This window comes from Streptomyces sp. NPDC048337, from assembly GCF_043201175.1.
Taxonomy (GTDB): domain Bacteria; phylum Actinomycetota; class Actinomycetes; order Streptomycetales; family Streptomycetaceae; genus Streptomyces.
The window spans coordinates 23,093-78,019 of record NZ_JBICYR010000006.1 but is presented as its reverse complement, the minus strand read 5'-3'; the positions used below and the strand labels follow the sequence as shown (position 1 = coordinate 78,019).

Sequence of the window (54,927 nt, the reverse complement as noted above, 5' to 3'; positions counted from 1 at the left end):
CCTCGCCCGTCATGGTGATCGCCGACGAGCCCTCCAGGCTCGCGATCCCGAAGTCGCTCAGCACCACCCGGCCGTCGTTGGCGATGAGCACGTTCCCGGGTTTGACGTCGCGGTGCAGCACCCCCGAGTCGTGCGCGGAGCGCAGCGCCGTCAGCACCTGCTCGCCGATGTGCGCGGCCCGCTGCGGGGTCAGCGGCCCCTCGGCCTCCAGTACGTCGGCCAGCGAGAGCCCGCGCACCAGCTCCATCACGATCCACGGCCGTCCGCCCTCGGAGGCCACGTCGTAGACCGTGACGACCCCGCGGTGCGAGACCCGGGCCGCCGCCCAGGCCTCCCGCTCCAGCCGCCGGTACATCCGCTGGAGTTCCGCGGGCTCCATTCCGGCCGGGGCCCGTACCTCCTTGACGGCGACCTCGCGGGCCAGCACCTCGTCCCGGGCCCGCCACACGACGCCCATCCCGCCGCGGCCGAGGGGTTCCAGGAGCCGGTACCGGCCCGAGATGACACGATCGGAGCCCGATACCCCGCCCGCACCCGCCACGTTTTCCGTCACGCGAGCCCCCCATGTGTGTGCGCATGCGCCCATGTGTCACCAGGTGATCACTTCAAGTTAGCGCAGAGCGGGATAAGTGGCCCCTGCCGTGACGCGACTCGTACGGAGAGTCCCAACTCCGCCGCTTTTGTGCGGAGAGTGACGATTGACTCCGCTGAGTAATCGTCAACTCCCCGTCGCCACAGGGGTAATTCACACCACCGGGATACCCGGGCGCGGCGCGGGGGCGATAGGGTTAACCTGCCCGGGCCGGGTGCCCTCGTACGGGTGGGGAGAGAACATGGAACAGATAGCAATGCGCAGCAGGCCGCCCCGCGTGCCTGCCATCAACTGCGGCAGCGGTGCGACCAGCTCGCGCCTCGACCGTCACCTCGCCGTGCTGGGCGGTCCCGCCGTCCCGCACCGGGAGACCGCCGAGGCGACCCTGCTGATGCGCGAGCTCACCTCCCGCGACCACACGCACCGCCTGCGGAGCCGGAGCGCGCGCGTCTCGCTCTTCGCGCCGCTGCGCCGCCTGCGTCGCACGCTCTTCGGCAGCCGCCGCTCGTAACCGTCCCCGTACCGAGGCCTTCCGGCCCCGGTACCAGCCCCGGCTCCCCGGCCCTTACGCGATCACACCGTCCCGGCGAAGCTCCGAGATCTGCGCTCCCGTCATCCCCAGGGCGCGCAGCAGGGGTTCGGTGTGCTCACCCAGCGCGGGCACCGCACCCATGTGCGGTGCCGCGCCGCCCGGCAGTCCGATCGGCGGCAACAACGCCCGCAGCGGACCGGCCGGCGATCCCACCTCCCGCCAGCGGTCCCGGGCGGCCAGCTGCGGATGCGCGGCCAGCTGGGCCACCGAGTTCAGCCGGGCGCAGGCGATGCCCGCCGCCTCCAGCCGCCCGATCGCCTCGTCCGCGCCCAGCCGGCCCAGCGCCTCCGCCACCACCGCGTCGGTCTTCTCCCGGTTGGCGGTGCGTGCCGTGTTCGTCGCGTACGCCGGGTCAGCCGCCAACTCGGGGTGATCCAGCACCTGTTCGGCCAGGCGCTGCCATTCCCGGTCGTTCTGCACCGACAGCAGCACCCGGTCCCCGTCGGCCGTCGGGTAGGCGTCGTAGGGTGCGATCACCGCGTGCGCGAGGCCGGTGCGCACCGGCTGTTCGCCGCCGTGCATCGTGTGGTGCAGCGGATGCCCCATCCACTCGGCGAGCGCGTCCAGCATGGACACCTCCACCCTGCCCCCGCGCCCGGTGACCCCGCGGCGCAGCAGGGCGGCGAGCACCCCCGAGAAGGCGTACATGGCGGCCGCGATGTCGGCGGCCGGGATCCCCGCCTTGACGGGCCGCTCCGGGGTGCCGGTCACCGAGACCAGCCCCGCCTCGCACTGCACGAGCATGTCGTAGGCGCGCTTGTGGGCGTACGGGCCCTCCGCGCCGTAGCCCGAGACGTCCACGGCGACCAGCCGCGGGTAACGCGCGCACAGCGCGGCCGAGTCCAGCCCGAGCCGGGCGGCGGCCCCCTGCGCGAGGTTCTGGACGAAGACGTCGGCGCCGTCCAGCAGGCCGTGCAGGACCTCCCGGCCCCGCGGGTCCTTCAGGTCGAGCGCGATCGACTCCTTGCCGCGGTTGGCCCACACGAAGTGCGAGGCGAGGCCCTGCGCGGTGGTGTCGTAGGCGCGCGCGAAGTCGCCGCCGTCGGGGCGCTCGACCTTGACCACCCGGGCGCCGAGGTCGGCGAGCTGGCGGGTGGCGAAGGGGGCCGAGACGGCCTGTTCGACGGCGACGACGGTGATGCCGGCGAGGGGGAGCGGTTCGGTAGCCATGGAGCCCTGCCTACCTGGTCGGACCATGATCTGTCACCCATGCGGACCGAAAGGATCCGCCGAGATCCGCCGCGATCCGCCGAGATCCTCCGGATCGGCCCCGATCAGCCCCGGCCCCGCGCGAACCTGCGCGTGGCGAGCGGCACGAAGGCGGCGAGGAGGACCAGCGACCAGAGCAGCGCCCCGGCGACCGGGTGCGCGGCGGGCCAGGCGGCGCCCGCCGCGGGCTCGGCACCCGCGTTCCCGCACAGCTCCCGGACGGCGGTCGCGACCGCGCTGATCGGGTTCCACTCCGCGACCGTACGCAGCCACCCGGGCAGTCCGGCGGTCGGCAGGTAGGCGCTGGAGAGCATCGGCAGCACGAAGGTGGCGCTGCCGAGCTGGCCCGCCGCCTCCTCGCTCGCGCTCACCAGGCCGAGGTACGTGCCCACCCACGCGGAGGCGAAGCGGAACAGCATCAGCACACCGAGCGCCCCCAGCGCTCCGGGCGGGCCGGTCTCGATCCGCCAGCCCATAGCCAGCCCCACCAGCATCAGCGGCACCAGGGACACCGCGGTGGTGAGCAGGTCGGCGGCGGTCTGCCCCAGCGGTACGGCGCTGCGGCTCATCGGCAGGGTCCGGAAGCGGTCCATCACCCCGCGATGGGCGTCCTGCGAAGCCGTGAACATGCCGGTCATCAGCCCGTTCGCGGCGGTCGCGGCGAGCAGTCCGGGGACCAGGAACTCCCGGTACTCGGCGCCCGGCATGGCGAGCGCGCTGCCGAAGACGTAGCCGAAGAACAGCAACATCGTGATCGGCATGGTCTGCGTGAGGATCAGCAGCGCCGGGGCGTGCCGGGCCTTCTGGAGCTGGCGGGTGAGGACGGCTCCGCCGTCGGACAGCAGGGTGCTCATGCCGCGTTCTCCTTCTCGGCGGGGGCCACGGCCGTGCGGGTGAGGCGCAGGAACACCTCGTCGAGGGTGGGCGGGCGCAGGCTCGCGTCGGTGACCGGGACCCCGGCCGTGTCGAGCGCGCGGATGATCCGGGGCAGGGTGAGCGCGGTGTCGAGCACGGTCACGCCGACCGTGAGGCGCTCCTCGTCGAGCACCGGCCGGCCCCCGGTGAGCCGGTCCAGTACGGCGGCGGCGCCGGCGAGGGCCTCGTGCGCGCCGACCGAGACCTCGGCGCGGGCGCCGATCCGGGCCTTCAGTTCGGCCGGGGTGCCGGTGGCGGCGGCCCGGCCGCGGTCGACGACCACGATGTCGTCGGCGAGCCGGTCGGCCTCCTCCAGGTACTGCGTGGTCAGCAGCACGGTGGTGCCTTCGTTCGCGAGGTCCCCGACCGCCGTCCAGATCTGCTCGCGGGCCGCCGGATCCAGGCCGGTGGTGGGCTCGTCGAGGAAGAGCACGCGGGGCCGGGTGATCAGCCCGGCGGCCAGGTCCAGCCGCCGCTTCATCCCGCCCGACCAGGTGGCGGCCACCCGGTCGGCGGCCTCGCCGAGCCCGAAGCGCTCCAGCAGCCCGTCGGCGCGGGCCCGGACCGCGGAGCCGCGCAGTCCGGCGAGGCGGGCGAAGAGGCGGAGGTTCTCACGGCCGGTCAGATCCCCGTCGACGGAGGCGTACTGGCCGGTGGCCCCGATGGCGCGGCGCACCACCGCGGGTTCGCGTGTGACGTCGTGGCCGGCGACGAGGGCCCGGCCGCCGGTGGGCGCGGTGAGGGTGGTGAGGATCCGGACGGCGGTGGTCTTGCCGGCGCCGTTGGGGCCGAGGAGTCCGCAGACCGTGCCCTCGGGCACGGCGAGGTCGAGGCCGCGCAGGGCGTGGACCTCCCCGTAGCTCTTCTCCAAACCCTCACTAAGTACAGCGTACGTAGTTGTCATGTGCGGCACCCTACCCCACTACGTACGGCGTACGTAACTAAGATGGGGGCGAGACGGACGAGGTGATGTGAGCGATGGCAGCCGGTGGGCGACCCGCTGAACCCGAAGTGATCTGGGCCCGCCCCCCGCGGGCCGGCCGTGGCCCCCGGCCCGCGCACAGCCGCGAGTCGATCGCCGCCGAGGCGGTGCGGATCGCGGACGCGGAGGGGATCGAGGCCGTCTCCATGCGGCGCGTGGCGGCCGGGATCGGCGCCGGGACGATGTCCCTGTACAACTACGTGCCGCGCAAGGAGGACCTGTACGAGCTGATGGTCGACGCGGTCAGCGGTGAGTACGAGTTCACCGCGCCGACCGGCGACTGGCGGGCCGACCTGCTCGCGCTGGCCCGCCAGACCCGGGCGCTCATGCACCGGCACCCGTGGCTGCCCCGGCTGCTCAGTCCGGTGTACGGCTTCGGCCCCAACGCCCTGCGGTACCTGGAGCACAGCCTGGAATGCCTGGCCCCGCTGGATGCGGCCGGGCAGGAGAAGCTGGAGCTCGTCGCGGCCGTCAACGGCACGGTGGCGACGTACGTGGCGGGGGAGCTGGCGCTCGCCGAGCGGGCCCGGTCGCTGCCCTGGAGCGAGGCCGCCGAACAGCGCGTACGGACGGCCTGGCTCGGCTCGCGGCTGGCCACGGGGGAGTACCCGCTGCTGGCCGGGGTCCTCGCGGGGGCCGTCGATCCGGTGCCCGGGGCGGGGCTGGACCTGGCCGCCGTGTTCGAGCGGACGGTGTCGCGGCTGCTGGGGGCGTGGGCCACGCAGGCTCCGTAGCCCCGTGCTTTCCGTCAGAGCAGGGCGAACTGGCCGCCCGGGCCCTCCTCCTGGTGGTCCAGCACCGAGGCCGGGCGCCTGGCCCAGCCCGGCGGCGGCAGTACCCCGGCCGTGCGCAGCTCGCCGACGGACAGGGCGGGGCCCGGCTCGAAGGCGGCCCGTTCCGGGGCCAGATCGGCCAGCAGCGCCAGGGTCGTGACCAGCGCCAGCAGCTCCGAGGTCCAGCTCTGCGGCCACTCGACCGGACCCAGCGCCTCCAACCCGTCCGCGTCCGGTTCGCGGTGCGCGCCGCGGGCGGCGAACCAGGCCTCCAGCACCCGCACCCCCTGGACCTCGTACTCCCAGGCGCCGGCCGGCACGGGGGACACGGTCCCGCCGCCGAAGCCCAGCGTCTCGCTCTCGGCCTCGTACGTCACCTCGCGCGGCCACGCCACGACCGCCGAGCGGACGTACGGGCGCCGCCCGCCGGGCAGTCGGGGCGCCTCGCCGCCGCGGGCTCCGCGCAGCCGGACGGTGAGCAGCCGGTGGCCCAGCTCCAGGCCGGCCCGCCAGCGCCCGGGGTCGGCGGTGAGCGGGACCTCGTACCCGCGCGGCCCGGGGCGGCCGGCCGCGAGGATCCAGCACAGCACGTCCTCGGGGGTGGCCCAGCCGCCGTACCGCTCGCCCAGCAGGGGCAGCAGGCCCGGGGCCAGGTTCGGCTCGGCGCCGCCGGGGCGCCGGTGCAGCGGACGGATCCGGCCGAGCCGGCCGGCCGGGAGGTGCGCGGTGACCAGCAGGCTGGGGGCCGGGGTTTCGACGACGAACAGCTGGTGCTCGTCCCGGACCCGCCACAGCTCGGGGCGGGCCATGTCGATCAGCCGCTGGTCGGGCAGCAGCCACTGCTCGTCGAAGGGGTCGCGCAGCACCCGTACGGGGTCGGGGCAGGGGCCGGGCTCGTCGGCGAAGCGGGCCGTGGCGGCCGAGCGCTGGCCCGGCAGCGCGGCCGCGCCGGCGGCGGGCGTGCGGCTGCGGCTCGGGCGGAACAGCCGCTCCCGCTCGGCCCCTTCGGTGGCGGTCAGCGCGGCCCAGCGGGCGCGCAGGGTCGCCGGATCGGGTGCGGCCACCCAGTCCCGGCCCAGGCGCAGGCCGCCCACGGCCCAGGGCATCAGATCGTCCAGCAGTGGTACGTCTTCGCTCACGCCGCCGATGGTAGCGACGGCGCCGGTGGCCGGGCTGCGTCCAGGCCGAAGCGCTACGCTCCTTATGTACGCATACATGCCGTATCGACCGAGGAGACGGTCATGAGTCAGTACGACGAATACTCGACTCCGTCGCAGGCCGAGGGCGAGCGCCTCGACGACGACCTGGACGAGAAGCAGAAGGCGCAGCGGCACCCCCAGACGATGCGGACCACGCCTTCGCAGGCGGAGGGCGAGCGCACCAAGGACGACGACGAGCGGTAGGCCCGGTCCTTCCGTCGGCCCGTCGGTGCCTTGGGGCGTCAGTGCGCGTCGACCGTCACCGTGAAGGAGAACCGGTCGCCGCGGTAGCGGATGCGCGCCACGTCCACCACCCGGCCGTCCTCGTCGTAGGTCACGCCCGTGTAGTGCAGGATCGGGCTGAGCAGGGGCACCTGGAGCAGCTCGGCCGTCTCCGGGTCGGCAAGCCGTGCCTCCACCGTGTCCGTGATGCGGCTGATGCGCACCCCGACGACGTCCCGCAGCACCTTCGTCATCGGCCACCGTTCGAGATCGGCCAGCTCCACCGCCTCGGCGAACTCCGGGAGGACCGCGTTCTCCACCCAGTTGGTCGGCTCCCCGCTCTCGCGGTCGTGGCGCAGCCGGCGGTAGGTGACCACCTCGGGCGTGTCCGGGAAGTGCTCCAGCAGCTCCCCGGACACCGCCGTCCGCCCGTGGCCGAGAATCGTCGTACGGTCGCCCGACTGCTGGGCCACGATCGCGTCGACCGAGCCCAGCAGCCGGACCGGTGCGCTGCGCCGCGCACCCGGTTCGATGAAGGTGCCGCGCCGCCGGTGCCGGCTGATCAGGCCCTCGCCCTCCAGCTCCTTGAGCGCCTGCCGCATGGTCAGCACGCTCACCCCGTAGTGCTCGGCGAGCTGCTCCTCGGTGGGCAGGCGCAGCGAGGCGTCCGGGGTGCGCCCGAGTATCGAGGCGCGCAGCGACTGTGACACCTGGTACCAGAGCGGCAGCTTCCGGTTCAGCACCAGAGAGTCGGGGGCGAAGGCGGTCACGGGTGGTTCTCCGTACGGCTGGACGGGGGCGGCGTGCTGCGCATATTAGGCGCGGAAGTGGCGCTGGAGACCCTGCCAGACGTCGTCGTATCCGCGCTGGAGGTGCTCCGCGCCGGCCGCCTGGGCGGTGGCGGTGATCGGCCAGCGGGTCTCGAACATGAAGGCCAGGCCGTCGTCGATCTTCTGCGGCTTCAGCTCGGCGGCGCTCGCCCGGTCGAAGGTCTCCCGGTCGGGGCCGTGCGCGGACATCATGTTGTGGAGCGAGCCGCCGCCGGGGACGAAGCCCTCGGCCTTGGCGTCGTAGGCGCCCTCGATCAGGCCCATGTACTCGCTCATCACGTTGCGGTGGAAGTAGGGCGGGCGGAAGGTGTCCTCGCCGACCAGCCAGCGCGGGGCGAAGACCACGAAGTCCACGCCCGCGAGGCCGGGTGTGTCGGAGGGCGAGGTCAGCACGGTGAAGATCGACGGGTCGGGGTGGTCGTAGCTGATCGAGCCCAGGACGTTGAAACGGCGCAGGTCGTAGACGTACGGGGTGTGCGTGCCGTGCCAGGCGACCACGTCGAGCGGGGAGTGGTCGTAGGTGGCCGCCCAGAGGTTGCCGCAGAACTTGTTGACCACCTCGGTCGGGCGCTCGACGTCCTCGTACGCGGCGGCCGGGGCCCGGAAGTCCCGGGCGGCGGCGAGTCCGTTGGCGCCGATCGGGCCCAGGTTCGGCAGCTCGAAGGGCTGGCCGTAGTTCTCGCAGACGTAGCCGCGGGCGCCGTCCTCCAGGAGCTCGACGCGGAAGCGCACGCCGCGGGGGACCAGGGCCACCTCGCCGGGCCGGGCGGCGAGCAGGCCGAACTCGGTGCGCAGGAGCAGGCCGCCGCGCTCGGGGACGATCAGCAGCTCGCCGTCGGAGTCGCTGAACACCCGGTCGGTCATGTCGGCGTTGGCGGCGTAGAGGTGGATGGCCATGCCGGTGCGCTGGGCGGCGTCGCCGTTGCCGCCGAGGGTCCACAGGCCGGCCAGGAAGTCGGTGCCGGGCGCCGGGTCGGGCAGCGGGTTCCAGCGCAGCCGGTTCGGGTCCGCGGCCGCCTCGGTGAAGGGCGCCGTGCGCAGGGCACCGTTGTCGATCCGGGTGAAGGCCGGGTGCGCCGCCGAGGGGCGGATCCGGTACAGCCAGGAGCGGCGGTTGTGGCTGCGCGGCTCGGTGAAGGCGCTGCCGCTGAGCTGCTCGGCGTAGAGGCCGAGCGGTGCGCGCTGGGGCGAGTTCCGGCCGTGCGGCAGCGCGCCGGGGACGGCCTCCGAGCTGTGCTCGTTGCCGAAGCCGGTGAGGTACTCCAGCCCCTCCGCCGTCTTCCTGGCCTGCTCGCTCATGTGCTGCTCCCGCTCCGTCGAAGGAATCCTATGGTTGACAGTAGGATTCCGCGGCCCGCGCGTCAACGGCGCATCGGGGCGGCGGGGGCGGGCGGAGGCCGGGGGAAGCGGATTCGCGCACGGGGGGATCCGAAAAGATGAACATTGCTCTACTCTCACGCGCATGTCGTGGACCCGCAGGTTCCCTGCCGTGCCGGCGGCTCTGCTCGCCGCCCTCCTCGCCCTCCTGTCCCTCTTCGCCGCCGCGCCCGCCGCGGTCGCCCACGAGGAGCGCCCCGTCACCCTCCCGGACGGCTCCGGCTCCGTGCCCGAGTACCGCGAGGCGGAGCCCGACCTCCTGGTCTGCAAGACCGACCGCCCCGCCTTCGAACGCCGGATATCCGGCTTCCCGGAGGAGCTGCGGCGGCGCAACCTCGCCCTGTACGAGCGCTGCGAGAAGAGCGGCTACCGCCACCTCCAGGAGGCCGTCGACGCCGTCGACCGGCCCGGGATGAACATCGCGATCCTCCCCGGCCTCTACGAGGAGGAGCCCTCACTGCCGAAGCCGACGGGGGAGTGCGCGCAGCTCAAGGCCCCCAACTCCTCGCTCGGCTACCAGATCCTCAGCTACGAGCAGCAGGTGGCCTGCCGGCACAACCAGAACCTCGTCGCCATCCTCGGCAAGACGAACCTCCAGATCGAGGGCACCGGCGCAGCCCGCACGGACGTCGTCATCGACGCCAAGTACCAGAAGCTGAACGCCATCCGCGCCGACAAGTCCAACGGCGTCTACTTCCGCAACTTCACCGCTCAGCGCACCACCTTCAACTCCCTGTACGTGCTGGCGGGCGACGGCTTCGTCATCGACGACGTACTGACCAGGTGGAACGACGAGTACGGCTTCCTGACCTTCGCCAGCGACCACGGGCTCTACAAGAACTGCGAGTCGTACGGGAACGGCGACTCCGGCATCTACCCGGGCAGCGCCTCCAACATCAACGACGGCCGCGGCTACGACGTCCCCCGCTACTCCATCGAGATCACCGGCTGCCGCAGCCACCACAACATGGTCGGCTACTCCGGCACCGCGGGCGACTCGGTGTGGGTGCACGACAACGAGTTCGACCAGAACATGGGCGGCGCCTCGATGGACAGCGCCTTCCCCGGGCACCCCGGACTCCCGCAGAACCACGCCAAGTTCGAGCGCAACCTCATCCATGACAACAACCAGGACTACTACGGCCACGTCGCCGACGGCACCTGCGCCAAGCCGCCGATCGAGCGCGGCTACGAGCGGGGCGTCGTCTGCCCGCAGATCTCCATGCCGCCGGGCACCGGCATCATCACCGCGGGCGGCAACTGGAACCTCTACGAGAACAACTGGGTGTACGGCCACCGCCGCGCGGGCTTCTTCCTCTCCGCGGTCCCCGCCTTCATCCGCGGCGAGGAGACGTGGTCCAAGCAGGCGGACACCTCCCACCACAACCGGTACGCCGGCAACGTGCTCGGCAAGGACAAGTCCGGCGCCGCCCGCCCCAACGGCATGGACGTGTGGTGGGACGGCCAGGGCCGCGGCAACTGCTGGCAGGACGGCCCCGACGGCTCCACCCCGGGCACGGTCCCGCAGTGCGGCGGTACGCGCGGCGACGTCTCGGGCGCCTCGGCCCGTATGGTCGGCGAACCGGTGAAGCTGGTCCAGCTCCTCGTCTGCGCCGACTACAACGTCCAGGCGCGCAAGCTCCCGGCCGGCTGTGACTGGTACGGCGCCCGGGGCCTGGAGCGGGTGGAGACCCAGATCGCCCTCGCGGTGGCCGGTGTCCTCCTCCTGGTCGGCGGCGTGCTGTGGTGGCGCCGCCTGCTCGGCTCCCGGCTGGGCACGGTCGCCTCGCTGCTGGGCCTGGCGGGCCTGGCCCTGGACGTGGCCGGCTCCACGACGGGCCTGCTCGCCACCGCCGTCCCGGCGCTGGCGCTCACCCTGCTGGGCCTGTGGTGGACGGGCGTGGGCCTGGCCCTGCGCCCCACCCGCCCCTGGCTGGCCCGCCTCACCCTGCTGCTGGCCGGGCTCACCCTGCTGGACGCCTTCGACAAGGCGATCCTGATGATCCCCTGGACCCCCCTGAGCCCCGCCTGGGTACGGGCCTTGGTGGCCGTGATCTGGATCCTGTGGGCGGTCGTAGCCTCGGCCCGCCCCGGCACCCCGGCCCGCCCCACCGGCCCGGGCGGCGACCCGGCAGGCGACCGCGCCCCAACCCCGCACCCGGCCGCGGCTCCGGCGGCGCCGACGGCGGCAGGGCAGCCGTGAGCGACCGGGCCGACGACCGCAGCCGGTGCGACGCCTGCGGGACGCCGCCCCGCCCGCGCCGCAGGCCCGGCAGGCCCGGTCGGCGGGCCCGCGCCGCGGCCCTGCTCGCGCTGGCCCTGCTGCTCGCGGGGGGAGCGGCGACGGGCTGTGGAGGGCGGGCCACCACCCACCACAAGCCCGGCACCAGCCACGAGCAGGCCTCCGGCAACGTGGGCACCCTGCTCACCACCGACGACGGCGCGGGCCACCGGCTCAGGGAAGTCCCCGCCGAGGGCGCGCCGGAGGTCCAGCTCACCGTCCGCCCGGACTCGGAGGACGGCTGGAACCTCCAACTGGCGGTGAAGAATTTCCGCTTCACCCCCGACAGCGCCGGCGGCGCCGCCCTCCCGGGCGCCGGCCACGCCCACCTGGAGCTCGACGGCCGCAAACTGGCCCGGCTGTACGGCCCCTGGTTCCACCTGCCCGCCGCGCAGGTGCCCGAGGGCACGCACACCCTGACCGTCCGCCTGTACGCGGACGACCACACCGCCTGGGCGGTGTCCGGCAAGCCCGTGGAAACCGCGGTCCCGCTGACCGCGGGCCCCCCGGGCCAGGCGTCCCACAGCCACCCCGCGCCGAACCCGACCGGCTCGGAGCCCTCGCAGGCTCCACCGGCCGACCGGACGGTCACCATCACCGTCCGGGACGGCAGGGTCAGCCCCGCCCCCGCCCGCACCGAGCTCAAGCGCGGCGAGCGCGTGGCCCTGCGCGTCACCAGCGACCGCGCGGACACCCTGCACGTCCACGGCTACGACAAGGAACTCGCCCTGCCGGCAGGCCAGGAGGCCACCCTGATCCTGACGGCCGACCGCACCGGCCTCTTCGAGGTCGAGACCCACGAGTCCGCCCTCGTCCTGACCCAGCTCCTCGTCCGATGACCCAGCCCGTGCCGGTGCCCCTCTCCGTGCCCCTGTCCCAGACCCTGCCGCCACCCGTGTCCCCGCAGGCTCCGGCCGGTGGCGGGGGAGGCCAGGGCGTGGTCCTCCACCTGGCCGATCCGCTCACCGCCCTCGCGCACGGGATCGGGTCCCAGCACGATCTGCCGATCTCTCCCTTCTACGCCTTCGCCGGGGCCTTCACCGCGCTCTTCGTCTCCTTCCTCGGACTCGCACTGCTCTGGTCCACCTCCCGCTTCCGCGGCGACCGCTCCGGGCTCGCCCTGCCCGCCGCCCTCCAGCGGGTGGCCGACGCGCCGGCCACCCGCACCGCCCTGCGCGGACTCGGGCTCGCCCTCGCGCTCGCCGTCCTGCTCCACCTCCTCCTCGGTCCCGACGACCCCGCGCACAACCCCGCTCCCGGCGCCGTCTACGTCCTGCTCTGGGTCGGACTCGTCCCCGCCTCCCTCCTCCTCGGCCCCGTATGGCGCCTGCTCAACCCGCTCCGCACCCTGCACCGCCTGCTCTCCCGGTCCCGGCGCCGCACCGACGCCGGCACCGGCGGCGGCCCTCACCGCCCCCTCCCCGCGCGGCTCGGCCAATGGCCCGCCGCCGCCGGGCTGTTCGGCTTCACCTGGCTCGAACTCGTCGCTCCCGATCCCGCATCCACCACCACCCTCCTCATCGCCCTCGCCACCTACACCGCCGCCCAGCTGCTGCTCGCCGCCCGCTTCGGCGAGCGCTGGTTCGACGACGGAGACGCCTTCGAGACGTACTCCGCGCTCCTCGCCCGGCTCTCCCCCCTCGGCCGCCGCAGCGACGGCCGCCTGGTGCTCCGTAACCCCTTCCACGGACTCGACGCGACGCCCGAGCGGCCCGGACTCGTCGCCACCGTCTGCGTCCTGCTCGGCTCCACCGCCTACGACGGCTTCTCCGACAACCCCTCGTGGATCAACGCCCTGCAGACCTCCCCCCTCGGCCGCACCCCCACGGCCACACTCGGACTCCTCGGTTCCATCGCCCTCGTCGCCACCCTCTACTGCCTGTGCGCCGCGGCCACCCGCCTCGTCAGCGGCCCGCACCCCGGACCGCTGACCGCCTTCGCGCACTCACTCGTACCGATATCGCTCGGCTATCTGATCGCCCACTACTTCTCCCTCCTGGTAACCGAAGTACCACGCACAGTAAGCATGGCACTCGGCACTGACAACGCCCCCGAACCCTTGGTGCCACTGGGCCCCGGGGCCCTCGCCGCCCTCCAGGTCATCGCCGTCGTCACCGGCCACGTGCTCGGCGTCGTCGCGGCCCACGACCGCTCCGTACGCCTCTTCCCGCCCGCCAGGGCGGTCGCCGGCCAGCTGCCGCTGCTCGCGCTGATGATCACTTACACGGTCGGCGGGCTCGGCCTCCTGCTGAACTGAGGCCGCCCCCGAGCCGAGAACCCCGGAGCGGCATGATGGACCCCGTGCCTCCCGCCCACTCCCTGCGTCGTACTCCGATCCAACAGCGCAGCGCCGACCGGCTCGCCCGGATCCTCGACGCCTGCGCCGAACTGCTCGACGAGACCGGATACGAGAACCTCAGCACCCGCGCCGTCGCCCTGCGCGCCGGAGTCCCGATCGGCTCGGTCTACCGCTTCTTCGGCAACAAGCGGGCCATGGCCATCGCCCTCGCCCACCGCAACCTGGACCGCTACGCCGACGGCATCGCGGACCGGCTCGCCGACCTCCCCGCCACCCACTGGCGGCCCGTCGTGGACGCCGTACTGGACGAGTACCTGGCCATGAAGCGCAGCGTCCCCGGCTTCGCGCTCGTCGACTTCGGCGTGCCCGCCCCGCCCGCCGAGGGCCCGGAGGCCGACCCCAACCACCTGGTCGCGGCCCGCCTCACCGAACTGCTCTGCGCCCACCTCGGCCTGACCCCCGACGCCAACCTCGCGCGGGCGGTCCTCGTCTCCGTCGAGGCCACCGACGCGCTGATCCAGCTGGCCTTCCGCGCCGACCCGACGGGCGACCCCGACATCGTCGCCGAGACCCGGGCGATGATGCACGCCTACCTGGCCCGCGTCCTGGACTGACCCAGGCGCCGGCCCCGGCCCGGCCCCCGGCCCCCGCCGCCGAACCCCGCCCCGCAGACCCCTCCCCTCCGTCCCTACCGGTCGGTATGCTCGGTCCGCCCGTGTGCCCGCGCCGCAGCCTGCCGCCCCTGGAGGGCCCATGCCCCGCACCGCCCTGCGCATCTGCCCCCTCTGCGAAGCCACCTGCGGACTCACCCTCACCGTCGAGGGCACCTCCGTCACCGGCGCGCGCGGAGACCGCGACGACGTCTTCAGCCGCGGCTTCATCTGCCCCAAGGGCGCGGCCTTCGGCGCCCTCGACGCCGACCCCGACCGGCTGCGCACCCCCCTCGTCCGCCGCGACGGCCAACTCCGGGAGGCCACCTGGGAGGAGGCCTACGACGCCATCGCCGCCGCCGTCCCCGCGCTCGTCGGCGCGTACGGGGCCCAGTCGGTCGGCGTTGTCCTCGGGAACCCGAACACCCACACCATGGCCGGCGCCCTCTACCCGCCGCTGCTCCTCAAGGCCCTCGGCACCCGCAACCTCTTCACCGCCAGCACGCTCGACCAGATGCCCAAGCACGTCTCCAGCGGGCTGCTCTTCGGGGACCCCTTCGCCATCCCGGTTCCCGACCTGGACCACACCGACTTCCTGCTGCTCCTGGGCGCCAACCCCCTCGAATCCAACGGCTCCCTGTGCACCGCCCCCGACTTCCCCGGCCGGCTCAAGGCGCTGCGCGCCCGTGGCGGGACCCTGGTCGTCGTCGACCCGCGCCGCACCCGCACCGCCCGGCTCGCCGACCGGCACCTGGCACCCCGCCCCGGCAGCGACGCGCTGCTGCTCGCCGCCCTCGCGCACACCCTCCTCGCGGAGAAGCTCGCCGCCCCCGGCGTACTGGAGGAACACGCCGAGGGCCTCGGGGAACTCGCCGCCGCCCTCGGGAGTTTCACTCCTGAGGCCGTGGCACCCGCCTGCGACCTCGCCGCCGATGACATCCGCACCCTCGCCCGCGAGCTCGCGGCCGCCCCCACGGCCGCCGTCTACGGGCGGATCGGCAGCTGCACCGTCGAGTACGGCACCCTCGCCAGCTGGCTCGTCGACGTGCTGAACATCCTCACCGGCAACCTCGACCGGCCCGGCGGAGCCCTCTTCCCGCTCTCCGCGACCGCCGGCGCGCCCCGGCCGGCCCGCCCCGGCAAGGGCTTCGCCCTCGGCCGCTGGTCGAGCCGGGTCAGCGGTCACCCCGAAGCCAAGGGCGAACTCCCCATCTCCGCCCTGGCGGAGGAGATCGAGACCCCGGGCGAGGGGCGGATCCGGGTGGTGATCGCCGTCGCCTCGAACCCGGTCCTGTCCGCACCCGACGGCGACCGGCTCGACCGGGCGCTGTCCGGCCTCGACTTCATGGTCTCCATCGACCCCTACCTCAACGAGACCTCGCGCCACGCCCACGTCGTACTGCCCCCGCCGCCGCCCGCGCAGAGTGCCCACTTCGACTTCGCGTTCAACGGGTTCGCCGTACGCAACCAGGCCCGCTACTCACCCGCCGCCATCCCCCTGGAGGAGGGGCGGATGGACGAGTGCGAGATCCACGCGCGGCTGATCCTCGCCGTCTCCGGCCTGCACGGTGCACCACCGGAGGCCGTCGACGAGCGCGTCATCGCCGACACCCTCGCCCGGGCCGTCACCGAACCCCACTCACCGCTCTTCGGTGCCGACCCGCAGGAGCAGGCCCGCCTGCTGTCGGGCCGCACCGGTCCCGAGCGGCGGCTCGACATGATGCTGCGCCTGGGCCCCTACGACCTGACCCTGGAGGATCTCCGGCAGAGCCCGCACGGCATCGACCTGGGCCCGCTGCGGCCCCGGCTCCCGGGCGTGCTGAGGACCCGCAGCGGCAGGATCGAGCTGCTCCCGGACCCGATCGCGGCCGAGCTGCCCAGGCTGCGCGCGACGCTCGCCGAACGCCCCGCCGGGCTGGTGCTCGTGGGCCGCCGCCATCTGCGGTCCAACAACAGCTGGTTGCACAACGTCCCGGCCCTCACGGGAGGTTCCAACCGCTGCACCCTCCAGATCCACCCGCAGGACGCGGTCCGGCTGGGCCTCACCGACGGGGGCCGGGCCAGGATCACCGCCGACGGCGGCGCGCTGGAGGTCCCCGTCGAGGTCACCGACACCGTGCGCACCGGTGTGGTGAGCCTTCCGCACGGCTGGGGCCACGACCGCACCGGCTCCCGGCTCTCGGTGGCCGCCGCCTCGCCCGGCGCCAACGTCAACCAGCTCCTCGACGGCAGCAGGCTCGACCCGCTGTCCGGTACGGCCGTCCTCAACGGCTTTCCCGTCGAGCTGACACCCCTGCCCTGAGCTGGGGTTTTGCTCGTATTGCTCACGTGCGGACGTCTTGTTGGCACAAGGAGGCGGCACCTACGTTCCCTGCATGCTGACCTTCCTCGGCTTCGCCATGATCGCGACCTTCCTGGTTCTGATCATGCTGAAGAAAATGTCGCCCATCGCGGCGCTCGTCCTCATCCCCGCGCTCTTCTGCGTGTTCGCAGGCAAGGGCGCGCACCTCGGTGACTACGTCATCGACGGCGTCGGCAAGCTGGCCCCGACCGCCGCCATGCTGATGTTCGCCATCGTCTACTTCGGCGTGATGATCGACGTCGGCCTCTTCGACCCGATCGTGCGCGGCATCCTGCGCTTCTGCAAGGCCGACCCCGTGCGGGTCGTGGTCGGCACCGCCGTCCTCGCCGCGATCGTCTCGCTCGACGGCGACGGATCGACCACCTTCATGATCACGGTCTCGGCCATGTACCCGCTCTACAAGCGGCTCGGCCTGAGCCTGGTGGTCATGACGGGCGTCGCCGCCACCGCCAACGGCGTCATGAACACCCTCCCGTGGGGAGGTCCCACGGCCCGCGCCGCCACCGCCCTCAAGCTCGACGCCGCCGACATCTTCGTCCCGATGATCCCGGCCCTCGCGGTGGGCCTGCTCTTCGTGTTCGTCCTCGCGTACGTCCTCGGCCTGAAGGAGCGCCGCCGCGTCGGACTCCTGGTCCTGCCCGGCCAGGAGACGGAGGTGGAGGCGGAGTCCCCGTCCCTCGTCACCGCCGGTTCCGGCGCGGCCGCGACCCCCACCCCCGCCCCCGCCCCCGCCCGCGGCTCCGGCTCCGCGGAGGCCGCCGGATCCGGCACCCCGTCCGGCGAAGGCGACGGCTTCCAGGGTCTGGACCCCCACCGTGCCACCCTGCGCCCGCGCCTCTACTGGTTCAACGCCGGGCTCACCGTCGCCCTCCTGACGGCCATGATCATGGAGCTGCTGCCCATCCCGGTGCTGTTCCTGCTCGGCGCCGCCCTCGCCCTCACCGTCAACTTCCCGCACATGCCCGACCAGAAGGCCCGGATCGCCGCCCACGCCGACAACGTCCTCAACGTCGCCGGCATGGTCTTCGCCGCCGCCGTCTTCACCGGGGTCCTCGCCGGCACCGGCATGGTCAAGCACATGGCCGACTGGCTCGTCGGCGCCATCCCCGAGGGCATGGGCCCGCACATGGCCCTGGTCACCGGCCTGCTCAGCCTGCCGCTCACCTACTTCATGTCCAACGACGGCTTCTACTTCGGCGTCCTGCCCGTCCTGGCCGAGGCCGGCGCCGCCCACGGGGTCTCCCCGCTGGAGATCGCCCGCGCCTCCCTGGTCGGCCAGGCCCTGCACATGTCCAGCCCGCTGGTTCCGGCCGTCTACGTCCTCGTCGGGATGGCCAAGGTCGAGTTCGGCGACCACACCCGGTTCACCGTGAAATGGGCGGCTCTCACCTCCCTCGTCGTCCTCGCGGCGGGGATGCTTTTCGCCATCATCTGACCCCGGCGGCCCCTGGCGCGCATAAAACTACCGGCGCTAGTTTGTAGGGTGTTGGCGAGGTCAGGTCTACGCGCTCGTGCGTGCTCGGGAGGAATGACATGAAGGCCCACGACGGGATGTACATCGGCGGGGAGTGGCGGCCCGCCGTCGGCCAGGACCGGATCGAGGTGGTCAACCCGGCCGACGAGCAGGTCATCGCCTCCGTTCCGGCCGGCACCGCCGAGGACGTGGACGCGGCCGTACGCGCGGCACGCGCCGCCCTGCCCGGCTGGGCGGCCACCGCTCCGGCCGAGCGGGCGGCTCTGATCGGCGCGCTGCGCGACGTGCTGGCCGCCCGCAAGAGCGAGATCGCCGAGACCATCACCGCCGAGCTCGGCTCCCCGCTGGGCTTCGCGGAGCTGGTCCACGTCGGATCGCCGATCGCGGTGGCCTCCTCGTACGCCGAGCTCGCGGGCTCGTACGCCTTCGAGGAGCGGATCGGGAACTCCACCGTCCTGCTGGAGCCGGTCGGTGTGGTCGGCGCCATCACGCCCTGGAACTATCCGCTGCACCAGGTCGTTGCAAAGGTGGCGCCCGCTCTCGCCGCCGGCTGCACCCTCGTCCTCAAGCCGGCCGAGGACACCCCGCTGACCGCACGGCTCTTCGCCGAAGCCGTGCACGAGGCGGGCATCCCGGCCGGAGTCTTCAACCTGGTGACCGGGACCGGCCCGGTCGCCGGGCAGGCCCTGGCCGCGCACGAGGGAGTCGACCTCGTCTCCTTCACCGGCTCGACCGCAGTCGGCAGGAAGATCGGCGCCACCGCCGGCGCCGCCGTCAAGCGGGTCGCCCTCGAGCTGGGCGGCAAATCGGCCAATGTCATCCTGCCCGGGGCCGACCTGGCCAAGGCCGTCGCGGCGGGCGTGGGCCACGTCATGAACAACACCGGCCAGAGCTGCAACGCGCTCACCCGGATGCTCGTCCACCGGGACCAGTACGAGGAGGCCGTCTCCCTCGCGGCCGCCGCCGTCGCCCAGTACCCCACGGGCGACCCGACCGACTCGGCCACCCGCCTCGGCCCCGTCGTCAACGCCAAGCAGCACGAGCGCGTGCGCGGTTACATCGCCAAGGGCATCGAGGAGGGCGCCCGCCTCGTCGTCGGCGGCCCCGACGCTCCGCACCAGCAGGGCTACTTCGTCGCCCCGACCGTCTTCGCCGATGTCACCCCCGACATGACCATCGCCCAGGAGGAGATCTTCGGCCCGGTGCTGTCGATCCTCCCGTACGAGGACGAGGAGGACGCCCTGCGCATCGCCAACGGCACCGTCTACGGCCTGGGCGGCGCCGTCTGGGCCGCCGACGAGGAGACGGCCGTGGCCTTCGCGCGCCGTATGGACACCGGGCAGGTGGACATCAACGGCGGCCGCTTCAACGTGCGCGCGCCCTTCGGCGGTTACAAGCAGTCGGGCGTCGGCCGCGAGCTGGGCACCCACGGGCTGGCCGAGTACCTCCAGACCAAGTCCCTGCAGTTCTGAGTCGGGAGAAGACGACCATGGTCCGCGCCGCCATCCTGCCCGCTGTCGGAGCCCCGCTGGAGATACGGGAGATCGTGCTGCCCGATCCCGGCCCGGGGCAGGTCCGGGTGCGGCTCGCCGCAGCCGGGGTCTGCCACTCCGACCTCTCCCTCACCAATGGCACCATGCGGGTGCCCGTGCCCGCCGTCCTCGGCCACGAGGGCGCGGGCACGGTCCTCGCCGTCGGGGAGGGCGTCACCCATGTCGCGCCCGGCGACGGGGTGGTGCTCAACTGGGCCCCGTCCTGCGGAGAGTGCCACCACTGCGCCATCGGAGAGGTCTGGCTCTGCGCCAACGCCCTCACCGGGGTCGGGGCCGTCTACGCGCACGACGCCCAGGGCACCGAGCTGCACCCGGGGCTGAATGTGGCCGCCTTCGCCGAGGAGACCGTCGTCGCGGCCACCTGCGTGCTGCCCGCGCCCGCCGGCATACCGCTCGCCGAGGCCGCCCTGCTCGGCTGCGCGGTACTTACCGGCTACGGCGCCGTCCACCACAGCGCCCAGGTCCGCCCCGGCGAGTCCGTCGCCGTCTTCGGCGTCGGTGGCGTGGGCCTGGCCGCCCTCCAGGCGGCCCGGATCGCCGGGGCCGGCCCGATCGTGGCCGTCGACGTCTCCCCGGCCAAGGAGGAACTGGCGCGCGCGGCCGGGGCCACGGACTTCGTACTCGCCTCGGACACCACCGCCAAGCAGATCCGCGCCCTCACCGGCGGGCAGGGCGCGGACGTCGCCGTGGAATGCGTCGGCCGGGCGGAGACCATCCGCGGCGCCTGGGAGTCCACCCGCCGGGGCGGCCGCACCACCGTGGTGGGCATCGGCGGGAAGGAGCAGCAGGTCACCTTCCACGCCCTGGAGGTCTTCCACTTCGCCCGCACCCTCACCGGCTGCGTCTACGGCAACAGCGACCCCGCCCGCGACCTCCCGGTGATAGCCGAACACGTCCGCGCGGGCCGCCTCGACCTCGGCGCCCTGGTCACCGACCGCATCACGCTCGACGGCATCCCGGCCGCCTTCGACGCGATGCTGGCGGGCAAGGGCGGGCGCTCGCTCGTCGTGTTCTAGGCCGAGCAGACTCGTTGGCCCTCCGTCCCGGGCCCGGCCCGGGACGGAGGCGCGCGTCAGCGCGCCCTTATGCGCCGGGTTTCGCAGACGTCCCGCGCGTCAAGGCCTCGTACTGGAGGGCCAGGCCGTCCAGCAGTGCCGCCAGGCCCGTTTCGAAGGCGCCCTCGTCCACCTCCCGTTGGCGCTCGGCCAGCAGGTGGGCCTGGCCCAGGTGTGGGTAGTCCGACGGGTCGTATGCCGCCTCGTCGTCCACGAACCCCCGGGCGAACGAGGCCACCGCCGAGCCCAGGATGAAGTAGCGCATCAGCGCGCCGATCCGGGTCGCCTGCGCCGGCGGCCAGCCCGCCGCCGTCATCGCGCCGAACACCGCGTCCGCCAGCCGCAGACCCGCCGGGCGGCGGCCCGGCCCGCGCGCCAGCACCGGCACGATGTTCGGATGGTCGGACAGGGCGTCCCGGTACGAGTGCGCCCAGGCGTGCAGGGCCGCGCGCCAGTCCCCTGCGGCCTCCGGTTCGAACATCGACAAGTCGACCCGCGCGCTCACCGCGTCCGCGACCGCCTCCAGGATCTCGTCCTTCGTGCGGAAGTGGTTGTACAGCGAGGGCCCGCTGACCCCCAGCGCGGCCGCCAGCCGCCGCGTCGACACCGCCTCCAGCCCCTCCGCGTCCACCAGCGCTCCCGCCGCCTCGACGATGCGGGCTCTGCTGAGGAGGGGCTTGCGCGGTCTGGCCATGCGCCACATAGTAGGGCCTGCCCGCCATAAACTACCGGTGCTAGTTAACGGCCGCGACGACCCGCCCGGAGGTGCCCGGTGAATCTGGAGCTGAGCGAGGAGCAGACCGCCGTACGCAGGCTCGCCCGCGAGTTCACCGAGCGCGAGGTCGCCCCGTACGCCGCCGAGTGGGACCGCGCCGAGAGCATGGACCGGGCCATCGTGAAGAAGCTCGGCGCGCTGGGATTCCTCGGGCTGACCGTCCCCGAGGAGTACGGCGGCTCCGGCGGCGACCACCTCGCCTACGTCCTGGTCACCGAGGAACTCGGCCGCGGCGACTCCGCCGTGCGCGGCATCGTCTCCGTCTCCCTCGGCCTCGTCGCCAAGACCATCGCCGCCTGGGGGACCGAGGAGCAGAAGCACGCCTGGCTGCCGCGCCTCTGCTCCGGGGACGCCCTCGGCTGCTTCGGCCTGACCGAGCCCGGCACCGGCTCCGACGCCGGCAGCCTCACCACCCGCGCCGTGCGCGAGGGGGACTCCTACGTCGTCAGCGGCAGCAAGATGTTCATCACCAACGGAACCTGGGCCGACGTGGTCCTGCTCTTCGCCCGCACCGACGACGAGCCCGGCCACCGCGGAATCTCCGCCTTCCTGGTCCCCACCGACACCCCCGGCCTCACCCGCCGCGAGGTCCACGGCAAGCTCGGACTGCGCGGCCAGGCCACCGCCGAACTCGCCCTCGACGGCGTCCGCGTCCCCGCCTCCGCGATGCTCGGCCCCGAGGGCAAGGGGTTCTCGGTGGCCATGTCCGCCCTGGCCAAGGGCCGTATGTCGGTCGCCGCCGGCTGTGTCGGCATCGCCCAGGCGGCCCTGGACGCGGCCGTCTCGTACGCCGCCCAGCGCGAGCAGTTCGGCAAGCCGATCGCCCACCACCAGCTGGTCCAGGAGCTGATCGCCGACATCTCGGTGGACGTGGACGCCGCCCGCCTGCTGACCTGGCGGGTCGCCGATCTCATCGACCGCGGGCAGCCCTTCGCCACCGAGTCCTCCACCGCGAAGCTCTTCGCCTCCGAGGCCGCCGTGCGCGCCGCGAGCAACGCCCTCCAGGTGCACGGCGGCTACGGCTACATCGACGAGTACCCGGCCGGCAAACTGCTGCGCGACGCCCGCGTGATGACCCTGTACGAGGGCACCAGCCAGATCCAGAAGCTGCTCATCGGCCGCGCCCGCACAGGAGTTTCGGCCTTCTGAGTACGTAGGTGAGTACGCGCACCCATGCGGCCGCCGCGGCCCGGCCCGATGCTCGACCCATGAACGAGACACCGGTCAAGCAGCAGAACACGGGGGCCTACTACGGCCAGGCCGTCGCCTCCTTCGGCATCGCCCTCGCCGCCGTGGCCGTGGGGATCTACAACCTGGAGGTCGACGGCTGGGTCCGCGCCTTCCTCGGCATCGCGGTGCTCTACCTCACCACCTCGGCCTTCACGCTGGCCAAGGTGGTCCGCGACCGCCAGGAGGCCACCGGGATCGTCAGCCGGGTCGACCAGGCCCGGATGGAGAAGATCCTGGCGGAGTACGACCCGTACGCGCCGAAGTAGCCCCGCCCCGCCCCGCCCCGCCGGGCCGGTCCGCGGCCGCGTGCGCTAAGCGCTTGCTCACCCTCGGGTAAGGTGTCACTTCCACACGGTGAAGAGGGTGAGTGAGCGATGGACAGCGCGGAGGAGACGGCCGGCGGCTACCAGCCGTGGTCCGAGGTCACCCCCGACGCCGCGCGGCGGCTGCTCGTCGCCGCCGTCGAGGCCTTCGCGGAGCGCGGCTACCACGCCACCACCACCCGCGACATCGCGGGCCGCGCCGGCATGAGCCCGGCCGCCCTCTACATCCACTACAAGACCAAGGAAGAGCTGCTCCACCGGATCAGCCGGATCGGCCACGACAAGGCCCTGGAGATCCTGGAGACGGCTGCCTCGGGCCCGGGCGCCGCGGCCGAGCGGCTCGACGCCGCCGTACGGTCCTTCGTACGGTGGCACGCGGCGCACCACACCACCGCGCGCGTGGTCCAGTACGAGCTCGATGCTCTCGCTCCGGAGCACCGCTCCGAGATCGTGGCACTGCGCCGGCAGAGCGACGCCGCCGTACGCCGCATCCTGGCCGACGGGGTCGCGGCGGGGGAGTTCGACGTCCCCGACGTGCCCGGCACCACCCTCGCCGTGCTGTCGCTCTGCATCGACGTGGCCCGCTGGTTCAACGCGGCCGGACGGCGCACGCCCGACGAGGTCGGCGCGCTCTACGCCGACCTCGTGCTGCGCATGGTGGGCGCGCGCCCTCAGAAGTAGTAGCGGGACACCGACTCCGCCACGCACACCGGCTTGTCGCCGCCCTCGCGCTCGACCGTGACCGTGGCCGTCACCTGCACGCCGCCACCGGCCTCCGTGACCTCCGTGATCACGGCGGTGGAGCGCAGCCGCGACCCGACCGGCACCGGCGCCGGGAAACGCACCTTGTTCGTCCCGTAGTTGATGCCCATCTTCATGCCCTCGACCCGCATGATCTGCGGCACCAGGCTCGGCAGCAGCGACAGGGTCAGGTAGCCGTGCGCGATCGTGGAACCGAAGGGACCGTCCGCCGCCCGCACCGGGTCCACGTGGATCCACTGGTGGTCGCCGGTGGCGTCCGCGAAGAGGTCGATCCGCTTCTGGTCCACCTCCAGCCACCCGCTGGGGCCGAGCGGCTCGCCGATTCCGGCGTGCAGCTCCTCGGCGGACGTGAAGACCCTCGGCTCGGCCATGCCCTGCTCCTGTCTCTCGCTTCTCTCACCCGAACACTCGACACTCGAATAAGCGCTTGCTCAGCATGCGGGGACCGTATGTGTATGTCAACGGACCTCCGACTACCCTCGGCCGGGTGCCGCAGATTCCCGAGAACGTCCACGAACTCACCGTCGGCCAGCTGTCCGCGCGCAGCGGCGCGGCCGTGTCCGCGCTCCACTTCTACGAGTCCAAGGGCCTGATCAGCAGCCGCCGCACCTCGGGCAACCAGCGCCGCTACACCCGCGACGCACTGCGCCGGGTGGCCTTCGTACGGGCCGCGCAGCGCGTGGGCATCCCGCTCGCCAGCATCCGCGACGCGCTCGCCCGGCTCCCCGAGGAGCGCACCCCCAACCACGAGGACTGGGCCCGCCTTTCCGAGGCCTGGCGCGCCGAGCTCGACCAGCGGATCGCCCGACTCGGCCGCCTGCGCGACCACCTGACGGAATGCATCGGCTGCGGCTGCCTCTCGCTGGAGACCTGCGCGCTGTCCAACCCGGATGACGTCTTCGGCGAAAAGCTCACCGGCTCACGCCTGTAGCCGCCGCCCCGGCCCGTTCGGCCCCGGCCCGGTCCAGCGCGGTGCGGGCCGCCGTCACCAGCTCCGCGTTGGACCGCGCCCGCCGCCCGTCCGGCAGGTGCAGCACATCGCCGGCGCCGGTCCGCGCGCCCGTACCGCACCGCGCGGCCAGCCGCAGCACCGGCCAGGCGGCGGCCTCCCGCCCGTACAGCAGCACCGCCACCGGCGGCAGCCCCCGCAGCCCCGCCACCAGCGCCGGATCCGCCGTCGCGAGCTCGGCCGCCAGCCGGACCCGCCCGGGCGCACGCACCGGCCAGGCCAGGAACCGCGCCATCGGCTCCGGCCCTGCCGGCCCGCCCAGCGGAACCACCGCGTCCACCGCGACCCCCCGCGCCAGCAGGGCCTCCGTCAACTCCTCGGCCCCCGGCTCCGCGAAGGCCACCGCCGCCCGGTCCGGCAGCACCGTCCAGGACCGCACCCGTTCCAGTCGCCCCGCCGGATCCGGCTCGGCCGCGATGCTCGCCGGCACCGACAGCGGTACGAGGACCCCCGCGCCCCGCATCGCCTCCAGCGCCGGCCCAACCACCCGGGGCGAAAGGCTCTCCCGCCCGCACGGGGTCCGCGGATGCACCAGTACCTCCCCGGCCCCGGCGGCCACCGCGGCCAGCGCCGACTCCGCCAGGTCCGCCGGGGACATGGGCACGGCCGGCCCGTCGGCGGCGCCCCGCGAACCGTTCAGCGACACCGGCAACGACACCGGCAACGACACCGGCAACGGCACCGGCAACGACACCCCCACGGGCGACCGGGCCCTCACGCCGCCCCCGCCGCCGGGACGTCCGCCAGCGACCGTCTCGGCGCGGGGAGGTCCACCAGCGCCGGTCTCGGCACCACGATCCCGCAGCCCCCGCACACCGGCCCGTCCCAGGCCCACGCCCCCTCCCAGGGCCCGACCGGAGCCGAGGCGGCCGCCCCCTCCGGCCACCGCAACTCCCGCTCCCCGCAGACCGGGCACGCCGTCCCCGGCTCCGACTCCAGCGCCCGCACCAGCCGCCGCAGCACCTCGCCCAGCGCCCCCTCCGGCCGCACCCACGGATCCGCGCACCGCACCACCGCGTCCCCGCTGCCGCCCCACGCCCACTCCGGCCGGCGCAGCCCGTGGTACTTCTCCCGGCGGCGCCGCTCCGCGAACTGCCGCTCGTACTCCAACCAGACCGCCCGCGCGTCCTCCAGCTCCTCCAGCGCGGCGACCAGCCGCAGCGGATCCGCCCCCCGGTCCTCGGGGGCGATCCCGTGCCGGTCGCACAGGTGCCACCACGTCGCCCGGTGCCCGTACGGGGCGAACCGCTCCAGGCAGCGGCGCAGGGAATGGCGCCGCAGGGCCCGGTCGTTGCGCGCGTCGCGCACCTGGTAGGCCAGACTCCGGAATCCCGCCATCACACATTCACCTCCGCCGATGTGCCCAACATGCCCGGCCAACGGCGGGCGCATGCGGGGGCGGACGAGGCGTGCGGGTGGCACATGGCCGGAAGTCAGCGCCCCATGCGCCCCGCCGCCACCACCACCCGGGCCAGCTCCTCGTGGCAGATGTCGCTGTGCGCCCCCGAGGGGGCGCCGCCGCGCCGGACCACCGAACCCGCGTCCACGCTGACGCAACCGCTCGCGGGCACCCCCTCGCGCAGGGCCGCGTCCAGGGTCAGCCGGGGCGCGCCCGGGACCGCCTGCACCCCGTCGTGCCCGATCGCTCCCCACCGCTCGTCGAAGCCGAGCACTCCGGCCGAATCCCCTGCCATCCGGGAGGCCAGCGGATAGAACACCTTGAGGGCGCTGTCGTGCGGGGAGTGGCAGGCCACCACCGGTCCGTCGACCTTCCGCTGGAGGCCGGCGAGGGCGCCGCCGCGGCCCCCGTCGTGCGGCAGCCGCTCGGAGAACGCGTAGTGGGAGAAGGCGCCCTGGAGCAGGGTCACGGAGGCCGTGTACCGGGCCCCGTCCGGTACGGCGCGCAGCGAGAAGGACACCACCCGCGCGCCGAAGCTGTGCCCGATCAGGTGGATCCGCAGCCCCGGCCGGCGGCGCGCCAGCCCGTCCAGCACCGGGCCGAGCCCGCGCTCGCCGACGAGCCCCGCCCGGTTCTTCATCTTGTAGTACGTCGCCTGTCGCAGCAGCTCCTTGGCGCCCTTCCACAGGCCGCGCAGCCCGCCGCCGATCGACAGGCCCCGCTCGTCGTCGCCGTCCCCGGGCGGGGCGCCCGCCTCCGCCAGCGCGAGGGTGAGGGTCCGGCACACCTCCAGGACGTCCTCGGTGAAGAGCGCGGGCACCGCCGGGGCGACCGCCGCCGGTACGGAGTCCACCCCGGCCAGCTCCCGTACGAGCGCCCCGAATTCGACGAAGGCGGCCGCCGACTCCGGCCGCTCCTCCAGCAGTTCGGCCACCCGGTCCAGCTCCGCCCGCCGCCGGGGCCAGAACTCCCCGAGGGCCTGCCGGGTGCCCGGGTCCAGCGCCGGTCCGAAGCCGGGTTCGGCGAGCGCGCCCGGCGCCTCGAAGTCCGGTATCGGCTCGTCCGAGAAGCGGATCGACGGCCATACGACGCCCACGTACCCCAGCCGTACCTGCGACCCCACCAGCCCCGGGAAGGGGGCGAAGAACCGGTCGTAGAGCCGGGTCGCCGTGGACCGGTCGCTGTTCCAGCCGTGCGCGAAGACCAGCAGGTCCGTGGCCTCGATCCGGCCCACGGCCTCCTGAGTGGCCCGGTCCACGTCCCCCTCCGCGTCGAAGGTCAGCTCCGCGTACGGCCCGACCCCGATCCCCGTCGCACCTGACATGACGTCCCCCTCCACGCCGCGCCTACCGGTCCCACCAGCATCCTGCGGAGGCCCCCGCCCGGCTAGGGGTCGGGCTCACCCGTACAGCAAGTACTCCCCCCGCACCGCCTCGAAGCGGGCCAGGCCCGCCGCCCAGTCGCCCGCGATCTCCTCCACCCCGGCTCCCGAGTCCACGAGCGTGCGCACCCGGTCCGAGCCCGTCAGCCGGTCGATCCAGTGGTCCTCGCGCCAGGCGAAGCCGCTCCACGTCCGCCGCGCCGTCACCAGCAGGCCGATCCCGGCCCGGACCGGATCGAAGGCCTCCCGGTCGTGCACGATCAGCCGGATCCCACCGCAGACCTTGCCCGCGTGCTTGGAGAAGGTGGGCGTGAAGTACGCCTCCCGGAACCACACACCGGGCACGCCCAGCGCGTTCGCAGCCTCCGCCCACCGGCGGTCGATGCCCTCCGCGCCCACCACCTCGAAGGGCGTGGTCGTCCCGCGCCCCTCGGACAGGTTCGTGCCCTCGAACAGGCAGGTGCCGGCGTAGGCGAGCGCCGTGTCCGGGGTCGGCATGTTCGGGCTCGGCGGAATCCAGGGCAGCCCGGTCGCGTCGAAGAAGGACTCCCGCCGCCACCCGGTCATGTCCACCGTCCGCAGCCTGACCGGCCTGTCGGCCAGGAACTCGCCGTTGAACAGCAGGGCCAGCTCCGCCGCCGTCATCCCGTGCGCCAGCGCGATCGGCTCCCGGCCCACGAAGCTCGCGTACGACCGCTGCAGCACCGGCCCCGCCGCCCGCCGGCCGCCCACCGGGTTGGGCCGGTCCAGCACCACCACCGCCTTGTCCGCGAGGGCGGCGGCGCGCATGCAGTCATAGAGGGTCCAGATGTAGGTGTAGAAGCGCGCCCCGACGTCCTGGATGTCGAAGACGACGGTGTCGATCCCGGCCGCCGTGAACACGTCCGCGAGCCGCTGCCCGCTCTTGTCGTACGTGTCCCACACCGGCAGGCCGGTCGCCGGATCACGGGAGGCCCCCTCCGAGTTCCCGGCCTGCGCCGTGCCGCGGAAGCCGTGCTCCGGCCCGAACACCGCGACCAGGTTCACCCGTTCGTCCGCGTGCAGTACGTCGACCAGGTGGCGGGCATCGGCGGTGATCCCGGTGGGGTTGGTGACCACCCCGACCCGCTGGCCGGCCAGTGCGGCGTACCCGTCGGCGGCGAGCCGCTCGAAACCGGTCCGCACCCGGTCCGCCCGCCCGGCCCGGCCCCGATCCGCCGGCGCGGCGCTCGGCGCGGAGGCGCCCACCGCCCCCACCGCTCCCATGGCCCCCGCCAGTCCCAGCACCCCGCGTCGCGACAGCGTCATCCGGCCACGCTAGGAGGCAGACCCCTTCCGCCCCGACATACCGACTGGTTAGTCTGCCCACGATCCCCCCATCCGGCCACGAAAGGTGATCCCCGTGAGCGCGTACCAGGACCAGCGAGTCGTCGTCACCGGAGCGGGCGGCGGCATCGGCGCGGCCCTCGCCCGTCGCTTCGCCGCCGAGGGGGCGACCGTCGTCGTCAACGACCTCGACCCCGCCAAGGCGGCCTCCGTGGCGGGTGCGATCGGCGCCCGCGCGGTCGCCGTGCCCGGTGACGCGTCGGAGATCGTGGCCGAGGCCCGCGAGGCCCTCGGCGGCGGCGTCGACATCTACTGCGCCAACGCCGGACTCGCCTCGGGCGGCGACGCGTTCGCCGACGAGGCCGTCTGGGAGTCGGCCTGGGACACCAACGTCATGGCCCACGTCCGTGCCGCCCGGCTGCTGCTGCCGGACTGGCTGGAGCGCGGGGACGGCCGGTTCGTGTCCACCGTCTCCGTCGCCGGACTGCTGACCATGATCGGGGCGGCCCCGTACAGTGTCACCAAGCACGGTGCGCTCGCCTTCGCCGAATGGCTGTCGCTGACCTACCGGCACCGCGGTGTCCAGGTCCACGCCATCTGCCCGCAGGGGGTGCGCACCGACATGCTGACCGCCGCGGGCTCGGCGGGCGAACTCGTCCTCGCACCGACCGCGATCGAGCCGGAGGCGGTCGTGGACGCACTGTTCGACGGCATGGAGAAGGGCCGGTTCTTGATCCTCCCGCACCCCGAGGTCGCGGACTTCTACGCGGCCCGCGCCACAGAACCGGACCGCTGGCTGACCGGCATGAACCACCTCCAGCAGAAGTGGGAGGCCCGATGACCGAGCCCTCCCCGGGGGAACCGGCAGCCCCGGCAGCCCCTGCGGTCCCTGCAGCCCAGGCAACCCCTGCAGCCCCGGCGGTCCCCGCTGTCCCTGCGGCCTTGGCAGTCCCTGTGGCCCCCGCGCCCCCGGCGGCATCCGGGTACGCCTCCAAGCCCTGGCTCGCCCTGCTCAGCCCGGCCCAGCGGGCGGCCGTCGCACCGCCGCCCACCGTGCTGCACGCCTTCCGTGACGCCGTGGCCCGCGCCCCCGAGCGCACCGCGCTGGCCTACTTCGACGGCCGTACGAGCTACGCCGAGGCCGACGCGCTCTCCGACTCCGTCGCCGGGCACCTCGCGGCGCGCGGCATCCGCCGCGGGGACCGGGTCGCCGTGATGCTCCAGAACACCCCGCACTTCGTGCTCGCCGTCCTCGCCGCCTGGAAGGCCGGGGCCGTCGTCGTCCCGCTCAACCCGATGTACAAGTCCGGCGAGGTCGGCCACATCCTGCGCGACTCGGGGGCCGCCGCGCTGCTCTGCGAGGGCGCCGCGTGGGAGGCGTACCTCCGCGAGACGATGCGGGGGACCGGCGTGGGCACCGTACTGACCGCCCGCAAGGAGGACTTCCAGACCCGCAACGACCCCCGTGTCTTCCCGGCCGCGGCTCACAGGGATTCGGGGCTCCGCCCCGGACCCCGCACGGGCGCTCTGCGCCCGTCGCCTCAAACGCCCGCGGGGCTGGACGCGCCGACGGCGGCGGATCTGCTCACCGTGGCCCGCCAGGGCCACCCCGGGCCGCCGGACGCGGAGCTCGCCGCCGCCGACACCGCCCTCATCAGCTACACCTCGGGCACCAGCGGCACCCCCAAGGGCGCCGTGAACCCGCACGGCGCGCTCACGTACAACGCGGTACGACAGGTCACCGGGCACCCCCTCCCCGAGGGCGCCACCTACTTCGCGCTCGCCCCGCTCTTCCACATCACCGGCATGGTCTGCGAGCTCGCCGCCTGCTTCGCCAACGCCGGCACCCTCGTCCTCGCCCACCGCTTCGACCCCGGGGTCGTCCTCGACGCCTTCCTCGAACACCGCCCCGCCTACACCGTCGGCCCGGCCACCGCCTTCATGGCCCTCACCGCCCACCCCGGCGTCACTCCCGACCACTTCGCCTCCTTCCAGGTGATCTCCTCCGGCGGAGCCCCGCTGCCGCCCGCGCTCGTCGAACGGCTGCGCGCCTCCTTCGGCTTCTACCTGCGCAACGGCTACGGCCTCACCGAGTGCACCGCCCCCTGTGCCACGGTCCCCGCGCACCTCGAAGCCCCCGTCGACCCCGCCTCCGGCACCCTCTCGGTCGGCCTGCCCGGCGCCGACACCGTCGTCCGCATCCTCGACGAGCAGGGCGCCGAGCTCCCCTTCGGCGAGACCGGCGAGATAGCCGTACGCGGCCCCCAGGTCGTGCCCGGCTACTGGGGCCTGCCCGCCGACACCGCCAAGGCCTTCCCCGACGGCGAACTGCGCACCGGGGACGTCGGCTTCATGGACGAGGCCGGCTGGCTCTACGTCGTCGACCGCAAGAAGGACATGATCAACGCCTCCGGCTTCAAGGTCTGGCCGCGCGAGGTCGAGGACGTGCTCTACACCCACCCCGCCGTCCGCGAGGCCGCCGTCGTCGGCGTCCCCGACCCCTACCGCGGGGAGAGCGTCAAGGCCTACGTCAGCCTTCGCCCCGGCACCTCGGCCGAACCGGCCGAGCTCTCCGCGTACTGCGCCGAGCGCATCGCCGCGTACAAATACCCGCGCCAGGTGGAGATCCTGCCTGTCCTTCCGAAGACGACCAGTGGCAAGATCCTGCGACGGGAACTGCGCGACCGCGGCTGAAAACAGTCGGACGGTCGTACAGCTGGGAAAGGGAAGGGAAGGTCGGCGCCATGGCTGCCAGGACCACGGAACCCGAAGGCACGCACGAGGCCCCGGTACCGCAGCGGCTGCTGGCCGTCGCCACCCGGCTCTTCGCCGAGCGCGGCTACGACCGCACCTCCGTACAGGAGATCGTCGAGGCCGCCGGAGTCACCAAGGGCGCGCTCTACCACTACTTCGGGTCCAAGGACGACCTGCTGCACGAGGTGTACGCGCGCATGCTGCGCCTCCAGCAGCAGCGGCTCGACGCGGTGGCCGATTCCGACGCGCCCGTCGAGGAGCGGCTGCGGGCGGCCGCCGCGGACGTGGTCGTCACCACCATCGAGAACCTCGACGACGCGGCGATCTTCTTCCGGTCGATGCACCAGCTCAGCCCCGAGAAGTTCAAGCAGGTACGGGCCGAGCGCCGGCGCTACCACGAACGCTTCCGGGCGCTGATCGAGGAGGGCCAGCGCAAGGGGGTGTTCTCCACCGCCACCCCCGCCGACCTGGTCGTGGACTACCACTTCGGCTCCGTGCACCACCTGTCCACCTGGTACCGCACGGACGGCCCGCTCACGCCGCAGCAGGTCGCGGATCATCTCGCCGACCTCCTGCTGCGCGCCCTGCGTCCGTAGCGAGGGCCGGGTAGTCGTTGTAGCCCTCCGGCCCGTGTACGTGCATCAGGAACTCCGGCCGGAGCTCGCCCAGCGGCGCGCCGGTGCGCAGCCGCTCCGCGAAGTCGGGATTGGCGAGGAACCCCCGGCCGAGCGCGACCAGATCGGCGCCCCCGGCCAGCAGGAGCTCGGCCCGCCGCCCGCCGCCGTCGGCCGCGACCTCCTCGTGGGAGAGCCGCGGGTTGGCGATCAGGGTGCCGGGCCAGGCCGCGCGGATCTCCCGGAAGAGGGGCTGCTCGGGGTCGGCGTACACCTGGTGGAGGTATACGGGTCCGAGGTCGGCCAGGGCCTTGACCAGCGCCGGGTAGATCTCCTCGGTGTCGCCCTCCTGGATGCCGTTGACGTTCACTCCGGGCGAGATCCGTACGCCGACCCGCTCCGGGCCGATGGCCCCGGCGACGGCCCGGACCACCTCGACGGCGAACCGGATCCGGCCCTCCACGGACCCGCCCCACTCGTCGGTGCGCAGGTTGGTGTTCCGGGACAGGAACTGGTGGAGCAGGTGGCCGTTGGCGGAGTGCACCTCCACCCCGGCGAAGCCCGCCTCGACGGCGTTGCGGGCGGCGCTCGCGAAGTCCGCGATGGTGGACCGGATGTCCTCGGCCGTCATCTCGCGGGGCGCGACGGCGTCCCGGAGCCCGCCGGGGGTCTGCAGCTGCTCGGGGAAGCGCACCGCGGACGGGGCGAGCGGGACGTGCCCGCTGGTGTCGGGGTGGCCCACCCGGCCGCCGTGCTGGAGCTGGAGGAACATCCGCCCGCCGGCCGCGCGCACGGCATCGGTGACGCGGCGCCACCCGGCGATCTGCGCCGCACTGTGGATGCCGGGGATGTGGGGGTACGTCTGGCCGACGGCGTTGGGGGTGGTGCCCTCGGCGATGATCAGGCCGGCCGAGGCGCGCTGGGCGTAGTGGGTGGCCATGAGCGCGCCCGGGACGCCGTCGGCCCCCGCGCGATTGCGCGTCAGCGGCGCCATGACCAGGCGGCTGGGCAGCTCCAGGGCCCCGAGGCGGGCGGATTCGAAGAGACGGGATGCGGCGGGTACCCGCGGTGTGTGCGTCATGCCGGTACCGTAGAACTTGACACTGATGTCAGATTCAAGGCCGAGGTGGGGCATGCGGATCGGTGAACTGGCGGCGCGCACCGGCGTGAGCGAGCGCTCGCTTCGCTATTACGAGCAGCAGGGCCTGCTGGTGTCCGACCGGACGCCCGGCGGCCACCGGGACTACCCCGAGCGGGCCGTCGACCGGGTCATCCGGATCCAGGAGCTCTACGCGGCCGGCCTGCACAGTACGAAGATCGCGCGGATCCTGCCGTGCATGCGGGACGAGGACGGCGGCCCGTCGGTGCGCGCCACCCCGGCGCTGGTGGCCGAGCTGACCACCGAGCGGGAGCGGATCGACCGGATGATCGGCGATCTGCTCCGCTCCCGCGAGGTGCTGGACGAGGTCATCGAGGCGGCGGCGGGCCGCGTCGCCTCGCCTTCCTAGGGGCCGGGCCTCAGCCCAGCGGCAGGACCTTGCGGCCCCAGGTCTCCTCGGTCACCACGGCGAAGGAGATGTACCAGGCGATGCCGGCGCAGAGCAGTCCGAGCCAGCCGCCGACGTGGCCCAGGGCGGTGACCTGGGACAGGTCGCCGAGAGCCAGGAAGAGGAAGGTCAGCGCCAGTACGGTGAAGAGCAGCCGGTGCGCGAGGTCCAGCTTCATGGCGGCGATGGACATGTACGCGGTGAAGACGAACCAGGCCACGAGGAACCAGCCCGTCGCGATGTGGGCCTGGTCGGCCGGGAGCGTCGGGACGACGAACTTCACGTAGCCCGCGAAGGCCATCCAGAACGCGCCGTAGGAGACGAAGGCCGTGGTCCCGAAGGTGTTCCCGCGCCGGAACTCCAGCACGCCGGCGACGAACTGCGCGAGACCGCCGTAGAAGAGGGCGAGCGGCAGCACGACCGCGCTGAGGGCCGCGTTCGGGATCAGGCCCGAGTTGAAGAGGCTGAGCACGAAGGTGGTCAGCGCGAACGCGGCCAGCCCGAGCGGTCCGGGGTTGGCCGTTGCCGAGGCCTGCGGCGCGGTGACGGGGGTGGGTGCGGTCGTGGGCACGGCCGGGGCCAGGGTGGAGCTGGGCATGACGAAGGGCACTTTCGGTGGGGGGAGATCCCGAATATATCGGACTTCCCAACTGGTCTGGACCACCAAAGGTCCGCCCGGGCAGGACCGAAGCCCCGTGCCGGGCCCCCGGGAAACCTGTTCCGCGGCCCGGCCCGGCGGCCGGACCCAGTCCGGGGCCCGCCTGCGGCGCCGGGCCCCGGACTGGGTCCGAGGGGTGTCGGGCCAGCCCGCCCGGTCCGGACCCGCCCGGTCCGGACCCGCCCGGTCCGGACCCGCCCGGTCCGGACCCGCCCGGTCCGGACCCGCCCGGTCCGGACCCGCCCGGCTCGGGCCTGCCGGGCTCGGGCCTGCCGGGATCGGACCCGCGCTGGGGTCGGACCCGCGCCGGGATCGGACCCGCGCTGGGGTCGGACCCGCGCTGGGCCGGGCGTGCCGGGCCCCGGGTGGGCCCACCGACCGCCGCAGGCTACTGGTAGCGCTTCAGTTCCCTCCGCGCCAGCGACCGCTGGTGGACCTCGTCCGGGCCGTCGGCCAGGCGGAGGGTCCGGGCCGCCGCCCACAGTTCGGCGAGGGGGAAGTCCTGGCTCACCCCGCCCGCGCCGTGCAGCTGCACCGCGTCGTCCAGGATCCGCACCACCGCCCGCGGCGTCGCGATCTTGATGGCCTGGATCTCGGTGTGGGCGCCCCGGTTCCCGACCGTGTCCATCAGCCAGGCCGTCTTCAGCACCAGCAGCCGCAGCTGCTCCACCGTCACCCGCGCGTCCGCGATCCAGTTCTGCACCACGCCCTGCGCGGCCAACGGCTTGCCGAAGGCCGTACGGTCCAGCGCGCGCCGGCACATCAGCTCGACGGCCCGCTCCGCCATGCCGATCAGCCGCATGCAGTGGTGGATGCGGCCCGGGCCGAGGCGCGCCTGGGCGATGGCGAAGCCGGTGCCCTCCTCGCCGATCAGGTTCCCCGCCGGGACCCGGGCCCCGTCGAAGAACACCTCGGCGTGGCCGCCGTGGTCGTGGTCCTCGTACCCGTACACCGTCATGGCCCGCCGCACCTCCACGCCCGGGGTGTCACGCGGGACCAGGATCATCGACTGCTGACGGCGCGGATCGGCGCCCCCCGGGTCGGTCTTGCCCATCACGATGAAGATCTTGCAGTCCGGGTTCATCGCCCCGGAGATGAACCACTTGCGGCCGGTGACCACGTACTCGTCGCCGTCGCGCTCGATCCGGGTCTCGACGTTCGTCGCGTCCGAGGAGGCCACCTCGGGCTCGGTCATGGCGAATGCGGAGCGGATCTCCCCGGCCAGCAGCGGCTCCAGCCACTGCTTCCTCTGCTCCTCGTTCCCGAACTGCGCGAGCAGCTCCATGTTCCCGGTGTCCGGAGCCGCGCAGTTGGTGGCCATCGGCGCAAGGTGCGGGCTGCGGCCGGTGACCTCCGCCAGCGGGGCGTACTGGAGGTTGGTCAGCCCGGCGCCGTACTCGCCGTCCGGCAAGAAGAGGTTCCACAGGCCCTGGCGGCGCGCCTCGGCCTTCAGTTCACCGAAGACGGCCGGGGTATCCCAGGGCGAGGCCAGCCGTGCGCGCTGCTCGGCGGCGAGGGCTTCCGCCGGGTAGACGTACTCCTCCATGAACGCGAGCAGCCGCTCGCGGAGTTCCTCGGTCCGGGCATCGAATGCGAAGTCCATGCTGATCGGCTCCTCAGCCTTCCTGGAGGGTGGTCAGTCCGTGCTCGATGAAGACCGGCACCAGCTCGCCGATCCGGTCGAAGCCCGCCCCGACGGTCTGCCCGAGCGTGTAGCGGTAGTGGATGCCTTCGAGGATCACCGCGAGCTTGAACCAGGCGAAGGCCGTGTACCAGGCGATGGCGCCGGTGTCCCGGCCGGAGCGGGCGGCGTACCGCTCGACCAGCTCGGCGGGGGCCGGATGGCCGGGCGCCCCGCTCGTCGTGCTGACCGGGGATTCGGTCAGCCCCAGGTCGGAGCTGTACATCACCAGCAGCCCGAGGTCCGTGAGCGGATCGCCCAGCGTGGACATCTCCCAGTCCAGGACCGCCCGGATCGTGTCGTCCGGCCCGCCGATCAGCACGTTGTCGAGCCGGAAGTCCCCGTGCACCACGGTCGGGGCGGGGGAGTCGGGCAGCGCCCGGCCGAGGGCGCCGTGCAGCTCGTCGATCCCGGCCAGCTCCCGCCCCCGCGAGGCCGCGAGCTGCTTGCCCCAGCGGCGCAGCTGCCGGTCGAGGAAGCCCTCGGGCCGGCCGAAGTCGCCCAGGCCCACCGACTCCGGGTCCACCGCGTGCAGTTCGACCAGGGTGTCCACCAGGCCCAGCACCGCCCGCCGGGTGCGCTCCGGCCCGATCGCGGCGAGCTGGCCCGCCGTCCGGTACGGCACCCCCTCCACGTACTCCATGACGTAGAACGGCGCCCCCAGCACCTCCACGTCCTCGCACAGCAGCAGCGCACCGGGCACCGGCACGGCCGTGCCGTGCAGCGCCTCGATCACCCGGTGCTCGCGCCGCATGTCGTGCGCGGTGGCCAGTACGTGCCCGAGCGGCGGCCTGCGCACCACCCAGCGGGCGGTGCCGTCGGTGATCTCGTACGTGAGGTTCGACCGGCCGCCCTCGATCAGCCGGCCGCGCAGCGCCCCGGCCGCGAGTCCCGGCCGCACCCGGTCGAGATGACCGCGCAGCCGCTCCAGATCGAGGCCCCGGGGGTCGGCCGATGCTGACGCTGAGGCTGGGGTCATGCTGCGCACCTCCGTGCGGGTCGACGACGGGTGTCCGTGGACCATCATGCCGACCAGTCGGTATGCCGTCCATAGCGCGGGCCGAAAGAAGTCCCCCGGCCCTGTGTGAACGGCGTGAACGGCGTGAACGGATCAGGCGTGGCAGAGGATCGGGGTCCCGCCGTTCATCACCGTCATGTCCTTCAGCACCGCGAGGATGTCCAGCGGGGCGCCCTCCGGCTCCCCGGCCAGCTCCGCGTACGCCCGGTGCAGGTTCGCCACCAGCCGCTCGCTCTCCCGCCAGGCCGCGAACTCGCCGAGATCGGCCTCCCGGGCCACCTCCAGCGGGGTCAGCCCCTTCGCCCGCCCCTCCCGGGCGAGTTCGGCCACGTAGCGCAGGTAGCGCTCGGTGGACTCGTAGGCCGAGCCGTCGGTCAGGCGCCCGTGTCCCGGTATGACGGTCTCCGCGTCGAGGGAGCGGAGCAGCTCCAGCGCCCGCAGCGAACCGGCCAGCGAGCCCATCGCCAGGAACGGCGTTCCTCCGGCGAAGACCAGGTCGCCGGTGAACACCACCCGCTGCCGGGGCAGCCACACGATCGAGTCCCCGGTGGTGTGCGCGACGCCCGGGTGGATGACCCGCACCTCCGTCCCGCCGACGTGCAGGGTCATCCGGTCGCTGTAGGTGAGGTCGGGTGCGGTGATGTCTATCGCGCCGAAGTCCGTCGCCGGCCAGATCATCTCCAGCTGGTGGCCGGCGGCCAACTGCTCGGCCCGCGCGTTGTCGTGCCCGAGGATCAGCGCCTCGTTGGCGAACACGCCGTTGCCGTAGGTGTGGTCGCCGTGGTGGTGGGTGTTGACCACGGTGCGGGGGAGCGGCACCCCGGCCGCCACGACCGCCTCGCGCAGGGCGAGCGCCCGCCGCTCGGTGGCGGCGGTGTCGACGAGCAGGGTCCGGCCCCCGTCGCTCACGAAGCCGGCGTTGTTGAGGCACCAGCCGCCGTCCGGCTGGACGTAGGCGTACACCCCGGGTGCGGGCTGGACGAGGTACGGATCGTCGACGGGCATCTGCGCTCTCCCCGGATCGCTGTGACGGGCGATCGGCATCCTGCCAGTCGGCGCGGCGCCGGGGGAGGGCGGGTGGCGCGCCTGCCGGATCCTCCGTCAGGCGCTCCGCCGGTCAGTGGTCGTCGTAGTGGCCGTCGTGTTCGGCGTGCCGGTGTCCGTCGTGCGCGTAGTCGACGTGGTCCCCGTGCGAGACCGCCTGGTGGCCGCAGTCGGGGCCGTGGGCGTGCTCGTGCGTGACGTGTTCCTGGTGCGTGGTCGTCATGGCGCCGAGGCTAGTGCGGATCGTCTGGTGCTGCCCGTTATGTCGCAGCGACGCGGAGAAGGCGGATCATCGGACCGTCGGTTCAGGACCGTGCGGGGCGGCCGCGTCCAGGGTCTGTCTCCAGGAAGGGCTATGGACACCATTCCCGGCGGTAGGCCGGGTGCTGTGCGTAGGACTGGGCGAGGACCCGAAGGGCGTATGCCAGGCCGACCGAGCGGGAGTCGGTGGGGTCCATGGCCTTGTAGTCGTGAGCCAGTTGCTCGGTCAGATCGAGCATGGGCAGATGGCTGTCGAGAAGGGCTTCGCCGCCCATGGTTTCGGCCACGTGGGCGTAGGCGTGGTTGTCGTCCATGATGCGTGCGACGAGGAACTTCAGAAGATCGTCCATGTGGTGATGCTCGCGGCTGGCGCCTTTGGGGGCCAGCCGCGTGTCCGGATGGATGGCGGCGAGGTGGAGTGCGGCCTGTTAGGCGGTGACGAGCTTGTCGCATGGCCAGGCCGCGCCATTGTTTGAGGCGGTCGATGCGCTTCGATGGATGGCCGTGTCCAGGGCCGCGCTCGTATGGCGGCGCTCAGGGCCGTGGCGCTGGCCGCGTTCAGGCCACGGGCAGACGGCCGTGCTCGGGTCTGGCGGCCGTGCCGGGTGGTCCGCTCGGGTCTGGCGGCCGTGCCGGGTGGTCCGCTCGGGTCTGGCGACCGTGCCGGATGGCATCTGGCTCGGGTCGGGCGGCCGTGCCGGAGGGTCGTGTTCGGATCAGGTGGCCACGCCGGGCGGGCGCGCCTGGGCGGGCGGGTTCAGATGATCACCGTCATCGCGAACAGCGCCAGCGCCACCGTGCACGCCACCGCCGCCACCGCCGCCCGCGGCGCGAGCCCCGGCGGCCGGCCGGTCGCCAGTTCGCGGATCCGCCGGTGGGCCACCCACAGGAACGCCAGCCAGACCAGCGCGATGACCGCCGCCCCCGCCACCTCCACCGGCCTGCCGGACCCGCGCAGCGCCTGGCGCAGTGCCAGCACCGCCACCACCGAGGAGGCCAGCGTCGTACGCCGCCACGCGAGCCGGGTCCGCTCCGGCTGGAGCCCGGCGTCCCGACCCTCCCCGTACGCGGTCACCGCCCGGTCGTCCAGCCGAGCAGCACGACCACCACCATGGCCACCGCGACCAGCCCCACCCCCGCGCTCAGCACCACCGGGAACCGCGACAGCGGCAGATCCTCACCCCGCCGCATCGCCCGCTCGCACCGCACCCAGTGGTTCACCGCCCGCATCGCGCACGCCGCACCCACCGCCAGCAGTGCGAAGGCCATCCCGACCCGCACCCCCCACCGCAGGTCCGGCAGGAACTGGTCGACCGCGAAACCGCCGCCCACCAGGGCCAGCGCGGTCCGGATCCAGGCCAGGAACGTCCGCTCGTTGGCCAGCGAGAAGCGGTAGTCGGGGGTCTCGCCCTCGTCGCGCACCCGCTGCGGCGCGAACCAGAGGCGCACGTCGCGCAGGAAGCCGCCCTTCGGGGAATCGATCACCCCCGCAATCTACGCCGGGCTACCGCCCGGGCCCGGCACCCTGGTCGGCTCCCGGCCCGCCCGCCGCCCGGAACTCCCGCAATCGCCGGTACGCCTCCAGCCCGTCGGGCACCCAGGTCCACGAACCATCGGCCACCCGCCGCTCCAGTTCCTCCTCGTTCACGAAGTCGTGCCAGGCCACCTCGGACACCTGCGGCCGCACGGGCAACACGCACCGCACCTCGTGCACGTACGACCACCAGGCCCCGCCCGGCCCCTCGTACAGGCACTTGAACAGCGGCACCGGCCGCGGCAGCCCGGACACCCCGAGCTCCTCCTCCGCCTCCCGCAGCGCGGCCTGCCCGTAGCCCTCCCCGGCGCCCAGCACCCCGCCCACGAACATGTCGTAGTACGAGGGGAACACGAGCTTCGAAGCGGTCCGCCGGTGCACGAAGACCCGGCCCTCGGCGTCCCTGGCCTGCACGAACACGCAGCGGTGGATCAGCCCCCGCGCGTACACCTCGCCCCGCGGGGCCTGCCCGACCACCCGGTCGTCCCGGTCCACCACGTCCAGCACTTCATCAGCGGCACTCACGCAGGTCATCCAACCACCGCTGTTGACTGGTTACCGCTCCGTAGCCAAGGATCTGCCCCACCACCGACCGGAGGACGGGTAGACGCATGACGTACGACGCAGACGTGATCGTGATCGGGGCGGGCCTCGCCGGCCTCGTGGCCACCGCCGAGCTCGTCGACGCGGGCCGCAAGGTCATCCTGCTCGACCAGGAGCCGGAGCAGTCGATCGGCGGTCAGGCGCACTGGTCCTTCGGCGGCCTGTTCTTCGTGGACTCGCCCGAGCAGCGCCGGATGCGGATCAAGGACAACCGGGAGCTCGCCCTCCAGGACTGGCTGGGCACCGCGGGCTTCGACCGCGAGGAGGACGCCTGGCCGCGCCGCTGGGCCGAGGCCTACGTGGACTTCGCGGCCGGCGAGAAGCGGCCCTGGCTGCACGCCCAGGGCGTCCGCTTCTTCCCCGTCGTCGGCTGGGCGGAGCGCGGCGGCTACGACGCCGACGGCCACGGCAACTCCGTCCCCCGCTTCCACATCACCTGGGGCACGGGCCCCGGCCTGGTGGAGCCCTTCGAGCGGCGGGTCCGGGCCGGCGTGGCCCGCGGCCTGGTCCAGCTGAAGTTCCGTCACCGGGTCACCGGGCTCTCCCGTACGGCCGGCGCGGTGGACACCGTGACGGGCGAGATCCTGGAGCCCTCCGACGCCGTACGGGGCACCGCGAGCGGCCGCGAGGCCACCGGGGCCTTCTCCCTGCGGGCCCAGGCCGTGATCGTGACCAGCGGCGGCATCGGCGGCAACCACGACCTCGTACGGGCGCAGTGGCCCGCCCGGCTCGGCACCCCGCCGGAGCGGATGCTCTCCGGGGTCCCCGCGCACGTGGACGGCCTGATGCTCGGCATCGCGGAGGCCGCCGGAGCCAGCCACATCAACAAGGACCGGATGTGGCACTACACCGAGGGCATCGAGAACTGGAACCCGATCTGGGCGAAGCACGGCATCCGCATCCTGCCCGGCCCGTCCTCGCTCTGGCTGGACGCCACGGGCAAGCGGCTGCCCGTACCGCTCTTCCCGGGCTTCGACACCCTCGGCACCCTCGACCACATCATGAAGACCGGCCACGACCACACCTGGTTCGTCCTCAACCGGCGCATCATCGGCAAGGAGTTCGGCCTCTCCGGCTCCGAGCAGAACCCGGACCTGACCGGGAAGTCGGTCCGCGGGGTGATCGACCGGGCCCGCCAGGCCGTGCCCGGGCCCGTCCAGGCCTTCATGGACAACGGCGCCGACTTCGTCGTCGAACGCGACCTCGCCGCCCTCGTGCGCGGCATGAACGCCATCACCAAGGAAGACCTGATCGACGAGGACGCCCTGCGCCGGGTGATCACCTCCCGGGACCGGGAGATCGCCAACCCGTTCAGCAAGGACCTCCAGGTGACGGCCATCCACGGGGCCCGCAAGTACCTCGGCGACAAGCTGATCCGCACCGCGGCGCCGCACCGGATCCTGGACCCGGCGGCCGGTCCGCTGATCGCGGTACGGCTGTCGATCCTGACCCGCAAGTCCCTGGGCGGCCTGGAGACCGACCTCTCCTCGCGCGTCCTGACGGCCGCCGGCGAACCGCTGCCCGGCGTCTACGCGGCGGGCGAGGCGGCCGGCTTCGGAGGCGGGGGAGTCCACGGCTACCGCGCCCTGGAGGGCACCTTCCTCGGCGGCTGCATCTTCTCGGGCCGCACCGCGGGCCGCGCGGCGGCCCGGGCGGTCGCCTGACCGGACCCGCCTCCCGGCGGACACGGGCGAGCCCGGCGGCCGGCGGCAGCCCGGAGCCGGCCCGTTCCACCCCCGGACCGGTCGGCGTCAGCCGGGGCGCTTGACGATCCGGACCCGTTCCGGCCCGTGCCGGAACCGCTCGTGCGAGGCGCGCCATTCGGCCACGGACGCGTACCGTTCCTGAAGACTGAGCAGGAGTGAGCCCGATCAGCCGCACGCCCCAAACGGTCTTGAGCGCACTGGTCGCCGGCGTACTCGACCCCGGGGCAGCGACACGCATCTTGTACGTGGTCCGATCCCGGGAGGCCGGCTTCCTGTGCGACCTGGCCATGTGGGTACGGCCAGAGGCGACGGGGAGGCCCTGAACCATCACTCCGGTGGAGCAGGGGCCCCGCACGCTGGCACCGCACCCGGCGTCCCAGATCGCCCGATCACGTTAACCCGACCAGCCCAAGGCGCCGCAAGGCAGGGAGCGGACCCTCACACGATCGAGCTAACCGACCTCGTGCGCGCTACTCGACGAACAGTTATCAACCCCTCGCCCTCGGCCGGCGCATGCCCCGGGTTCACCCCGCCGAGCCGCAGCACCCTCACGTCCGTCACCTCCAGGACGGCCGCGACCAGCCGGTCGCGCGGTGGCCCGGGGAAGCCCAGGAGGTACGAGGGAGATCGTCGTCTCCCGTCATGGGGCCGCCCCGCGGGTCCGCGCCGGTGGCCCCACGAACTGGCACAACCACCCCAACTCGTACCGTCGTCATAGCAGTTGAAACCCGCCATGCACTGGACTGGACCTTGACTCGGAGCTGTGCGTACCGCTTTGCTGTGCGTGATCACCGGTGCGCTCACCGGCGCGATCTCCGACCTGCCCGGCCCGATCAGCCGGTCACGCCACCCACGTGCACCCTGCACGTTTTTGGCCACGGCCAACGGCCCACCGCTCACCGCACTCGCCCCCGTCCGCCCGCGTCCTGGAGGGAAACCCGCGGATGTCCCCGCCTCCGCCGCCCCTCGGCCGCTCCCGCAAGCGTGATGCCCAGCTCTTCGACCCGGCCCTGTGCGACGCCGAACTCGTCGACGTCCGCACCCAGTTCACCCAGGGCCGCTGGACACGGGCCCGGTCCCTGCTCGTCGGCACCGGCGACGACTGGGACCGCCGCGGCCACCGCGTCGTCGTCCTCGCCGAGACCCCGGCGGCCGCCGCCTGGGCCCGCGAATGGCTGCTCGCCGAACCCGAGAGCGCCGACGCCGCTACCCTCCTCGCCTGCGCCGCCGTCTTCCGCGCCCTGCGCCGCAAGGGCACCCCGGCCGCCGCCGATGAGGCCTGCCGGCGCGCCGCCGCCCTGGCCCCGGCCGACCCCACCCCCTGGCTCGGACTGCTCCTGCTCTCCGGCGCCTTCGGTACCGAGGAGGAGTTCAGCCGCCACTTCGACCAGGTCCGGGCCCGCCACCGGGAGCACCACCACGCCCACCACCTGATGGTCGCCCGGCTCGCCGAACGCACCCCCGGCTCCGGCCAGGACCCGCTCCACGAGGTCTACGACTTCGCGGCCTGGGCCGCCGAGGAGTCCCCGGCCGACTCCCCGCTCGCCGTGCTCCCCGTCATCGCGCACGCCGAGCGCTACCGGGTGCTCGCCGCCCGGCACGGCCACCACCCCGACAGCGCCGCCGCGCACTGGTCCGGCCGCCGCGCCCGCCAGGTCCTGCGCTCCGCCTTCGACTGGTGGCTGGAATGGGAGCGCGAGGACCACCCCCGCAACCGGGTCGACCTCAACTTCCTCGCCCACGCCAAGCTCTGCGAGGGCCGCCCCGCCGAGGCCGCCGCCCTCTTCCACCGCATCGGCCGCCACGCCACCCGCGCCCCCTGGTCCTACCCGGACCTCGACCCGCACAAGGCCTTCCTCGCCGCGCGCAGCGCCGCGCTCGGCACGGCCTGACCCGCTCACCCAGCACGCCCCCGAGCCCCCGAAAGGACGCCCCCATGCCGACGGGAAGATCCACCACGCTCCAGGACCCGGCCGAGATCCGCACCTACAAGGGCCAGGACCGGGCCCTGCGCGCCGACCGCCTCGGCACCGCCGGCCTGCTGCTCTCCGTACTCGCCGCCAGCGCGCCCCTGATGGTCGTCGCCGGCGTCATGCCCACCACCTTCGGGGTCATGGGCATCGTCGGCCAGCCGCTCCTCTTCGTCATCCTCGGCCTCGTCCTGGCCCTCTTCAGCATCGGCTACGCCGAGATGAGCCGGCACGTCCACAACGCCGGCGCCTTCTACGCCTACATCGCCCGCGGCCTCGGCCCCACCGCCGGCGCGGGCGCCTCCCTCGTCGCCCTCGTCGCCTACAGCGCCATGCAGGTCGGCGTCTACGGCATCCTCGGCTTCGAGATATCCGGCCTCTTCGCCACCTACCTCGAGGCCGAACTCGCCTGGTGGATACCGGCCCTGCTCGCCGTCGCCGCCACCGGCGCCCTCGGCTGGCTCAAGATCGACCTCAATGCCAAGGTCCTCGGCGTCCTCCTCCTCATCGAGTGCGCCCTCGTCGTCGTCTTCGACCTCGCCGCCCTCGGCAAGCCCGGCGCCGAAGGCCTCTCGCTGCACGCCTTCAACCCCGAGACCCTCACCGGCCCCGGCCTCGGCACCGCCCTCTGCTTCTGCATCGCGGCCTTCGTCGGCTTCGAGCAGTCCCCGGTGTACGCCGAGGAGACCAGCAGGCCTCACATCGTCGTCTCCCGGGTGATGTTCCTCGCCGTCGGCTTCGTCGCCCTCTTCTTCGCCCTCAGCGCCTGGGCCCTCACCGTCGCCACCGGCCCCGCCGAGGTCGTCAAGACCTCCGCCGAGGCCGGCCCCGGCCTGCTCTTCCAGCTCACCCAGGACCGCCTCGGCGCCACCTTCACCGACGTCTTGCACGTGCTGTTCGTCACCGGCATGTTCGCGGCCATGCTCAGCTTCCACAACGTGGTCGCCCGCTACGCCTTCGCCATGGGCCGCGAGGGCCTGCTCCCGGCCGCCTTCGGCCGGACCAACCCCGGCACCGGCGCCCCCGGCACCGGCTCCCTCCTCCAGACCGGAATCGCCGCCGTCGTCGTCATCGCCTTCGCCGCCACCGACGACCTGCCCGCCGGCGACCCCACCGCCCCCGTCCTGCACCTGTTCACCTGGATGGGCAGCGTCGGCGCCCTCGGCGTGACCCTCCTCATGGCCGCCGCCTCCTTCGCCGTCATCGCCTTCTTCGTCCGCCGCGGCACCGCCGGAGCCCAGGTCTGGCGGCTCGTCGCGGCCGGCGCCGCCGGTCTCGCGCTCCTCGGCATCGCCGTCTACACCGTCAAGGACTTCGGCGTCCTGGTCGGCGCCGAGGAGGGCTCCGCGCTCAGCTGGGCTCTGCCCGGCATCATCGGCGCCGCCCTCGTGATCGGCCTGGTCCACGGAGCGCTGCTGCGCGGCCGCCGCCCCGAGGTGCACGCCCGCATAGGCCTGGGGAACGAGGCCTTCCGCCTCGACCAGGCGGCATCGGCCGCGACGGGCGACTGACCCGGCAGACCTCGCTTTCCAGCTCGTACGAAGCCCCCGACACCTCATTCCAAGGTCGTCGGGGGCTTCGGCGCGCAGGGGGCAGATTTTGGCGGGTAGCGGAACCCCATGGTCTATTGGGGCGACAAAACCACCGGACCGCAGCACAGGGGACACCACCCAGCTCCCCTGCGCCGCGGTCCGCACCTGCCTGTCCCACCCACGAAGGCGAAGTCGTACATGAGTGACCGCACCTTGACCGAGGCCCCGGCCCCGGCGTCTTCCCGCCACACCGACGCCGGTGACGAGGGCTACAGCAAGGACCTCAAGTCCCGCCACATCAACATGATCGCGATCGGCGGGGCCATAGGCACCGGCCTCTTCCTCGGCGCCGGCGGCCGCCTCGCCGGCGCGGGCCCCTCCCTCGCCATCGCCTACGCGGTGTGCGGCGTCTTCGCCTTCTTCGTCGTACGCGCCCTCGGTGAGCTCGTCCTCTACCGGCCCTCCTCCGGCGCCTTCGTCTCGTACGCGCGCGAGTTCATGGGGGAGAAGGGCGCCTACACGGCCGGCTGGCTCTACTTCCTCAACTGGTCGACGACCACTGTGGCCGACATCACGGCCGCCGCGACCTACGCCCACTTCTGGTCGCTGTTCACCGACGTCCCCCAGTGGGTCCTCGCCTTCATCGCCCTCGCCGTCGTCCTCACCGCGAACCTCATCTCGGTGAAGTACTTCGGCGAGATGGAGTTCTGGTTCTCCCTGGTCAAGGTCGCCGCCCTGGTCGTCTTCCTGATCGTCGGCATCTGGCTCGTCGCCACCAGCCACGAGATCGGCGGCCACACCCCGGGCCTGGCCTCCATCACCGACAACGGCGGCATCTTCCCCTCCGGCGTCCTCCCGATGCTCCTGGTGGTCCAGGGCGTGGTCTTCGCGTACGCCTCCGTCGAGCTCTGCGGCGTCGCCGCCGGCGAGACCGAGAACCCGGAGAAGATCATGCCGAAGGCCATCAACTCGATCATGTGGCGCGTGGGCCTCTTCTACGTCGGCTCGGTCGTGCTGCTCGCCCTGCTGCTCCCGTACACGGAGTACTCCGCCGACCAGAGCCCCTTCGTCACCGTCTTCGACAAGCTCGGGGTCCCCGGCGCCGCCGGCATCATGAACCTGGTCGTCCTGACCGCCGCCCTCTCCAGCCTGAACTCCGGCCTCTACTCCACCGGCCGCATCCTGCGCTCCATGGCGATGTCCGGCTCCGCGCCCAAGTTCACCGCCCGCATGAACAAGGGCAAGGTCCCCTACGGCGGGGTCCTCCTCACCGCCGCCTTCGGCCTCGCCGGCGTCGGCCTGAACAAGCTGATGCCCAAGGACGCCTTCGAGCTCGTCCTGAACTTCGCCTCGCTGGGCATCCTCGGCACCTGGGCGATGGTCATGATCTGCTCGCTGTTCTTCTGGCGCCGCGCCCAGCTCGGCCTCGTGGAGCGCCCCTCCTACCGCCTGCCCTGGGCCCCGTACACCCAGCTCGTCACCCTGGCCTTCCTCCTCGCGGTGCTGGTCCTGATGTGGTGCGACGGCGGCGTGGGCCGCACCACGGTGCTGTGCGTGCCGATCATCGGCGCCGCCCTCGTCGGCGGCTGGTTCCTGGTCCGCGGCCGGGTGCGGGAACTCGCCGCCTCCCGCGGCTGACCCCGGACACCACCGAGGGCCCCGCCGCCCGGACTCCACTCCGGGCGACGGGGCCCTCGTACGTCTCCCGGGCCGTCAGGGCCGCGCGGAACCCGCCCCGCCCGGCACGAAGGAGTCCAGCGCCGCGTCGAAGTGGCCACGGGCCTCGGCGGACCGGCCGACGGGCGCCGACACCCACACGTCGTACAGCAGCCCGTTCTGCTCCCAGCACACGTCGAAGGTGTGCCGGGCGCCCTCGGCGCGGGTGAAGCCGTCCCAGGTGAACTCCCACAGGGCGGCCGGCAGCCCGTCGTGCGTCGTCGCGACGACCTTGTTCTCCCGGTAGCCCGGATTGGTCTCCGAGCCCTGCTGGTCGGCGAGCCGCATCACCCCGAGCGGGCCTCCCGCCGGCGGCGCCGTCATCTTGATCCCGATGCGCACGGCGCCGTCCGGCGACCCGTAGAAGACGCGCTGCTCGTCGGTGGTGCGCCGGAACCCGACCGGTACGGCGAGGCTGAAGCCCTGCACGTCGGTGACCACCTGGTAGCCGGCGGGCGCGGGCCGCACCGACCCGACCGCCACGACCGACGGCGACGGCGACGGCGACGGGGACACGGACACCGACGGCGACGGGGACGCGGATACCGACACGGACACGGACACGGACGGGCCCGCGGCGCCCGCCGTCCCACCGGACCCCTTCCCCCGGACCCCGGCGTCGCCGAGCAGCGTGGTCGCCGTCACCGTGCCGGCCGCCGTCGCGACGATCAGCGCCGCGACCAGCCCCACGCGCAGCGCCGTCCGACGCCTCCCGGACGCCGCGGGCAGCGGGCCCCCGGGCCGGGTGACCCGCTCGGTCGGCGTGTACAGCGCAACCGGTACCGGCTCGGCCCCGTCCTCGCCCGCCGCGCAGGCGGCCAGCATCCGCCCCGCCTCGGCCGCGCCCAGCCGTTGCTCCGGATCCCGCTCCAGGAGACCTCGTACGACCGGAACGAGCGGCCCCAGCCGCGCGGGCGGGCGGATCTCGTCGAACACGACGGCGTGCAGGATCCCGCCGATCGAATCGCGGCGGAAGGGCGACTCCCCGGTCACGGCCGCACACAGCAGGGCCCCCAGCGACCACAGATCGGCCGCCGGCCCGGCCTCCGCGCCCTGCATACGCTCCGGCGCCGTGTACTCGGGCGAGCCCACGAAGGCCCCGGTCTCGCTGATCGTGGTCGCCCCGGCGAGCCGGGCGATCCCGAAATCGGTCAGCACCGCACGGCCCGTCCCCGCCTCCATGAGGACATTGGCCGGCTTCACGTCCCGGTGCAGCACGCCGCGCTCGTGCGCCGCCCCCAGGGCCCCGAGCAGCGCGAGCCCGATCCGGGCCGCCTCGCGCGGGGTGAGCGGCCCCGCGCCTGCGAGCCGGTCGGCCAGCGAGCCGCCGTCGACCAGCTCCATGACGATGAAGGGGATCCCCTCGTGCTCCACGACGTCGTGCACCACGACGACGTGCGGATGCCTGATCTGCGCGACGACCCGCGCCTCCCGAAGGGCCCCCATGGCCTGGGTGCCGGCGTCGACATGGAGCTCCTTGACGGCCACCTGCCGCCCGAGGAGCTCGTCGGCCGCCCGCCAGACGGTCCCCATGCCACCCCGGCCCAGCCGCTTCTGCAGCCGGTAACGGCCACCGATCACCGTGCTGTCGCCCGGCCCGTCCTGCGCCACGCCGTGTCCCCCGTCCCCCCGTTCGCCGGTCAGGGCCATGATGCCGTACGCGGCGTGCCGCACACCGCAGTCCGCAAACGCAAAGAACCCCACCGAAGTGGGGTTCTCGCTCTTGTGTCCGAGGGGGGACTTGAACCCCCACGCCCGATAAAGGGCACTAGCACCTCAAGCTAGCGCGTCTGCCATTCCGCCACCCGGACAAGGTGTTTGTCTCGCGTCCCTCGCGGGCCGTTCCGACGTGGAAAACATTACCAAACATTCCGGGGTCCTCGATCACACCCCCCGGTGACCGGGGATCGCCCTTGGGCGGAGCGGCCCGGAGCGGGAGGATGGGGGCAGTTCGGTACCGATCAGTGGGAGGAAGCAGCGTGAGCGAGTCGAGCGCGGGCAGGACCGTCTCCGGCGAGGACGAGGTAGTCGACCTCTGCCGGGACCTCATCCGGATCGACACCAGCAACTACGGAGACCACTCGGGCCCGGGCGAGCGCAAGGCGGCCGAGTGGGTGGCCGAGAAGCTCGCCGAGGTCGGGCTGGAGCCGCAGATCTTCGAATCGCACAAGGGACGGGCCTCTACCGTCGCGCGGATCGAGGGGGAGGACCCCTCGCGGCCCGCGCTGCTCATCCACGGGCACACCGACGTGGTTCCGGCCAATGCGGCCGACTGGACGTACGACCCCTTCGCGGGCGAGATCGCCGACGGCTGCGTGTGGGGCCGTGGCGCCGTCGACATGAAGGACATGGACGCGATGACGCTGGCCGTCGTGCGCGACCGCATGCGCAGCGGGCGCAAGCCCCCGCGGGACATCGTGCTGGCCTTCCTCGCCGACGAGGAGGCCGGCGGCGTCTACGGGGCGCGCCACCTCGTCGACAAGCACCCGGAGCTCTTCGAGGGCGTCACCGAGGCCATCGGCGAGGTCGGTGGCTTCTCCTTCACCGTGAACGAGAACCTGCGGCTGTACCTGGTGGAGACCGCCCAGAAGGGCATGCACTGGATGCGGCTCACGGTCGAGGGCACCGCGGGCCACGGCTCCATGACCAACAACGACAACGCGATCACGGAGCTGTGCGAGGCCGTGGGGCGCCTCGGCCGCCACCAGTGGCCGGTGCGCGTCACCAAGACCGTACGGAGCTTCCTGGACGAGCTCTCGGACGCGCTCGGGACCCCGCTGGACCCGGACAACATGGACGAGACGCTCGCCAAGCTCGGCGGCATCGCCAAGATGGTCGGCGCCACCCTGCGCAACTCGGCCGCCCCGACCATGCTCGGCGCCGGCTACAAGGTCAACGTCATCCCCGGCCAGGCCACGGCCCACGTGGACGGCCGCTTCCTGCCGGGCTACGAGGACGAGTTCTTCGCCGACCTCGACCGCATCCTCGGCCCGCGCGTGAAGCGGGAGGACGTGCACGGGGACAAGGCGCTGGAGACCGACTTCGACGGCCGTCTGGTCGATGCCATGCAGGGCGCCCTGAAGGCCGAGGACCCGATCGCGCGGGCTGTCCCGTACATGCTCTCGGGCGGTACGGACGCCAAGTCCTTCGACGACCTGGGCATCCGCTGCTTCGGCTTCGCGCCGCTCCAACTGCCCCCGGAACTGGACTTCGCCGGGATGTTCCACGGCGTGGACGAACGGGTGCCGGTCGACGGACTGAAGTTCGGCGTGCGGGTCCTCGACCGATTCATCGACAAGGCCTAACGGCCGGGAATCGCAGAGGTGTGCGCAAACCACTGAGAAGAGTGAATGCGCTCATACGCTCGTAGCCCTGGTGATCCTTCCTCGTTACAGGTGGTGCGGTCCGCGGCTGGGACCGCATTGCCTACTAGGAGGAACAATGATCAAGAAGGTTGTGGCCGCTGCGGCTGCCACTGGTGGCCTGGTTCTCGCGGGTGCGGGCCTCGCTGTCGCCGACGCGGGTGCGCAGGCTGCGGCCATCGGCTCCCCCGGTGTCCTGTCCGGCAACGTCGTCCAGGTTCCGATCCACATCCCGGTCAACGTGTGCGGCAACACGGTCAACATCATCGGCCTGCTGAACCCGGCCTTCGGCAACTACTGCGTCAACGCCTGACGCGCCTGAAGTCCTGAGCCCCGGAACGCATTCCAGCGTTCCGGGGCCGCCGGGCTTTCCGGCCCGGAACCTCAGTTTCGGCGTACCAGGCGGGGGAGCCTCGTACGGCCTGTACGTCGACCGATACGTGCACACCAGGGGACGAGTACAGATGCGACGACCGGCACAGGTCACCAGGAAGACCCTGATCACCATGGCTGCCGCGGGGGGTGTCCTCGCCTTGGGCGGGGGGTACGCACACGCGGACTCCGGCGCCTCGGGGCATGCCGCGAACTCTCCGGGACTGCTGTCCGGGAACAGTGTGCAGGCGCCCGTGGACGCACCCGTGAACGTCTGTGGGAACAGCGTGACGGTGGTGGGAGGCCTCAACCCGGCCTTCGGGAACCACTGCTTCAACGGTTCGGGCCACGGCGGCAAGCCGGAACACCCCGGGTACCCGGGGCACCCCGGCAACCCGGGCAACCCCGGGCAGCCGGGCGGCGGCGATGACGGCGACGAGCCGTGCGACGACCACCCGGAGCACCCCGGAAACCCCGGCAATCCGGGCCATCCGGGTACGGAGAACCCCGGCACTCCGGGGCACCCGGGCCATCCCGGTACGGAGAACCCCGGCAACCCGGGCCACCCCGGTACGCCGGGAGGGGAACACCCCGGCAACCCGGGGACGCCGGGCGGGCACACGCCGGGGAAGCCGGGCACGCCCGGTACGGAGAACCCCGGCCACGGCGGCCAGAACCCCGGCACGCCGGGCACCGGCACCGGGCCGGGCGCCGGCACCGTCACCCCCGTCACGCACCCCGGCCCCGCCACGGGCGGGAGCGGCAGCGCACCCGGCCAGTCGGCCGGTCTCGCCGCGACGGGTGCCGGCGACGTCCTCACCGCCGGCCTCCCGCTCGCGGGCGGCCTGCTGCTGGGCGGTGCCGTGCTCTACCGGCGTGCCCGCAAGGCCGCCTGACGGACACTCATGACGCGGGCCCTCCCCCAGCTACCGCTGGGCGGTGCCCCCAGCGCCGGGGCCCGCGTCACCAGGTCGCGCGGACCTGACGGATGATCCGGCGGCGCAACCGCACGCGGCGGCTGCCGTCCCGGTGCAGGCTCAGGCGGTCGAGCTCCCAGTTCCCGTACTCGGCATGGTCGGTCAGCAGGCGGGTCGCCTCCTTGCGGGGAACCCCGCGAGGCACGTACACGTCGACAAATTCGTATTCCGGCATCGCATCTATTGTGCGGGCAGAGCCCCGCTACGGATAGCGTCTGCTCTATGTCTGATGCCGCTCTGCCCACTGTTGCCGAGGTACGCGCCGCCGCCGAGGCGGTCAAGGCCGCGCTCGACCGCCACCTCGACGCCGTCGAGCGCAGGACCGGGGACGACGACCCGGAGGTCTACGCCGCGTTCAACGAACTCGCCGCCGCGGCCGAGGAGTACGACGAACTCCTCTACGACCGCTACGACGAGGTCACCCCCTTCGAGATCCCCACGCCCGAGGACGGTGTCCCGTACACCGGCCCGGCCGAGCCCGCCGCCTTCAGCGTGCTCATCCGCCGCGACTACGCCGTGGTCGAGCCGCCGCGGCTGATCGCCCAGGCCGAGCGGGTCGCCGCGCACGACCGCGAGGCCGAACTCGTCCACGACGGCGGCACGGCCGGTGCGCTGGGCGTGCTCTTCGGGGAGTACGAGCCCGACGAGATCGCCTCCCGCTACAAGGAGTTCGGGCTGGAGGAGGGCGACTCCACGCTCTGGATCGCGGCGTTGGAGGAAGTGGCCGAACCGGGGGAGTGGCTGGGCTCGCCCTTCGAGCACACCGATCCGCAGGACGTCCTGCACCGCTTCGACGTCAGCGCCGTCTTCGACGAGGACGGGGACGGGGACGACGACTACGACGATGACGAGATCGCGGAGCCCGGGCTGACCCCGGCCTGATCCGGCAGCGGCCCCAGCCCCGCGACGGGGCGGGGGCCGTTCCTGCTACTGCCGCTGTTCCCCGGCCGCCGCCGCGAGGGCCGCGAGGAGGCCCGCCAGCCGGGTAGTGCGCGGCTTCGGCGGCACCTCCGCCACCGCGCGCGGCAGCGCCTGGTCCACGCCGTGCACCACCGACAGGTGCCGCTCGGCCCGCCCGAACGCCGTGTAGACCCAGTCCCGCGACAGGGCCTGCGCCGCGTCACCCGGCAGTACGACGACCACCGCGGGCCAGCGCGCGCCCACGGCCTGATGGGCCGTCACCGCCCAGCCGTGCCGCACCTGGGACTCCACGAGCTCCTTCGGTACGACGACCCGCGCGCCCGCGCGGTCCAGGTGCAGCCCCTGCGCGTCGGCCGACACCACCCGGGCCGGCAGCGCCCGCCCGGGCGAGGGCACGTGGACCACCCGGTCGCCGGGGTCGAAGCCGCCGAACCGGCCCGGGCCGGGGTTCAGCCGCTCCTTGAGGGCGGCGTTCAGCGCCCGGGTCCCCGCGGAGCCGCCGTGGCCCGGGGTGATCACCTGCACACTGTCCGCCGGGATCCCGAAGGCCCGCGGCACCGACTCGGCCACCAGCTGCACGGCGCGGTGCACGGCCTCCCCGGCGTCGCGCACCGGGACGATGACGACCTCCTTGCCGGGGGCGTCGACCTGGTTCAGCTCGCCGATGCCGATCCCCGAGACCAGCTCGCCGATCGGGCCCGGATCCGGTACGCGGGAGACCGCCTGGGGGCAGGCGCGGGCCGCCAGCAGATCGGCGAACACCCGCCCGGCCCCGGCGGAACCGAGCACTCCGGGATCGCCGGAGAGCACCAGGCGGGCCCCGTCGGGGACGGACTCCACCAGTGCGGCGGCGGTCTCCACGTCGAGTTGGGGCGCGTCGAGGACGATGAGCAGGTCCAGCGCGAACTGCCCGTCGGCGTCCCGGCCGGGGCCCTCCGCGCCCGACAGCAGCCCGGCCACGGTGACGCCCTCGGCGGAGGGGGCGTGCACGGCCAGGCATGCGCGCAGGCCCAGCTCCCGGGCGGCCGCCAGCAGGGCGAGCGGCTCGGCGCGGGCGGCCTCGCCGCCGGTGTGGGCGACCAGGCCGTGGGCGGCGACGGCGCGGATCAGGTCGGCGCCGGGGCCCTGGGAAGCCGCCTGCTCCCAGTCGGCCGGGCCGTCGAAGGTGTTGGCGATCCGGGCCAGGCCGTCGGCCAGGCTCTCCTCGGCCATCGCGGAACCCTCCAGGCCCACGAGGATCCGTACGGGCTGTTCCTCGCCCTCCGGCACCGGGGCTCCCAGCGGCTCGTGGAAGACCAGCACCGTGCCCTCGCCGATGGCCTGCTCCAGGGCCTCGGCGGGGTCCGGTACGCCGTACTGGGCCAGGGCCTTCTCCAGGACCGGGGCCTCCAGCGCGGTATGCCCCTTGAGCCCCGCCTGGACCAGCAGCCAGCCCACCAGGGCGGTGGTGCGGCGCTCGTCGCCCGGGCCGGCCCCGGGGCCGAGGAGGGCGCGGGCGAAGCCGTCGGCCTGGGTCGGCCGGACGGCGGGGACGGCCAGCAGCCGCCAGGGGTTCTCGGCGAGCTGCTCGGCTGCGCCGTCGCCGAGGGCCGCGGCGGCGGGGGCGGCGAGGGTCTCGGGGGCGCCGCCGCGGGTCAGGACGGCGCGGACCGAGTCGACGGCGTCGGTGGAGGGGGCGGCGGCCGGTGCCGGAGCCGGCTTGCGGGTGGGCGGGGGAGTCGGGGCCGCCTTGCGGGGGGCGGCCGGGGCCTCGTCGAAGTACAGGGCGGGCGGCTTCGCCCCGCTCTCCACGGCCCGTACGGCGGCCAGCAGATCGGCGGCCTTTCCGCTGAGCTTCGCCCCGGCGTCCACGGGACCCTCCCGCTCGGCCTTCCGCCGGGCGATCCGCTCCCGCTCGACCTTCTGCGCGGCCAACTCGGCGGCGGCCTCACTGAGCACGGGCCGTCCTTCGCCTCCGGCGTCGACCCCGCCCCCGCCCTCGGCGTCGGCCCCGCCCCCGCCCTCGGCGTCGGCCCCGCCCTCGGCGTCGGCCCCGCCCTCGGCGTCGGCCCCGCCCTCGGCGTCGGCCCCGCCCTCGGCGTCGGCCCCGCCCTCGGCGTCGGCCCCGC

At 73.5% G+C, this 54,927-nt stretch carries 53 protein-coding genes and 1 tRNA gene (1 of these 54 running past the window's edge); 27 read left to right on the top strand and 27 right to left on the bottom strand.

Annotated elements, in window-relative coordinates; all coding sequences use genetic code 11:
* Positions 1-586, bottom strand: partial view of a serine/threonine-protein kinase gene (locus tag ACGFYU_RS12280; protein WP_393827214.1) — the start only. Its footprint begins 1,127 nt before the window's first position; only the first 586 of its 1,713 coding nucleotides appear in the window; the start codon lies at positions 584-586; its stop codon lies beyond the left edge, outside the window.
* A 247-nt stretch (positions 587-833) separates the two neighbouring features.
* On the opposite strand from ACGFYU_RS12280, the gene ACGFYU_RS12275 reads away from it, so the two are divergent.
* Positions 834-1,103 (top strand): hypothetical protein, encoded by a 270-nt coding sequence (locus ACGFYU_RS12275; protein ID WP_393827213.1) that lies wholly within the window; start codon positions 834-836, stop codon positions 1,101-1,103.
* 54 nt (positions 1,104-1,157) lie between these two features.
* On the opposite strand, the gene ACGFYU_RS12270 is transcribed toward ACGFYU_RS12275, so the two are convergent.
* From ACGFYU_RS12270 to ACGFYU_RS12260, 3 genes are all read right to left on the bottom strand, one after another.
* Positions 1,158-2,354, bottom strand: coding sequence for a CaiB/BaiF CoA transferase family protein (locus tag ACGFYU_RS12270; protein WP_393827212.1), 1,197 nt, complete (start codon positions 2,352-2,354; stop codon positions 1,158-1,160).
* A 104-nt stretch (positions 2,355-2,458) separates the two neighbouring features.
* Positions 2,459-3,247, bottom strand: coding sequence for an ABC transporter permease (locus ACGFYU_RS12265; protein WP_393827211.1), 789 nt, complete (start codon positions 3,245-3,247; stop codon positions 2,459-2,461).
* On the bottom strand, positions 3,244-4,212 hold the full coding sequence (locus ACGFYU_RS12260) for an ATP-binding cassette domain-containing protein (protein WP_393827210.1): 969 nt from the start codon (positions 4,210-4,212) through the stop codon (positions 3,244-3,246). The genes ACGFYU_RS12265 and ACGFYU_RS12260 overlap by 4 nt, the downstream gene beginning before the upstream one ends.
* A gap of 74 nt (positions 4,213-4,286) precedes the next feature.
* Here ACGFYU_RS12260 and ACGFYU_RS12255 point away from each other — a divergent pair, with 74 nt between their 5' ends.
* Positions 4,287-5,024 (top strand): TetR/AcrR family transcriptional regulator, encoded by a 738-nt coding sequence (locus tag ACGFYU_RS12255; protein WP_393827209.1) that lies wholly within the window; start codon positions 4,287-4,289, stop codon positions 5,022-5,024.
* 14 nt (positions 5,025-5,038) lie between these two features.
* Here the strand turns inward: ACGFYU_RS12255 and ACGFYU_RS12250 are convergent, their stop codons facing one another.
* The gene (locus ACGFYU_RS12250; RefSeq protein ID WP_393827208.1) at positions 5,039-6,280 is read right to left on the bottom strand and encodes a type ISP restriction/modification enzyme; all 1,242 of its coding nucleotides are present in this window, start codon (positions 6,278-6,280) and stop codon (positions 5,039-5,041) included.
* Between the two features lie 24 nt (positions 6,281-6,304).
* Here ACGFYU_RS12250 and ACGFYU_RS12245 point away from each other — a divergent pair, with 24 nt between their 5' ends.
* Positions 6,305-6,466, top strand: coding sequence for a hypothetical protein (locus tag ACGFYU_RS12245; protein ID WP_393827207.1), 162 nt, complete (start codon positions 6,305-6,307; stop codon positions 6,464-6,466).
* 38 nt (positions 6,467-6,504) lie between these two features.
* On the opposite strand, the gene ACGFYU_RS12240 is transcribed toward ACGFYU_RS12245, so the two are convergent.
* A complete protein-coding gene (locus tag ACGFYU_RS12240; RefSeq protein ID WP_393827206.1) occupies positions 6,505-7,254 on the bottom strand; it encodes a GntR family transcriptional regulator in 750 nt (249 codons plus the stop codon).
* A gap of 45 nt (positions 7,255-7,299) precedes the next feature.
* On the bottom strand, positions 7,300-8,613 hold the full coding sequence (gene hmgA / locus ACGFYU_RS12235; RefSeq protein WP_393827205.1) for a homogentisate 1,2-dioxygenase: 1,314 nt from the start codon (positions 8,611-8,613) through the stop codon (positions 7,300-7,302).
* A 163-nt stretch (positions 8,614-8,776) separates the two neighbouring features.
* Here hmgA and ACGFYU_RS12230 point away from each other — a divergent pair, with 163 nt between their 5' ends.
* The 8 genes from ACGFYU_RS12230 (at position 8,777) to ACGFYU_RS12195 (ending at position 20,326) form a co-directional block, all read left to right on the top strand.
* Complete coding sequence (locus tag ACGFYU_RS12230; protein WP_393827204.1) at positions 8,777-10,894, top strand: right-handed parallel beta-helix repeat-containing protein; 2,118 nt, start codon at positions 8,777-8,779, stop codon at positions 10,892-10,894.
* A 101-nt stretch (positions 10,895-10,995) separates the two neighbouring features.
* Positions 10,996-11,811 (top strand): hypothetical protein, encoded by an 816-nt coding sequence (locus ACGFYU_RS12225; protein WP_393827468.1) that lies wholly within the window; start codon positions 10,996-10,998, stop codon positions 11,809-11,811.
* Positions 11,808-13,229 (top strand): hypothetical protein, encoded by a 1,422-nt coding sequence (locus ACGFYU_RS12220; protein WP_393827203.1) that lies wholly within the window; start codon positions 11,808-11,810, stop codon positions 13,227-13,229. Before ACGFYU_RS12225 ends, ACGFYU_RS12220 begins: the two co-directional genes overlap by 4 nt.
* Before the next feature lie 35 nt (positions 13,230-13,264).
* Positions 13,265-13,885 carry a TetR family transcriptional regulator gene (locus ACGFYU_RS12215; RefSeq protein WP_393827467.1) on the top strand — a complete coding sequence of 207 codons (621 nt, stop codon included), beginning with the start codon at positions 13,265-13,267 and terminating at the stop codon, positions 13,883-13,885.
* A 139-nt stretch (positions 13,886-14,024) separates the two neighbouring features.
* Positions 14,025-16,223, top strand: a complete 2,199-nt coding sequence (locus ACGFYU_RS12210) for a molybdopterin oxidoreductase family protein (RefSeq protein ID WP_393827202.1) — start codon at positions 14,025-14,027, stop codon at positions 16,221-16,223.
* Between the two features lie 73 nt (positions 16,224-16,296).
* Positions 16,297-17,718, top strand: a complete 1,422-nt coding sequence (locus ACGFYU_RS12205) for a CitMHS family transporter (RefSeq protein ID WP_393827201.1) — start codon at positions 16,297-16,299, stop codon at positions 17,716-17,718.
* A gap of 98 nt (positions 17,719-17,816) precedes the next feature.
* Positions 17,817-19,229, top strand: coding sequence for an aldehyde dehydrogenase family protein (locus ACGFYU_RS12200; RefSeq protein WP_393827200.1), 1,413 nt, complete (start codon positions 17,817-17,819; stop codon positions 19,227-19,229).
* A 17-nt stretch (positions 19,230-19,246) separates the two neighbouring features.
* Positions 19,247-20,326: a Zn-dependent alcohol dehydrogenase gene (locus tag ACGFYU_RS12195; RefSeq protein ID WP_393827199.1), complete on the top strand. Its 1,080-nt coding sequence runs from the start codon at positions 19,247-19,249 to the stop codon at positions 20,324-20,326.
* A gap of 67 nt (positions 20,327-20,393) precedes the next feature.
* On the opposite strand, the gene ACGFYU_RS12190 is transcribed toward ACGFYU_RS12195, so the two are convergent.
* Positions 20,394-21,059: a TetR/AcrR family transcriptional regulator gene (locus ACGFYU_RS12190; protein ID WP_393827198.1), complete on the bottom strand. Its 666-nt coding sequence runs from the start codon at positions 21,057-21,059 to the stop codon at positions 20,394-20,396.
* A gap of 78 nt (positions 21,060-21,137) precedes the next feature.
* On the opposite strand from ACGFYU_RS12190, the gene ACGFYU_RS12185 reads away from it, so the two are divergent.
* The 3 genes from ACGFYU_RS12185 (at position 21,138) to ACGFYU_RS12175 (ending at position 23,374) form a co-directional block, all read left to right on the top strand.
* Positions 21,138-22,289, top strand: coding sequence for an acyl-CoA dehydrogenase family protein (locus tag ACGFYU_RS12185; protein WP_393827197.1), 1,152 nt, complete (start codon positions 21,138-21,140; stop codon positions 22,287-22,289).
* Between the two features lie 59 nt (positions 22,290-22,348).
* Positions 22,349-22,636 (top strand): YiaA/YiaB family inner membrane protein, encoded by a 288-nt coding sequence (locus tag ACGFYU_RS12180; RefSeq protein ID WP_393827196.1) that lies wholly within the window; start codon positions 22,349-22,351, stop codon positions 22,634-22,636.
* A gap of 108 nt (positions 22,637-22,744) precedes the next feature.
* On the top strand, positions 22,745-23,374 hold the full coding sequence (locus ACGFYU_RS12175; RefSeq protein WP_393827195.1) for a TetR/AcrR family transcriptional regulator: 630 nt from the start codon (positions 22,745-22,747) through the stop codon (positions 23,372-23,374).
* Here ACGFYU_RS12175 and ACGFYU_RS12170 read toward each other — a convergent pair.
* A complete protein-coding gene (locus tag ACGFYU_RS12170; RefSeq protein ID WP_382644261.1) occupies positions 23,365-23,826 on the bottom strand; it encodes a MaoC family dehydratase in 462 nt (153 codons plus the stop codon). The genes ACGFYU_RS12175 and ACGFYU_RS12170 overlap by 10 nt on opposite strands.
* A gap of 116 nt (positions 23,827-23,942) precedes the next feature.
* Here ACGFYU_RS12170 and soxR point away from each other — a divergent pair, with 116 nt between their 5' ends.
* Positions 23,943-24,386, top strand: coding sequence for a redox-sensitive transcriptional activator SoxR (soxR, locus tag ACGFYU_RS12165; RefSeq protein WP_393827194.1), 444 nt, complete (start codon positions 23,943-23,945; stop codon positions 24,384-24,386).
* Here the strand turns inward: soxR and ACGFYU_RS12160 are convergent.
* The 4 genes from ACGFYU_RS12160 to ACGFYU_RS12145 form a co-directional block, all read right to left on the bottom strand.
* The gene (locus ACGFYU_RS12160) at positions 24,367-25,122 is read right to left on the bottom strand and encodes a 3-keto-5-aminohexanoate cleavage protein (protein WP_393827193.1); all 756 of its coding nucleotides are present in this window, start codon (positions 25,120-25,122) and stop codon (positions 24,367-24,369) included. The genes soxR and ACGFYU_RS12160 overlap by 20 nt on opposite strands.
* A gap of 56 nt (positions 25,123-25,178) precedes the next feature.
* Positions 25,179-25,802 carry a hypothetical protein gene (locus tag ACGFYU_RS12155; RefSeq protein ID WP_393827192.1) on the bottom strand — a complete coding sequence of 208 codons (624 nt, stop codon included), beginning with the start codon at positions 25,800-25,802 and terminating at the stop codon, positions 25,179-25,181.
* A gap of 95 nt (positions 25,803-25,897) precedes the next feature.
* A complete protein-coding gene (locus ACGFYU_RS12150; protein WP_393827191.1) occupies positions 25,898-27,187 on the bottom strand; it encodes a serine-threonine protein kinase in 1,290 nt (429 codons plus the stop codon).
* A gap of 75 nt (positions 27,188-27,262) precedes the next feature.
* Positions 27,263-28,531 (bottom strand): exo-beta-N-acetylmuramidase NamZ domain-containing protein, encoded by a 1,269-nt coding sequence (locus ACGFYU_RS12145; protein ID WP_393827190.1) that lies wholly within the window; start codon positions 28,529-28,531, stop codon positions 27,263-27,265.
* An 85-nt stretch (positions 28,532-28,616) separates the two neighbouring features.
* Here ACGFYU_RS12145 and ACGFYU_RS12140 point away from each other — a divergent pair, with 85 nt between their 5' ends.
* From ACGFYU_RS12140 to ACGFYU_RS12130, 3 genes are read left to right on the top strand one after another with little or no spacing between them, the layout of a single operon-like run.
* Positions 28,617-29,390, top strand: a complete 774-nt coding sequence (locus ACGFYU_RS12140; RefSeq protein ID WP_393827189.1) for an SDR family oxidoreductase — start codon at positions 28,617-28,619, stop codon at positions 29,388-29,390.
* Entirely contained in the window at positions 29,387-31,243 is a 1,857-nt protein-coding gene (locus tag ACGFYU_RS12135; RefSeq protein WP_393827188.1) for a class I adenylate-forming enzyme family protein, read from the top strand. Before ACGFYU_RS12140 ends, ACGFYU_RS12135 begins: the two co-directional genes overlap by 4 nt.
* Positions 31,244-31,293: 50 nt before the next feature.
* Positions 31,294-31,899, top strand: a complete 606-nt coding sequence (locus ACGFYU_RS12130; RefSeq protein ID WP_393827187.1) for a TetR/AcrR family transcriptional regulator — start codon at positions 31,294-31,296, stop codon at positions 31,897-31,899.
* Here the strand turns inward: ACGFYU_RS12130 and ACGFYU_RS12125 are convergent.
* On the bottom strand, positions 31,838-32,998 hold the full coding sequence (locus ACGFYU_RS12125; RefSeq protein WP_393827186.1) for an alkene reductase: 1,161 nt from the start codon (positions 32,996-32,998) through the stop codon (positions 31,838-31,840). The two genes, ACGFYU_RS12130 and ACGFYU_RS12125, sit on opposite strands and share 62 nt — an antisense overlap.
* A gap of 52 nt (positions 32,999-33,050) precedes the next feature.
* Here ACGFYU_RS12125 and ACGFYU_RS12120 point away from each other — a divergent pair, with 52 nt between their 5' ends.
* Positions 33,051-33,425, top strand: a complete 375-nt coding sequence (locus tag ACGFYU_RS12120) for a MerR family transcriptional regulator (protein ID WP_393827185.1) — start codon at positions 33,051-33,053, stop codon at positions 33,423-33,425.
* Between the two features lie 10 nt (positions 33,426-33,435).
* Here the strand turns inward: ACGFYU_RS12120 and ACGFYU_RS12115 are convergent, their stop codons facing one another.
* The 9 genes from ACGFYU_RS12115 to ACGFYU_RS12075 form a co-directional block, all read right to left on the bottom strand.
* Positions 33,436-34,062, bottom strand: a complete 627-nt coding sequence (locus ACGFYU_RS12115) for an acetate uptake transporter (RefSeq protein WP_393827184.1) — start codon at positions 34,060-34,062, stop codon at positions 33,436-33,438.
* A gap of 448 nt (positions 34,063-34,510) precedes the next feature.
* On the bottom strand, positions 34,511-35,725 hold the full coding sequence (locus ACGFYU_RS12110; RefSeq protein WP_393827183.1) for an acyl-CoA dehydrogenase family protein: 1,215 nt from the start codon (positions 35,723-35,725) through the stop codon (positions 34,511-34,513).
* A gap of 13 nt (positions 35,726-35,738) precedes the next feature.
* Entirely contained in the window at positions 35,739-36,782 is a 1,044-nt protein-coding gene (locus ACGFYU_RS12105; RefSeq protein WP_393827182.1) for a phosphotransferase family protein, read from the bottom strand.
* Between the two features lie 132 nt (positions 36,783-36,914).
* Positions 36,915-37,826, bottom strand: coding sequence for an MBL fold metallo-hydrolase (locus tag ACGFYU_RS12100; protein ID WP_393827181.1), 912 nt, complete (start codon positions 37,824-37,826; stop codon positions 36,915-36,917).
* Positions 37,827-37,938: 112 nt separating this feature from the next.
* Positions 37,939-38,088 carry a hypothetical protein gene (locus ACGFYU_RS12095; RefSeq protein WP_393827180.1) on the bottom strand — a complete coding sequence of 50 codons (150 nt, stop codon included), beginning with the start codon at positions 38,086-38,088 and terminating at the stop codon, positions 37,939-37,941.
* A gap of 130 nt (positions 38,089-38,218) precedes the next feature.
* Positions 38,219-38,476 carry a DUF6221 family protein gene (locus ACGFYU_RS12090; protein WP_393827179.1) on the bottom strand — a complete coding sequence of 86 codons (258 nt, stop codon included), beginning with the start codon at positions 38,474-38,476 and terminating at the stop codon, positions 38,219-38,221.
* 407 nt (positions 38,477-38,883) lie between these two features.
* Complete coding sequence (locus ACGFYU_RS12085; protein ID WP_393827178.1) at positions 38,884-39,201, bottom strand: DUF202 domain-containing protein; 318 nt, start codon at positions 39,199-39,201, stop codon at positions 38,884-38,886.
* Positions 39,198-39,608 carry a YidH family protein gene (locus tag ACGFYU_RS12080; RefSeq protein WP_393827466.1) on the bottom strand — a complete coding sequence of 137 codons (411 nt, stop codon included), beginning with the start codon at positions 39,606-39,608 and terminating at the stop codon, positions 39,198-39,200. Before ACGFYU_RS12080 ends, ACGFYU_RS12085 begins: the two co-directional genes overlap by 4 nt.
* Before the next feature lie 22 nt (positions 39,609-39,630).
* Positions 39,631-40,185, bottom strand: coding sequence for an NUDIX domain-containing protein (locus ACGFYU_RS12075; RefSeq protein WP_393827177.1), 555 nt, complete (start codon positions 40,183-40,185; stop codon positions 39,631-39,633).
* An 86-nt stretch (positions 40,186-40,271) separates the two neighbouring features.
* Here ACGFYU_RS12075 and ACGFYU_RS12070 point away from each other — a divergent pair, with 86 nt between their 5' ends.
* From ACGFYU_RS12070 to ACGFYU_RS12055, 4 genes are all read left to right on the top strand, one after another.
* A complete protein-coding gene (locus ACGFYU_RS12070; protein WP_393827176.1) occupies positions 40,272-41,927 on the top strand; it encodes an FAD-binding dehydrogenase in 1,656 nt (551 codons plus the stop codon).
* Positions 41,928-42,913: 986 nt separating this feature from the next.
* Positions 42,914-43,861 (top strand): hypothetical protein, encoded by a 948-nt coding sequence (locus tag ACGFYU_RS12065; protein ID WP_393827175.1) that lies wholly within the window; start codon positions 42,914-42,916, stop codon positions 43,859-43,861.
* 44 nt (positions 43,862-43,905) lie between these two features.
* Positions 43,906-45,450 carry an APC family permease gene (locus ACGFYU_RS12060; RefSeq protein ID WP_393827174.1) on the top strand — a complete coding sequence of 515 codons (1,545 nt, stop codon included), beginning with the start codon at positions 43,906-43,908 and terminating at the stop codon, positions 45,448-45,450.
* 219 nt (positions 45,451-45,669) lie between these two features.
* Positions 45,670-47,109, top strand: coding sequence for an amino acid permease (locus ACGFYU_RS12055; protein ID WP_393827173.1), 1,440 nt, complete (start codon positions 45,670-45,672; stop codon positions 47,107-47,109).
* A gap of 75 nt (positions 47,110-47,184) precedes the next feature.
* Here ACGFYU_RS12055 and ACGFYU_RS12050 read toward each other — a convergent pair whose 3' ends face one another.
* Together ACGFYU_RS12050 and ACGFYU_RS12045 are read right to left on the bottom strand one after the other, a co-directional pair.
* Positions 47,185-48,720 carry a serine/threonine-protein kinase gene (locus ACGFYU_RS12050; RefSeq protein WP_393827465.1) on the bottom strand — a complete coding sequence of 512 codons (1,536 nt, stop codon included), beginning with the start codon at positions 48,718-48,720 and terminating at the stop codon, positions 47,185-47,187.
* Between the two features lie 193 nt (positions 48,721-48,913).
* Positions 48,914-48,998 (bottom strand) — tRNA-Leu (locus tag ACGFYU_RS12045).
* 168 nt (positions 48,999-49,166) lie between these two features.
* On the opposite strand from ACGFYU_RS12045, the gene ACGFYU_RS12040 reads away from it, so the two are divergent.
* From ACGFYU_RS12040 to ACGFYU_RS12030, 3 genes are all read left to right on the top strand, one after another.
* Positions 49,167-50,492: a M20/M25/M40 family metallo-hydrolase gene (locus ACGFYU_RS12040; protein ID WP_393827172.1), complete on the top strand. Its 1,326-nt coding sequence runs from the start codon at positions 49,167-49,169 to the stop codon at positions 50,490-50,492.
* Between the two features lie 136 nt (positions 50,493-50,628).
* Complete coding sequence (locus tag ACGFYU_RS12035) at positions 50,629-50,862, top strand: chaplin (RefSeq protein WP_393827171.1); 234 nt, start codon at positions 50,629-50,631, stop codon at positions 50,860-50,862.
* Between the two features lie 151 nt (positions 50,863-51,013).
* Entirely contained in the window at positions 51,014-51,817 is an 804-nt protein-coding gene (locus ACGFYU_RS12030; protein ID WP_393827170.1) for a chaplin family protein, read from the top strand.
* A gap of 67 nt (positions 51,818-51,884) precedes the next feature.
* Here ACGFYU_RS12030 and ACGFYU_RS12025 read toward each other — a convergent pair whose 3' ends face one another.
* Positions 51,885-52,073 carry a DUF5703 family protein gene (locus tag ACGFYU_RS12025; protein WP_073774709.1) on the bottom strand — a complete coding sequence of 63 codons (189 nt, stop codon included), beginning with the start codon at positions 52,071-52,073 and terminating at the stop codon, positions 51,885-51,887.
* A 47-nt stretch (positions 52,074-52,120) separates the two neighbouring features.
* Here ACGFYU_RS12025 and ACGFYU_RS12020 point away from each other — a divergent pair, with 47 nt between their 5' ends.
* Positions 52,121-52,780, top strand: a complete 660-nt coding sequence (locus tag ACGFYU_RS12020; RefSeq protein ID WP_393827169.1) for a hypothetical protein — start codon at positions 52,121-52,123, stop codon at positions 52,778-52,780.
* Between the two features lie 45 nt (positions 52,781-52,825).
* Here ACGFYU_RS12020 and ACGFYU_RS12015 read toward each other — a convergent pair.
* Positions 52,826-54,927: helix-hairpin-helix domain-containing protein (locus ACGFYU_RS12015; RefSeq protein ID WP_393827168.1), on the bottom strand; the 2,102-nt coding region annotated here is incomplete at its 5' end.

What these genes read in the sequence shown, in the direction of transcription:
- ACGFYU_RS12050 (WP_393827465.1), bottom strand. Translation starts at nt 48,720, where the DNA reads ATGGGGACCGTCTGGCGGGCGGCCGACGAGCTCCTCGGGCGGCAGGTG.
- ACGFYU_RS12070 (WP_393827176.1), top strand. Translation starts at nt 40,272, where the DNA reads ATGACGTACGACGCAGACGTGATCGTGATCGGGGCGGGCCTCGCCGGC.
- hmgA (WP_393827205.1), bottom strand. Translation starts at nt 8,613, where the DNA reads ATGAGCGAGCAGGCCAGGAAGACGGCGGAGGGGCTGGAGTACCTCACC.
- ACGFYU_RS12115 (WP_393827184.1), bottom strand. Translation starts at nt 34,062, where the DNA reads ATGCCCAGCTCCACCCTGGCCCCGGCCGTGCCCACGACCGCACCCACC.
- ACGFYU_RS12265 (WP_393827211.1), bottom strand. Translation starts at nt 3,247, where the DNA reads ATGAGCACCCTGCTGTCCGACGGCGGAGCCGTCCTCACCCGCCAGCTC.
- ACGFYU_RS12170 (WP_382644261.1), bottom strand. Translation starts at nt 23,826, where the DNA reads ATGGCCGAGCCGAGGGTCTTCACGTCCGCCGAGGAGCTGCACGCCGGA.
- ACGFYU_RS12175 (WP_393827195.1), top strand. Translation starts at nt 22,745, where the DNA reads ATGGACAGCGCGGAGGAGACGGCCGGCGGCTACCAGCCGTGGTCCGAG.
- ACGFYU_RS12275 (WP_393827213.1), top strand. Translation starts at nt 834, where the DNA reads ATGGAACAGATAGCAATGCGCAGCAGGCCGCCCCGCGTGCCTGCCATC.
- ACGFYU_RS12230 (WP_393827204.1), top strand. Translation starts at nt 8,777, where the DNA reads ATGTCGTGGACCCGCAGGTTCCCTGCCGTGCCGGCGGCTCTGCTCGCC.
- ACGFYU_RS12270 (WP_393827212.1), bottom strand. Translation starts at nt 2,354, where the DNA reads ATGGCTACCGAACCGCTCCCCCTCGCCGGCATCACCGTCGTCGCCGTC.
- ACGFYU_RS12095 (WP_393827180.1), bottom strand. Translation starts at nt 38,088, where the DNA reads ATGACGACCACGCACCAGGAACACGTCACGCACGAGCACGCCCACGGC.
- ACGFYU_RS12090 (WP_393827179.1), bottom strand. Translation starts at nt 38,476, where the DNA reads ATGGACGATCTTCTGAAGTTCCTCGTCGCACGCATCATGGACGACAAC.
- ACGFYU_RS12030 (WP_393827170.1), top strand. Translation starts at nt 51,014, where the DNA reads ATGCGACGACCGGCACAGGTCACCAGGAAGACCCTGATCACCATGGCT.
- ACGFYU_RS12025 (WP_073774709.1), bottom strand. Translation starts at nt 52,073, where the DNA reads ATGCCGGAATACGAATTTGTCGACGTGTACGTGCCTCGCGGGGTTCCC.
- ACGFYU_RS12135 (WP_393827188.1), top strand. Translation starts at nt 29,387, where the DNA reads ATGACCGAGCCCTCCCCGGGGGAACCGGCAGCCCCGGCAGCCCCTGCG.
- ACGFYU_RS12055 (WP_393827173.1), top strand. Translation starts at nt 45,670, where the DNA reads ATGAGTGACCGCACCTTGACCGAGGCCCCGGCCCCGGCGTCTTCCCGC.
- ACGFYU_RS12205 (WP_393827201.1), top strand. Translation starts at nt 16,297, where the DNA reads ATGCTGACCTTCCTCGGCTTCGCCATGATCGCGACCTTCCTGGTTCTG.
- ACGFYU_RS12120 (WP_393827185.1), top strand. Translation starts at nt 33,051, where the DNA reads ATGCGGATCGGTGAACTGGCGGCGCGCACCGGCGTGAGCGAGCGCTCG.
- ACGFYU_RS12200 (WP_393827200.1), top strand. Translation starts at nt 17,817, where the DNA reads ATGAAGGCCCACGACGGGATGTACATCGGCGGGGAGTGGCGGCCCGCC.
- ACGFYU_RS12105 (WP_393827182.1), bottom strand. Translation starts at nt 36,782, where the DNA reads ATGACCCCAGCCTCAGCGTCAGCATCGGCCGACCCCCGGGGCCTCGAT.
- ACGFYU_RS12260 (WP_393827210.1), bottom strand. Translation starts at nt 4,212, where the DNA reads ATGACAACTACGTACGCTGTACTTAGTGAGGGTTTGGAGAAGAGCTAC.
- ACGFYU_RS12110 (WP_393827183.1), bottom strand. Translation starts at nt 35,725, where the DNA reads ATGGACTTCGCATTCGATGCCCGGACCGAGGAACTCCGCGAGCGGCTG.
- ACGFYU_RS12210 (WP_393827202.1), top strand. Translation starts at nt 14,025, where the DNA reads ATGCCCCGCACCGCCCTGCGCATCTGCCCCCTCTGCGAAGCCACCTGC.
- ACGFYU_RS12180 (WP_393827196.1), top strand. Translation starts at nt 22,349, where the DNA reads ATGAACGAGACACCGGTCAAGCAGCAGAACACGGGGGCCTACTACGGC.
- ACGFYU_RS12020 (WP_393827169.1), top strand. Translation starts at nt 52,121, where the DNA reads ATGTCTGATGCCGCTCTGCCCACTGTTGCCGAGGTACGCGCCGCCGCC.
- ACGFYU_RS12245 (WP_393827207.1), top strand. Translation starts at nt 6,305, where the DNA reads ATGAGTCAGTACGACGAATACTCGACTCCGTCGCAGGCCGAGGGCGAG.
- ACGFYU_RS12190 (WP_393827198.1), bottom strand. Translation starts at nt 21,059, where the DNA reads ATGGCCAGACCGCGCAAGCCCCTCCTCAGCAGAGCCCGCATCGTCGAG.
- ACGFYU_RS12130 (WP_393827187.1), top strand. Translation starts at nt 31,294, where the DNA reads ATGGCTGCCAGGACCACGGAACCCGAAGGCACGCACGAGGCCCCGGTA.
- ACGFYU_RS12195 (WP_393827199.1), top strand. Translation starts at nt 19,247, where the DNA reads ATGGTCCGCGCCGCCATCCTGCCCGCTGTCGGAGCCCCGCTGGAGATA.
- ACGFYU_RS12060 (WP_393827174.1), top strand. Translation starts at nt 43,906, where the DNA reads ATGCCGACGGGAAGATCCACCACGCTCCAGGACCCGGCCGAGATCCGC.
- ACGFYU_RS12065 (WP_393827175.1), top strand. Translation starts at nt 42,914, where the DNA reads ATGTCCCCGCCTCCGCCGCCCCTCGGCCGCTCCCGCAAGCGTGATGCC.
- ACGFYU_RS12035 (WP_393827171.1), top strand. Translation starts at nt 50,629, where the DNA reads ATGATCAAGAAGGTTGTGGCCGCTGCGGCTGCCACTGGTGGCCTGGTT.
- ACGFYU_RS12215 (WP_393827467.1), top strand. Translation starts at nt 13,265, where the DNA reads ATGGACCCCGTGCCTCCCGCCCACTCCCTGCGTCGTACTCCGATCCAA.
- ACGFYU_RS12150 (WP_393827191.1), bottom strand. Translation starts at nt 27,187, where the DNA reads ATGTCAGGTGCGACGGGGATCGGGGTCGGGCCGTACGCGGAGCTGACC.
- ACGFYU_RS12250 (WP_393827208.1), bottom strand. Translation starts at nt 6,280, where the DNA reads ATGTATGCGTACATAAGGAGCGTAGCGCTTCGGCCTGGACGCAGCCCG.
- ACGFYU_RS12125 (WP_393827186.1), bottom strand. Translation starts at nt 32,998, where the DNA reads ATGACGCACACACCGCGGGTACCCGCCGCATCCCGTCTCTTCGAATCC.
- ACGFYU_RS12255 (WP_393827209.1), top strand. Translation starts at nt 4,287, where the DNA reads ATGGCAGCCGGTGGGCGACCCGCTGAACCCGAAGTGATCTGGGCCCGC.
- ACGFYU_RS12100 (WP_393827181.1), bottom strand. Translation starts at nt 37,826, where the DNA reads ATGCCCGTCGACGATCCGTACCTCGTCCAGCCCGCACCCGGGGTGTAC.
- ACGFYU_RS12145 (WP_393827190.1), bottom strand. Translation starts at nt 28,531, where the DNA reads ATGACGCTGTCGCGACGCGGGGTGCTGGGACTGGCGGGGGCCATGGGA.
- ACGFYU_RS12220 (WP_393827203.1), top strand. Translation starts at nt 11,808, where the DNA reads ATGACCCAGCCCGTGCCGGTGCCCCTCTCCGTGCCCCTGTCCCAGACC.
- ACGFYU_RS12155 (WP_393827192.1), bottom strand. Translation starts at nt 25,802, where the DNA reads ATGGCGGGATTCCGGAGTCTGGCCTACCAGGTGCGCGACGCGCGCAAC.